This is a genomic window from Streptomyces sp. BoleA5 (assembly GCF_000373665.1).
GTDB lineage: Bacteria > Actinomycetota > Actinomycetes > Streptomycetales > Streptomycetaceae > Actinacidiphila.
The window spans coordinates 113443-169639 of the sequence record NZ_KB892096.1; the positions used below are offsets into that span (position 1 = coordinate 113443).

The 56197-nt window shown below is 70.5% G+C and carries 54 protein-coding genes and 4 tRNA genes (2 of these 58 running past the window's edge); 44 read left to right on the top strand and 14 right to left on the bottom strand.

Annotated elements, in window-relative coordinates; translation table 11 throughout:
- A protein-coding gene (locus B085_RS0112025; protein WP_018558820.1) for a sensor histidine kinase crosses the window boundary here: on the bottom strand, positions 1-19 show its start. The gene continues 1145 nt to the left of window position 1, outside the view; the window shows 19 of its 1164 coding nt (coding positions 1-19); it begins with the start codon at positions 17-19; its stop codon lies off the left edge, out of view.
- Between the two features lie 202 nt (positions 20-221).
- Between B085_RS0112025 and B085_RS0112030 the strand changes: the two genes are divergently transcribed.
- The 12 genes from B085_RS0112030 to B085_RS0112085 all read left to right on the top strand — a co-directional run bounded on the left by B085_RS0112030 (position 222) and on the right by B085_RS0112085 (position 11408).
- Entirely contained in the window at positions 222-590 is a 369-nt protein-coding gene (locus B085_RS0112030) for an NADH-quinone oxidoreductase subunit A (protein ID WP_018558821.1), read from the top strand.
- Positions 581-1198 carry an NADH-quinone oxidoreductase subunit B gene (locus B085_RS0112035; RefSeq protein ID WP_018558822.1) on the top strand — a complete coding sequence of 206 codons (618 nt, stop codon included), beginning with the start codon at positions 581-583 and terminating at the stop codon, positions 1196-1198. Before B085_RS0112030 ends, B085_RS0112035 begins: the two co-directional genes overlap by 10 nt.
- Complete coding sequence (locus tag B085_RS0112040) at positions 1195-2349, top strand: NADH-quinone oxidoreductase subunit C (RefSeq protein WP_018558823.1); 1155 nt, start codon at positions 1195-1197, stop codon at positions 2347-2349. The genes B085_RS0112035 and B085_RS0112040 overlap by 4 nt, the downstream gene beginning before the upstream one ends.
- Positions 2346-3308, top strand: coding sequence for an NADH-quinone oxidoreductase subunit NuoH (gene nuoH, locus B085_RS0112045; protein ID WP_018558824.1), 963 nt, complete (start codon positions 2346-2348; stop codon positions 3306-3308). The genes B085_RS0112040 and nuoH overlap by 4 nt, the downstream gene beginning before the upstream one ends.
- The gene (locus B085_RS0112050) at positions 3308-3892 is read left to right on the top strand and encodes a NuoI/complex I 23 kDa subunit family protein (protein WP_018558825.1); all 585 of its coding nucleotides are present in this window, start codon (positions 3308-3310) and stop codon (positions 3890-3892) included. Before nuoH ends, B085_RS0112050 begins: the two co-directional genes overlap by 1 nt.
- The gene (locus B085_RS0112055) at positions 3889-4446 is read left to right on the top strand and encodes an NADH-quinone oxidoreductase subunit J (protein WP_018558826.1); all 558 of its coding nucleotides are present in this window, start codon (positions 3889-3891) and stop codon (positions 4444-4446) included. Before B085_RS0112050 ends, B085_RS0112055 begins: the two co-directional genes overlap by 4 nt.
- The gene (gene nuoK, locus B085_RS0112060; RefSeq protein ID WP_018558827.1) at positions 4446-4832 is read left to right on the top strand and encodes an NADH-quinone oxidoreductase subunit NuoK; all 387 of its coding nucleotides are present in this window, start codon (positions 4446-4448) and stop codon (positions 4830-4832) included. The genes B085_RS0112055 and nuoK overlap by 1 nt, the downstream gene beginning before the upstream one ends.
- Positions 4829-6832 carry an NADH-quinone oxidoreductase subunit L gene (locus tag B085_RS0112065; protein WP_018558828.1) on the top strand — a complete coding sequence of 668 codons (2004 nt, stop codon included), beginning with the start codon at positions 4829-4831 and terminating at the stop codon, positions 6830-6832. Before nuoK ends, B085_RS0112065 begins: the two co-directional genes overlap by 4 nt.
- Before the next feature lie 3 nt (positions 6833-6835).
- Positions 6836-8401: a complex I subunit 4 family protein gene (locus tag B085_RS0112070; RefSeq protein WP_018558829.1), complete on the top strand. Its 1566-nt coding sequence runs from the start codon at positions 6836-6838 to the stop codon at positions 8399-8401.
- On the top strand, positions 8401-9909 hold the full coding sequence (locus B085_RS0112075; RefSeq protein WP_018558830.1) for an NADH-quinone oxidoreductase subunit N: 1509 nt from the start codon (positions 8401-8403) through the stop codon (positions 9907-9909). Before B085_RS0112070 ends, B085_RS0112075 begins: the two co-directional genes overlap by 1 nt.
- A gap of 120 nt (positions 9910-10029) precedes the next feature.
- Positions 10030-10890, top strand: a complete 861-nt coding sequence (gene htpX, locus B085_RS0112080) for a zinc metalloprotease HtpX (protein WP_018558831.1) — start codon at positions 10030-10032, stop codon at positions 10888-10890.
- Between the two features lie 116 nt (positions 10891-11006).
- Positions 11007-11408, top strand: a complete 402-nt coding sequence (locus tag B085_RS0112085) for a YccF domain-containing protein (RefSeq protein WP_018558832.1) — start codon at positions 11007-11009, stop codon at positions 11406-11408.
- Positions 11409-11436: 28 nt separating this feature from the next.
- On the opposite strand, the gene B085_RS0112090 is transcribed toward B085_RS0112085, so the two are convergent.
- From B085_RS0112090 to B085_RS0112105, 4 genes are all read right to left on the bottom strand, one after another.
- Positions 11437-12819: an FAD-binding oxidoreductase gene (locus tag B085_RS0112090; protein ID WP_018558833.1), complete on the bottom strand. Its 1383-nt coding sequence runs from the start codon at positions 12817-12819 to the stop codon at positions 11437-11439.
- A gap of 76 nt (positions 12820-12895) precedes the next feature.
- Positions 12896-13348 (bottom strand): flavodoxin family protein, encoded by a 453-nt coding sequence (locus B085_RS0112095; RefSeq protein ID WP_018558834.1) that lies wholly within the window; start codon positions 13346-13348, stop codon positions 12896-12898.
- A complete protein-coding gene (locus tag B085_RS0112100; RefSeq protein WP_037731584.1) occupies positions 13349-14671 on the bottom strand; it encodes a radical SAM protein in 1323 nt (440 codons plus the stop codon).
- A gap of 192 nt (positions 14672-14863) precedes the next feature.
- Positions 14864-15352 carry a YajQ family cyclic di-GMP-binding protein gene (locus tag B085_RS0112105; protein ID WP_018558836.1) on the bottom strand — a complete coding sequence of 163 codons (489 nt, stop codon included), beginning with the start codon at positions 15350-15352 and terminating at the stop codon, positions 14864-14866.
- Positions 15353-15541: 189 nt separating this feature from the next.
- Here B085_RS0112105 and B085_RS0112110 point away from each other — a divergent pair.
- The 3 genes from B085_RS0112110 to B085_RS0112120 all read left to right on the top strand — a co-directional run bounded on the left by B085_RS0112110 (position 15542) and on the right by B085_RS0112120 (position 17412).
- Positions 15542-15623 (top strand) — tRNA-Tyr (locus B085_RS0112110).
- A gap of 211 nt (positions 15624-15834) precedes the next feature.
- Entirely contained in the window at positions 15835-16266 is a 432-nt protein-coding gene (locus B085_RS0112115; RefSeq protein ID WP_037731595.1) for a DUF4259 domain-containing protein, read from the top strand.
- Between the two features lie 318 nt (positions 16267-16584).
- Complete coding sequence (locus B085_RS0112120; RefSeq protein WP_051102035.1) at positions 16585-17412, top strand: hypothetical protein; 828 nt, start codon at positions 16585-16587, stop codon at positions 17410-17412.
- Positions 17413-17600: 188 nt separating this feature from the next.
- Here B085_RS0112120 and B085_RS0112125 read toward each other — a convergent pair whose 3' ends face one another.
- Both B085_RS0112125 and B085_RS0112130 read right to left on the bottom strand, forming a co-directional pair.
- Positions 17601-18140, bottom strand: a complete 540-nt coding sequence (locus B085_RS0112125) for a DUF2218 domain-containing protein (RefSeq protein ID WP_018558839.1) — start codon at positions 18138-18140, stop codon at positions 17601-17603.
- 94 nt (positions 18141-18234) lie between these two features.
- Positions 18235-18924 (bottom strand): hypothetical protein, encoded by a 690-nt coding sequence (locus tag B085_RS0112130; RefSeq protein WP_158689719.1) that lies wholly within the window; start codon positions 18922-18924, stop codon positions 18235-18237.
- 630 nt (positions 18925-19554) lie between these two features.
- Here B085_RS0112130 and B085_RS0112135 point away from each other — a divergent pair.
- Together B085_RS0112135 and B085_RS0112140 are read left to right on the top strand one after the other, a co-directional pair.
- Entirely contained in the window at positions 19555-20106 is a 552-nt protein-coding gene (locus B085_RS0112135) for a DoxX family protein (RefSeq protein ID WP_078619856.1), read from the top strand.
- A gap of 156 nt (positions 20107-20262) precedes the next feature.
- Complete coding sequence (locus tag B085_RS0112140; RefSeq protein ID WP_026250962.1) at positions 20263-20508, top strand: hypothetical protein; 246 nt, start codon at positions 20263-20265, stop codon at positions 20506-20508.
- On the opposite strand, the gene B085_RS0112145 is transcribed toward B085_RS0112140, so the two are convergent.
- From B085_RS0112145 to B085_RS0112155, 3 genes are all read right to left on the bottom strand, one after another.
- Positions 20478-20945, bottom strand: a complete 468-nt coding sequence (locus B085_RS0112145) for a DUF1348 family protein (RefSeq protein ID WP_018558842.1) — start codon at positions 20943-20945, stop codon at positions 20478-20480. The two genes, B085_RS0112140 and B085_RS0112145, sit on opposite strands and share 31 nt — an antisense overlap.
- 188 nt (positions 20946-21133) lie before the next feature.
- Positions 21134-21796, bottom strand: coding sequence for an NAD(P)H-binding protein (locus B085_RS0112150; protein ID WP_018558843.1), 663 nt, complete (start codon positions 21794-21796; stop codon positions 21134-21136).
- A gap of 28 nt (positions 21797-21824) precedes the next feature.
- Entirely contained in the window at positions 21825-23069 is a 1245-nt protein-coding gene (locus tag B085_RS0112155; protein WP_018558844.1) for an amidohydrolase family protein, read from the bottom strand.
- Positions 23070-23294: 225 nt separating this feature from the next.
- On the opposite strand from B085_RS0112155, the gene B085_RS0112160 reads away from it, so the two are divergent.
- The 7 genes from B085_RS0112160 to B085_RS0112190 all read left to right on the top strand — a co-directional run bounded on the left by B085_RS0112160 (position 23295) and on the right by B085_RS0112190 (position 26891).
- A tRNA-Thr gene (locus tag B085_RS0112160) sits at positions 23295-23367 on the top strand.
- A gap of 46 nt (positions 23368-23413) precedes the next feature.
- Positions 23414-23486, top strand: a tRNA-Met gene (locus B085_RS0112165).
- An 87-nt stretch (positions 23487-23573) separates the two neighbouring features.
- Positions 23574-23738 (top strand): 50S ribosomal protein L33, encoded by a 165-nt coding sequence (rpmG, locus tag B085_RS0112170; RefSeq protein WP_004571794.1) that lies wholly within the window; start codon positions 23574-23576, stop codon positions 23736-23738.
- 100 nt (positions 23739-23838) lie between these two features.
- Complete coding sequence (locus tag B085_RS0112175; protein WP_018558845.1) at positions 23839-24291, top strand: MaoC family dehydratase N-terminal domain-containing protein; 453 nt, start codon at positions 23839-23841, stop codon at positions 24289-24291.
- 3 nt (positions 24292-24294) lie between these two features.
- Positions 24295-24729, top strand: a complete 435-nt coding sequence (locus B085_RS0112180; RefSeq protein WP_018558846.1) for a MaoC family dehydratase — start codon at positions 24295-24297, stop codon at positions 24727-24729.
- Between the two features lie 78 nt (positions 24730-24807).
- Positions 24808-25371: a TetR/AcrR family transcriptional regulator gene (locus B085_RS0112185; RefSeq protein ID WP_018558847.1), complete on the top strand. Its 564-nt coding sequence runs from the start codon at positions 24808-24810 to the stop codon at positions 25369-25371.
- Positions 25372-25448: 77 nt separating this feature from the next.
- Positions 25449-26891: a DHA2 family efflux MFS transporter permease subunit gene (locus B085_RS0112190; protein ID WP_018558848.1), complete on the top strand. Its 1443-nt coding sequence runs from the start codon at positions 25449-25451 to the stop codon at positions 26889-26891.
- Between the two features lie 89 nt (positions 26892-26980).
- On the opposite strand, the gene B085_RS0112195 is transcribed toward B085_RS0112190, so the two are convergent.
- Positions 26981-27472 carry a winged helix-turn-helix transcriptional regulator gene (locus B085_RS0112195; RefSeq protein ID WP_106434918.1) on the bottom strand — a complete coding sequence of 164 codons (492 nt, stop codon included), beginning with the start codon at positions 27470-27472 and terminating at the stop codon, positions 26981-26983.
- 131 nt (positions 27473-27603) lie between these two features.
- On the opposite strand from B085_RS0112195, the gene B085_RS0112200 reads away from it, so the two are divergent.
- Complete coding sequence (locus B085_RS0112200) at positions 27604-28773, top strand: thiolase family protein (protein ID WP_018558850.1); 1170 nt, start codon at positions 27604-27606, stop codon at positions 28771-28773.
- 59 nt (positions 28774-28832) lie between these two features.
- A complete protein-coding gene (locus tag B085_RS0112205; RefSeq protein WP_018558851.1) occupies positions 28833-29888 on the top strand; it encodes a UDP-N-acetylmuramate dehydrogenase in 1056 nt (351 codons plus the stop codon).
- 60 nt (positions 29889-29948) lie between these two features.
- On the opposite strand, the gene B085_RS0112210 is transcribed toward B085_RS0112205, so the two are convergent.
- Together B085_RS0112210 and B085_RS0112215 are read right to left on the bottom strand one after the other, a co-directional pair.
- Positions 29949-30962, bottom strand: a complete 1014-nt coding sequence (locus tag B085_RS0112210; RefSeq protein WP_018558852.1) for an adenosine deaminase — start codon at positions 30960-30962, stop codon at positions 29949-29951.
- Positions 30963-31097: 135 nt separating this feature from the next.
- A complete protein-coding gene (locus B085_RS0112215; protein WP_026250963.1) occupies positions 31098-32315 on the bottom strand; it encodes a pyridoxal phosphate-dependent aminotransferase in 1218 nt (405 codons plus the stop codon).
- Positions 32316-32529: 214 nt separating this feature from the next.
- Here B085_RS0112215 and B085_RS0112220 point away from each other — a divergent pair.
- The 15 genes from B085_RS0112220 to tuf all read left to right on the top strand — a co-directional run bounded on the left by B085_RS0112220 (position 32530) and on the right by tuf (position 51237).
- Positions 32530-32602 (top strand) — tRNA-Trp (locus B085_RS0112220).
- A gap of 63 nt (positions 32603-32665) precedes the next feature.
- Positions 32666-32965, top strand: coding sequence for a preprotein translocase subunit SecE (gene secE / locus B085_RS0112225; RefSeq protein ID WP_018558854.1), 300 nt, complete (start codon positions 32666-32668; stop codon positions 32963-32965).
- A 69-nt stretch (positions 32966-33034) separates the two neighbouring features.
- Complete coding sequence (gene nusG, locus B085_RS0112230; protein ID WP_018558855.1) at positions 33035-33871, top strand: transcription termination/antitermination protein NusG; 837 nt, start codon at positions 33035-33037, stop codon at positions 33869-33871.
- Between the two features lie 381 nt (positions 33872-34252).
- The gene (rplK, locus tag B085_RS0112235) at positions 34253-34687 is read left to right on the top strand and encodes a 50S ribosomal protein L11 (protein WP_018558856.1); all 435 of its coding nucleotides are present in this window, start codon (positions 34253-34255) and stop codon (positions 34685-34687) included.
- A 74-nt stretch (positions 34688-34761) separates the two neighbouring features.
- A complete protein-coding gene (rplA, locus tag B085_RS0112240; RefSeq protein WP_018558857.1) occupies positions 34762-35487 on the top strand; it encodes a 50S ribosomal protein L1 in 726 nt (241 codons plus the stop codon).
- Between the two features lie 172 nt (positions 35488-35659).
- The gene (locus B085_RS0112245; RefSeq protein ID WP_018558858.1) at positions 35660-36610 is read left to right on the top strand and encodes a hypothetical protein; all 951 of its coding nucleotides are present in this window, start codon (positions 35660-35662) and stop codon (positions 36608-36610) included.
- Between the two features lie 270 nt (positions 36611-36880).
- Complete coding sequence (gene rplJ / locus B085_RS0112250; protein WP_018558859.1) at positions 36881-37435, top strand: 50S ribosomal protein L10; 555 nt, start codon at positions 36881-36883, stop codon at positions 37433-37435.
- An 81-nt stretch (positions 37436-37516) separates the two neighbouring features.
- A complete protein-coding gene (gene rplL, locus B085_RS0112255; protein ID WP_018558860.1) occupies positions 37517-37900 on the top strand; it encodes a 50S ribosomal protein L7/L12 in 384 nt (127 codons plus the stop codon).
- Positions 37901-38465: 565 nt separating this feature from the next.
- The gene (gene rpoB / locus B085_RS0112260) at positions 38466-41954 is read left to right on the top strand and encodes a DNA-directed RNA polymerase subunit beta (RefSeq protein ID WP_018558861.1); all 3489 of its coding nucleotides are present in this window, start codon (positions 38466-38468) and stop codon (positions 41952-41954) included.
- A gap of 98 nt (positions 41955-42052) precedes the next feature.
- The gene (locus B085_RS0112265; protein ID WP_018558862.1) at positions 42053-45952 is read left to right on the top strand and encodes a DNA-directed RNA polymerase subunit beta'; all 3900 of its coding nucleotides are present in this window, start codon (positions 42053-42055) and stop codon (positions 45950-45952) included.
- A gap of 182 nt (positions 45953-46134) precedes the next feature.
- Positions 46135-46566 (top strand): DUF1707 and DUF4190 domain-containing protein, encoded by a 432-nt coding sequence (locus B085_RS0112270; RefSeq protein WP_026250965.1) that lies wholly within the window; start codon positions 46135-46137, stop codon positions 46564-46566.
- A 300-nt stretch (positions 46567-46866) separates the two neighbouring features.
- Positions 46867-47238 carry a 30S ribosomal protein S12 gene (gene rpsL, locus B085_RS0112275; RefSeq protein WP_014144289.1) on the top strand — a complete coding sequence of 124 codons (372 nt, stop codon included), beginning with the start codon at positions 46867-46869 and terminating at the stop codon, positions 47236-47238.
- A 2-nt stretch (positions 47239-47240) separates the two neighbouring features.
- Positions 47241-47711, top strand: a complete 471-nt coding sequence (gene rpsG / locus B085_RS0112280) for a 30S ribosomal protein S7 (protein WP_018558864.1) — start codon at positions 47241-47243, stop codon at positions 47709-47711.
- A 42-nt stretch (positions 47712-47753) separates the two neighbouring features.
- On the top strand, positions 47754-49883 hold the full coding sequence (gene fusA / locus B085_RS0112285) for an elongation factor G (RefSeq protein WP_018558865.1): 2130 nt from the start codon (positions 47754-47756) through the stop codon (positions 49881-49883).
- Positions 49884-50043: 160 nt separating this feature from the next.
- Complete coding sequence (gene tuf / locus B085_RS0112290; protein ID WP_018558866.1) at positions 50044-51237, top strand: elongation factor Tu; 1194 nt, start codon at positions 50044-50046, stop codon at positions 51235-51237.
- Between the two features lie 164 nt (positions 51238-51401).
- Here the strand turns inward: tuf and B085_RS0112295 are convergent, their stop codons facing one another.
- Positions 51402-53447, bottom strand: a complete 2046-nt coding sequence (locus B085_RS0112295; protein WP_018558867.1) for a PIG-L family deacetylase — start codon at positions 53445-53447, stop codon at positions 51402-51404.
- A gap of 229 nt (positions 53448-53676) precedes the next feature.
- Here B085_RS0112295 and B085_RS0112300 point away from each other — a divergent pair, with 229 nt between their 5' ends.
- The 3 genes from B085_RS0112300 to rplC form a co-directional block, all read left to right on the top strand.
- Positions 53677-54858 (top strand): S8 family peptidase, encoded by a 1182-nt coding sequence (locus tag B085_RS0112300; protein WP_018558868.1) that lies wholly within the window; start codon positions 53677-53679, stop codon positions 54856-54858.
- Positions 54859-55250: 392 nt separating this feature from the next.
- Positions 55251-55559 (top strand): 30S ribosomal protein S10, encoded by a 309-nt coding sequence (gene rpsJ / locus B085_RS0112305; RefSeq protein WP_014144312.1) that lies wholly within the window; start codon positions 55251-55253, stop codon positions 55557-55559.
- Between the two features lie 14 nt (positions 55560-55573).
- A protein-coding gene (rplC, locus tag B085_RS0112310) for a 50S ribosomal protein L3 (RefSeq protein WP_018558869.1) crosses the window boundary here: on the top strand, positions 55574-56197 show its 5' portion. It continues 21 nt past the right edge of the window; only the first 624 of its 645 coding nucleotides appear in the window; it begins with the start codon at positions 55574-55576; its stop codon lies off the right edge, out of view.

Here is a 56197-nt window from a genome sequence, read left to right on the forward strand (position 1 = left end):
GCTGGGAGTTGATGGTCATGACGTCAAGCCTGCCGGGGTCGGGGCGGCCACCGCCATGGGGTGCGCCTGCCAGGACAAGGTGGGGTTATCCGTACCACCGGTCAGGACGGGTGGTTCGGCCCCGGGGGGCAGGGCCTAGACTCCGTTCGTACAGATCGTCTAAAGATCCACCGGGATCGCTGGACAACGCGCTTACGACGAGAAACGAGGGGCGGACGGACGTGGACTACTTCCACGGCTACTCGGTCGTCGGGCTGGTCGCGGTGCTCGGGGTGCTCTTCGTGACCGTGGCCTTCGGGGCCGGTCGCCTGCTGCGGCCCGTGGTGCCGACGCAGGAGAAGATGCTCACGTACGAGTGCGGCGTCGACCCCGTCGGCGAGGGCTGGGCGCACACCCAGATCCGCTACTACGTCTACTCCTTCCTCTACGTCATCTTCGCGGTCGACGCGATCTTCCTCTTCCCCTGGGCGACGGTGTTCGCCGCCGAGGGGTACGGCGGCACGACGCTGGTCGAGATGTTCGTCTTCCTCGGCTTCCTCGCCGTCGGTCTGCTCTACGCCTGGAAGAAGGGCGTCCTGGAATGGACGTGACCGATGTGACCGATGTGAGCACTCCCGAGTACCTGCCGGAGCCGCGCCGCCTCGGTACCCTCGCGCGCCTGGCACCCGAGCCGATGAAGGTGGTCCTGAACTGGGGCCGCCGCTACAGCCTGTGGGTCTTCAACTTCGGGCTCGCCTGCTGCGCCATCGAGTTCATCGCCGCCTCCATGGCCCGGCACGACTTCATCCGGCTCGGCGTGATCCCCTTCGCGCCCGGCCCGCGCCAGGCCGACCTCATGGTCGTCTCCGGCACCGTCACCGACAAGATGGCCCCGGCCGTGAAGCGTCTGTACGAGCAGATGCCCGAGCCGAAGTACGTCATCTCCTTCGGTGCCTGCTCCAACTGCGGCGGCCCCTACTGGGATTCGTACTCCGTGACCAAGGGCGTCGACCAGATCATCCCCGTCGACGTCTACGTGCCCGGCTGCCCGCCGCGGCCCGAGGCGCTGCTGCAGGGCATCCTCAAGCTCCAGGAGAAGATCGCCCGCGAGTCGCTCGGCGAGCGCTACGGCGACGGCGGCACCCCGCGCGCGTCCACCGCGGCGCTGCGCAGCGGCCTCGTCCAGGCCCCGCCGCCGCCCGGGGAGGAGGCGAAGTGACCACGCCCTTCGACCGGCTCCCCGAGCCGGACGCCGTCGCCGAGGTCTTCGGCGCCGAGGCCACGGCGGAGGAGGCGTACGGCCTGCTGACCGTCGACGTCCCCGCCGCCTCCTGGACGGACGCCCTGCGTGCCGCCCGGGACGCCCTCGGCTGCACCTTCTTCGACTGGCTCAGCGCCGTCGACGAGGGCGGCAGCGGCTTCCGGGTCTGCGCCCACGTCGTCGCCCCCGCGGTCGGCTCGGTGCGGCGCCTGATGATCCGTACGACCGTCCCGCACGAGGCACCGGCCCTGCCGACCGCCGTCGGCGTCTACGCGGGCGCCGCCTGGCACGAGCGTGAGACGCACGAGATGTTCGGCGTCGACTTCACCGGGCACCCGCACCTGGTGCCGCTGCTGCTGCCCGAAGGCTTCGAGGGGCACCCGCTGCGCAAGGACTTCGTGCTGGCGGCACGCGTCGCGAAGGCGTGGCCCGGCGCGAAGGAGCCGGGGGAGTCCGATCACGGCGGCCCCAAGCGGCGTCAGATGCTGCCCCCCGGCGTGCCCGATCCCAACGACTGGGGCCCCATGAAGGGCCAGCTCCCGCCCGCCCCGGCGCGCCCCGCCCGGACCCCGCGCGCTGCCGGAGCCGCCGGTGCGGCGGGCTCCGGCCCCGCCCGGACCCCGCGCGCTGCCGGAGCCGCCGGTGCGGCGGGCTCCGCCGAGCGCCCGGCCCGGCGTTCCCGCAGCGTCAGCGAGGGCTCCGCCAGCCAGGGTGCCGCCGAGGCCCCGGCAGCCCCCGCCGCAGCCCGCCGCACGCGCTCGGCGAGCGACGGCCCGGCCGGCCGGACCGGTGCCGCCGAGACCCCGGCAGCTCCGGCGACTCCGGAGGCCCCCGCGGCTCCCGGGACGAGCCCCCGCAAGCGCACTCCGGACGCCCCCTGGGACGTTCCCCGCGACACCGGACCGGCCGCCGCCGCTCCCGCGGCGGACCCCGGCGCGGCGAAGCCCGGGGAACCCGCGTCGCCCGCCGAGGACGGCACCGGGGAACCCGCGCCGCCCGCCGAGGACGGCACCGGCGAGCCCGCCGAAAGCTCCCCCGACGGCAGCCCGGCCACCGCGCCGGACTCCTCCGGCAACGACGACGCGGAAGAAGGAGGCAGCACATCGTGAGCGACGCCCTCGAAGTGATCCTCCGGCTGCTCGCCGTGCTCGTCGCCTTCCTCGTCCTGCCCCTGGTCGTCGGCCAGACCGAGCACAAGGTCATGGCCCACATGCAGGGACGTCTCGGGCCCATGTACGCCGGCGGCTTCCACGGCTGGGCCCAGCTCGTCGCCGACGGCGTGAAGTTCGCGCAGAAGGAGGACGTGGTCCCGGCCGACGCCGACCGGAAGATCTTCCAACTCGCGCCCGCCGTCGCACTGCTGCCCTACCTCCTGGTCCTCATCGCGATCCCGATCGGTCCCGGCGGGCTCGTCGGCCAGGACATCGACGCGGGCCTGTTCTTCGTCCTCGCCGTGATGGGCGTGGGCGTGCTCGGCTCGCTCATGGCCGGCTGGGCCTCGGCCAACAAGTTCTCCCTCCTCGGCGGTCTGCGCAGCGCGGCCCAGCTGATGTCGTACGAGCTGCCGATGCTGCTGGCCGCCGCGTCCGTCGCCATGGCGGCGGGCACGCTCTCACTGCCCGGCATCGTCGACGCGTACGCCTGGTGGTGGACGCCGTGGCAGCTGATCGGAGCCGTCGTGTTCTTCACGGCCGGCCTCGCCGAGCTCCAGCGTCCGCCCTTCGACATGCCCGTCGCGGACTCGGAGATCATCTTCGGCGCCTACACCGAGTACACGGGCCTGCGCTTCGCCCTGTTCCTGCTCGCGGAGTACGCCGGCATCGTCGTGCTGTGCGGCCTGACCACCGTCCTGTTCCTGGGCGGCTGGCACGGCCCCTGGTCCGACAGCGTCGGCTGGCTGTGGACGCTGCTCAAGACCGCGGCCCTGGCCTTCGTCGTGATCTGGCTCCGGGTCACGTACCCCCGGCTGCGCGAGGACCAGCTGCAGAGGTTCGCCTGGACCGTCCTCATCCCGCTCGCCCTGACCCAGATCGCGCTCACCGGCGTGGTGAAGGTGGTGATCTCCTGATGGGCATCCCCGGTTCCGGCCTGGCCAAGGGCCTCGCCGTCACCCTGCGCACGATGACCCGGCGCTCGCACACCGCGCAGTACCCCGAGGTGCAGCCGGAACTGCCGCCCCGCACCCGCGGAGTGATCGCGCTGTTCGAGGAGAACTGCACGGTCTGCATGCTGTGCGCCCGCGAGTGCCCCGACTGGTGCATCTACATCGACTCCCACAAGGAGACGGTGCCCGCCGCAGCCCCGGGCGGCCGCGAGCGCAGCCGTAACGTGCTGGACCGCTTCGCCATCGACTTCTCGCTCTGCATGTACTGCGGCATCTGCATCGAGGTGTGCCCCTTCGACGCCCTGTTCTGGTCGCCGGAGTTCGAGTACGCGGAGACCGACATCCTCGAACTCACCCACGAGCGCGACAAGCTGCGCGAGTGGATGTGGACGGTGCCCGCCCCGCCGCCGCTCGACCCGGCCGCCGAGGAACCCAAGGAGCTGGCCGCCGCCCGCAAGGCCGCGGAGAAGGCCGCCGCCACCGCCACTGCCGCCGCCGCCCAGGGCGAGGCAGAGCCCGGGCGCGAGCAGCCGGGGGGCGAGGCGTGAACGCCGCCGCAGCCCACCCCGGCTTCCTGTCCCCGACCGGGGTCGAGATCGTCTTCGTCCTCGTCGGCGTCGCGACCCTCGCCGCCGCCGTCGTCAGCGTCACCACCAAGCAGCTGGTGCACGCCGCGCTGTGGCTGGTCGTCGCGCTCGGCGGCGTCGCCGTCGAATACCTCCTCCTCACCGCCGAGTTCATCGCCTGGGTGCAGGTGCTGATCTACGTCGGGTCCGTCGTCGTGCTCGTGCTGTTCGGCCTGATGCTCACCAAGGCGCCCATCGGGCGTTCCCCGGACGCCGATTCCGGCAACCGGATCGCGGCCCTCGCCGTGGCCGCCGCCGCCGCGGGCACGCTTGTGTGGGTCGTGGTGGACGCCTTCCGGTCCACCTGGATCGCGGTGGACGGCGCCGTGCAGGGCTCCACCAAGGTCACCGGCGAGATCCTCTTCCGCCACTGGGTGCTGCCGTTCGAGGCGCTGTCCGTGCTCCTGCTCGCCGCGCTCGTCGGTGCGATCGTCCTGTCCCGCAAGCAGTCCCGTCAGCAGCCGGGAGAGCGCTGATGCATCTCGCCTATCCCGCCGTCCTCGCCGCCCTCCTGTTCTCCGTCGGCGTGTACGGCGTCCTCGCCCGGCGCAACGCGATCCTCGTCCTGATGTCGGTCGAGCTGATGCTGAACGCGGTCAACCTCAACCTGGTCGCCTTCGACGTCTGGCTCCGCGACACCCTCCACGCCGGGCAGGCGCTGACGCTGTTCGTCATCGTCATCGCCGCCGCCGAGATCGGCATCGGTCTCGCCATCGTGCTGCTGGTGTACCGCAACCAGGGCAGTTCCGACGTCGACCGCCTCACCGACCTCGCGGAGCACGGACCGCATGATCCGCACGACCCGCAGGGCGAAGGGGCCGGGCCCTCCGCACCCGAAGAGAAGGCCGAGGCCGCAGCGTGACCCTGACGACCCTCGCCGTCCTCGTCCCCCTCCTCCCCTTCCTCGGCGCCGTCGGTGGTCTGCTGCTCGGCCGCACCGCCCCCGGCTTCGTCCGGCCGCTGGCCGTGCTGCCCACCGCGACCGCCTTCGTGCTGGCCGTCACCGTCGCCGTACGGCAGGGCAGCGGCCCGGCCACCGACGCCGCGACCCGGCTCACGCCGACCGGCTCGGTGCCCGTCGACCTGGCCCTGCACCTCGACGGCTTCGCGGTGCTCATCGCCGTCCTCGTCGGGCTGGTCGCCACCTGCGTGCAGCTGTACTCCACGGCCTACCTGCGGCACGACCCCCGGTACGCCTCCTACTCCGCCTTGGTCTCCCTCTTCACCGCCGCCATGTTCCTGGTCGTCTACACCGGCGACCTGATGGTGCTGCTGGTCGGCTGGGAGATCATGGGCATCTGCTCGTACTTCCTGGTCGGCCACTACTGGGAGACCGAGGTCGCCCGGGCCGCCTCCCTCAAGGCCTTCCTGGTCACCAAGCTCGGTGACGTCCCCTTCCTGATCGGTGTCTTCGCGCTCGCCGCCGACGCCGGGACCTTCCGGATCAACGGCATCCTCACCGCCGCGACCCACGGCGGGATCGAGCACCCGACCGTCGTCGGCCTGCTGCTGCTCGCCGGTGTCGCCGGCAAGTCGGCGCAGTTCCCGCTGCACACCTGGCTGCCCGACGCGATGGCCGGTCCCACCCCGGTGTCCGCGCTGATCCACGCCGCCACGATGGTCGCGGCCGGCATCTACCTCGTCGCCCGGCTGCTGCCGGTCTTCGAGGCATCCACCGTCACCCTCGCGGTGCTCGGCGTGCTGGCCGCCGTCACCATGATCGGCTCCGCTCTGGCCGCGCTCGCCCAGGACGACATCAAACGCGTGCTCGCCTACTCGACGATCGGCCAGCTCGGCTACATGGCCGCCGCCCTCGCCGTCGGCGACCGCAGCGCCGCCGTGTTCCACCTCGTCTCGCACGGTGCCTTCAAGGCCCTCCTCTTCCTCGCCACCGGCGTCGTCATCCACGCCGCCGGCACCAACTCGCTGGCCGCGATGTCCCGCATGGGCGACCTCGGCAAGCGCGCCCCCGACGCCATGTGGACCATGGGCATCGCGCTGGCCGCCCTGGCCGCGATCCCGCCCTTCTCCGGCTTCTTCTCCAAGGAGTCGGTGCTGCGGGCCGCGGAGCACGCCGCCTCCGGCCATGCCGAGGGCGTCCCGTCGGCCGTCGGCTGGCTCGTCCTGGTCGCCGCGCTGCTCACCGCCGTGCTCACCGCCGGCTACGCCACGCGCCTGTTCCTCCTCGCCTTCCGCGGCCAGGGCGCCGCCGCGCCCGCGGCCCACGGCAGGGAACCGGCCCTCATGACCGTCGTGCTGTGGGTGCTGGCCGTACCGACCCTCGCCTTCGGCGCCGTCGCCCTCGTGCCCTCGCTCCTCGACCTCCCCGCCTGGCTCGACGGCAACGCACTCGCCCCGACCCTGGTCACCTCGATCCTCGGCGTCGGCCTCGCCGTCGTCGGCATCCTGGCGACCTACGGCGCCTGGCAGGCCGCCGCGATCCGTCGCGGAACCCCGCTCGGCGCGGTCGTCACCACCGAGGCCGCGGAGGAGGAGCCCGCCCTCACCGAGGCCGCCGCTCTCCAGACCCACGAGCAGGTCTACGGGGACGTCGCCGCCGCACAGGACCCCGCCGACCCCGGACGCCTGCTGCTCGGCCCGCTCTTCGAGCCCGCCTCGCACGGCTTCCGCCTCGACGCCCTGTACGCGAAGCTCTTCGTCCGCCCCGTGCTCGCCGCCTCCGGTCTCGTCCGCTTCCTCGACCGCGAGGTCGTCGAGACGTACGTCCGCGGCGCGGGCGGACTGCCCCGGCTGCTCGGCGCGCTCGTGCGCCGCACCCAGACGGGCAACGTGCAGACCTATATCAGCGTGCTGCTGGCCGGCTCCGTGATACTCGCCGTCCTCGTCGCCGTCGGAGCGTGAGCCGTGAACGACACCGTCCTCCAGTACGTCCTCGCGGCCGTCGTCGTCCTGCCGCTGCTCGGCGCCGCGGCGGCCCTGCTGCCGCCCCCGCCCGGCCTGAAGGGGAAGAACCCCGACCAGGCCGTGCTGCGCCACGGCGTCACCGTCACCGGTCTCGTCCTCGTCCTGAGCATCGTCCTCGCCGCGGGCTTCGACCACGGCCACCCCGCGACGATGCAGGCGAGCACCGACATCAGCTGGATCCCGGCGCTCGGCATCCGCATCCACCTCGGCATCGACGGCATCAGCCTCCCCCTCCTCGTCCTGACCGCGCTGCTGACCTTCCTCTGCGCGCTCTACAGCTACTTCAAGATGCCCGCGGGTCCTTCCCCGAAGGCCTTCGTGGCGCTCCTGCTCCTCCTGGAGACGGGCACGCTCGCCACCTTCGCCGTGCTCGACCTGGTGCTCTTCTTCCTCGCCTTCGAGACCGTCCTCATCCCGATGTACTTCCTCATCGCCCGCTGGGGCGGCGAGAACCGGGAGAAGTCCGCCCTCCGCTTCATCCTCTACACACTGCTCGGCTCCGTGATCATGCTGCTCGGCCTGCTCCTCATCGGGCTGAAGGCGGGCACATTCGACATGGTGGCACTGGCCACCGACAACGGGTCACCGCTCAGTCACTCCACGCAGCTGATCGCCGTCCTCGCCATCGGCCTCGGCCTCGCCGTCAAGGCCCCGATGTGGCCGCTGCACAGCTGGCTCCCGGACGCCCACACCGCCGCGCCCACGGTCGGCTCGGTGCTCCTGGCCGGCGTCCTGCTCAAGATGGGCACCTACGGCTTCGTGCGGATCCTGCTCCCGGCCGCCCCCGAGGGCATGCAGACCTTCGCGCCCTACCTGGCAGCGCTCGCCGTCGTCGGCATCGTCTACGGGTCGCTGGCCTGCCTGGCCCTGGCCCGCCGCGGCGCCGGCGGCGACCTCAAGCGGCTCATCGCCTACAGCTCCGTCGGCCACATGGGCTTCGTGCTGCTCGGCATCGCGACCCTGACCCCCACCGGCGTCAACGGCGCGCTCTTCGCCAACATCGCCCACGGGCTCATCACCGGCCTGCTCTTCTTCCTGGTCGGCGCCCTCAAGGACCGCTACGGCTCCACCGACCTGGACAGCCTCGCCGGGCAGACCGGCGCCGCGCTGTACGGCAAGGCCCCCCGCATGGGCGGCCTGCTCGCCTTCGCGGCCGTCGCCTCCCTCGGCCTGCCGGGTCTGGCCGGTTTCTGGGGCGAGATGCTCGCGATGTTCGGGTCCTTCAAGCCCGCCCCGGGCCTGGACCGCGGCGCCTACCTGGTCTTCACCGCGGTCGCCGCCTTCGGCACCCTGCTCACCGCCGCGTACCTCCTCGTCGTGGTGCGCCGCGTGTGCATGGGCGAACGCGACACCGTCCAGGCCGCGCCGGCGCTCGCCGACGTCCGGGGCTACGAGTTCGCGGCCTGGACCCCGCTGGTCGTCCTGACCGTCCTCGCGGGCCTCTGGCCCGCCGCCCTGCTCGGCCTCACCGACCCGGCCGTACGCACCCTGCTCGGAGGCAGCTGATGAGCACCCTCGCCACCTCCGTCGTCCAATCGGTCGACTGGGCCGCGATCGCCCCGCCCGGCATCGTGGCCGCGGCCGCGCTCGTCGTGCTGGTCGCCGACCTCTTCCTGCCCGAGGGCCGCAAGCGGCCGCTGGTGGGGATCACCCTCGGCGGCCTCGTGCTCGGCGGGCTGAGCCTGCTGCCGCTGCTCGACGGCGACCGCAGCACCTTCTGCCTGGTCGGCAGCCCGGCCGACTGCTCCTACGTCGCCGACCGCTTCACGCTCGTCGTGCAGCTGCTGGTCCTGGCCGGAGCGCTCGTCGCAGCCCTGCTGTCGGTGCACACCCTCGACGAGCTGCCGGCCGGCGAGTTCTGGTTCCTGCTGCTCTCCTCGGCCTCCGGCGCCGCACTGCTGCCCGCCTCCCGTGACCTGGCGACCCTCGTGATCGCCCTGGAGGTCACCACCCTCCCGTCGTTCGCCCTGGTGGGGCTGCGCCGCGGCGACCGGCTGTCGAGCGAGGCGGCCCTGAAGTTCTTCCTGTCCTCGGTCGCCGCGACCGCCGTCACCCTGCTGGGCGTCAGCTTCGTCTACGCCGCGACCGGCACCCTCCACCTGGAGGCCATGGCCAAGGGATTGCAGGGCGTCGACCCCCGCCTGGACACCCTCGCCGCCGCCGGCGCCGCCCTCACCGTCGTCGGCTTCGCCTTCAAGCTCGCCGTCGCGCCGTTCCACTTCTGGGTGCCCGACACCTACACCGGCGCCCCCCTCCCGGTCGCCGGCTACCTGTCGGTCGTCGGCAAGGCCGCCGGGTTCGCGGGCCTCATCCTCGTCACGGTCGTCGCCTTCCGGCCCTACGCGCACGTCTGGGGCCCCGCCGTCGCCGTCCTGGCCGCCCTCACCATGACCGTCGGCAACGTCGGCGCGCTGGTGCAGCGCCCCGAGCGCCCGCGCAGCGCGGTCCGCCTGCTGGCCTGGTCGTCCATCGGCCAGGCGGGCTACCTGCTCGTCCCGATCGCCGCCGCCGCGTACACCGACCCCGACCGCCAGGTCGGGACCACCCTCGCCTACGCGTTGATGTACGCCGCCGTGAACCTCGGTGCCTTCGGCGTCGCCGCGCTCGTCGGCCGCACCGCGCCGCAGAACCGGCTCACCGACTACCGAGGCCTGCACAGCGCCCACCCGCTCGCGGCGGCGGCCATGGCCTTCTTCCTGCTCTGCCTGGCCGGCCTGCCGCCCGGCGTCATCGGCCTCTTCGCCAAGGTCGCCGTCTTCTCCTCGGCCGTCGACGCGGGCCTCGGCTGGCTGGCGGCCGTCATGGCCGTCAACGTCGTGATCGCGCTCGTGTACTACCTTCGGTGGACGGTCCTGCTCTTCGCGAAGCCGGGGACGGAGCCGGCCGCCGCCGTACGCCCGTCGGGCCCCTCGCGCCCGCTCGGCGCCGCCATCGCGCTCACCGCAGTCGTCGGGATCGTGCTGTCCGGCGCACCTCAGCTCGTCCTCCGCTTCGCCTCCGCCACCCTGCTCTGAGCACCCGGTCGGAAGGTGCACAAGGGAACCAACGCCCCTCCGGTGGCGTTGCCCCCTTCGGGAGGTTCTCCTTGGACGAGGAGAGATGGTCCTCCTGATGCACAACTTGGAGGGTGTACCGTGCACCGCCGGCACAACGGCCTGAAGACCGCCGCGCTCCTGGGCGGAATGTCGGCTCTCATCCTGATCATCGGCAGTTTCTTCGGCCGTACGGGACTGATCGTCGCACTCGTCGTAGCCCTCGGGACCAACGCCTACGCGTACTGGAACAGCGACAAGATCGCGCTGCGCTCCATGCGCGCCCGCCCGGTCAGCGAGTTCGAGGCTCCGGCGCTGTACCGCATGGTGCGCGAACTCTCCACCTCCGCCCGGCAGCCCATGCCGCGGCTCTACATCTCCCCGACCGAGGCCCCCAACGCCTTCGCCACCGGCCGCAACCCGCGCAACGCCGCCGTGTGCTGCACCGAGGGCATCCTGCGCCTCCTCGACGAGCGCGAACTGCGCGGCGTCATCGGGCACGAGCTGAGCCATGTCTACAACCGGGACATCCTCATCTCGTCCGTCGCCGGCGCCCTGGCCTCCGTGGTCATGTTCCTCGTCAACTTCGCCTGGCTGATCCCCGTCGGCCGCTCCGACGACGACGAGGGCCCCGGCCTGTTCGGCCTGCTCCTGATGATGATCCTCGGCCCCGTCGCGGCCTCCCTCATCCAGCTCGCCGTCAGCCGCTCCCGCGAGTACGAGGCCGACTCCTCGGGCGCCCGCCTCACCGGAGACCCGCTCGCCCTCGCCTCCGCGCTGCGCAAGCTGGAGACGGGCACCAAGCGCGCCCCGCTGCCGCCCGAGCCCCGGCTGGAGACCACCAGCCACCTCATGATCGCCAACCCGTTCCGCCCCGGCGACGTCTCCAAGCTCTTCTCCACCCACCCCCCGATGGCCGAGCGCATCGCCCGCCTCGAGGAGATGGCCGGGCACCGCCGCTGAACGCGCACGTGCGGAAGGGCCGGCACGCGGGTACGGGCCCTGCGAGGGACGCCTGACGGAGCGGCGGCTCCCGCCCCTGAGGGGCGGGGCCCGCGGACGCATGGGAGGCTTGGGCAATGAAGGCGGTCAACATCGTCCTGAACGTCGTGTGGCTGATCATCTGGGGCCTGTGGATGGCGATCGGCTACGCCCTGCTGGGCCTGCTGATGTTCGTCTTCATCATCACCATCCCGTGGGGGATCGCGTCCCTGAGGATCGCCAACTACGTACTGTGGCCCTTCGGCCGCACCACGGTGGAGCGCCACGACGCGGGAGTCGCGTCGCTGCTGGGGAACATCATCTGGCTGGTCCTCGCGGGCATCTGGCTCGCCATCGGCCATGTGATCGCGGGCGTCGCCTTCTGCCTGACGATCATCGGCATCCCGTTCGGCATCGCCAACTTCAAGATGGTGCCGATCTCCCTGGTGCCGCTCGGTCGCGAGATCGTCCCCGTCGACGCCCCGTACGCCACCCGCTGAACCCAGGCCCGCCTCCCGCTGCGGGGCCTCAGCCCGGCTCGATGTTGTGGTTGAGCCGGAAGACGTTCTCCGGGTCGTACTCGGTCTTCACCCGTGCCAGCCGCCCCAGGTTGTGCGCGCCGAGCCCGGCGATCACCCGGCCCTCGCCCTCGTCCCCGATGAAGTTGAGGTAGACCGCGCCCGAGGACCACTGCCGCAGGTCGGCGCGGACGTCGTGCGCCCACCGCCGGGCGCGCTCGTCGTCCGCCGGGTCCGCCCACAGACCGAACGGGTGCACCACCCACGGCGCCCGGCGCCAGGGCAGCGGGTAGTCGGCCGGAGCGCGCGCCACGGCGCCGCCCAAGGGGAACAGCACGTGCTGGGAGGGGGAGGGGACCACCATGTCCCGGGCACGCGCGCAGAAGCGGTCCACGGCCGCGTCCGGGAAGTCGTCCAGGTACTCCGCCGACCAGTAGTTCCGGTATCCCGGCGGGTCGTCGAGCGCCGACTGCAGGTCCGCGTACGGCATCTCCGCCACCATGCGGCCGTGCGGAGCGAGCGCGAGCAGCGGTTCCAGCACCTCGCGCGCCGCGTCCAGGGTACCCGCGTACGTGAACACCACGGCGCAGGCCAGTTGGCCCGCCAGGTGCTCCGGCACGAACTCCTCCGGCGGCCCGGTCAGGAAGAGCATGCCCCCGCCCACCTCGTCCGGCGCCGACGCCAGCAGGGCGCGGTAGGCGCGCAGCACCTCGGGACCGGCCTCCGGCGGCCACAGCAGCACGGCCAGGGTGGCCGCGGGCAGCGGGTGCAGCCGCAGCGTGAGCGAGGTGGCGACGCCGAAGTTGCCGCCGCCCCCGTGCAGGGCCCAGAACAGCTCCGGGTTCTCGTCCTCGGCGGCCCGCACCAAGGTGCCGTCCGCCGTCATCACCTCGGCCTCCGCCAGGTTGTCGCACGCCAGCCCGAACTTGCGCTCCAGCCACCCCGATCCGCCCCCGAGGGTGAAGCCGCCCACCCCCGTGGTGGACACCCGGCCGCCGGTGGTGACCAGGTCGAACGGCTGCGTCGCCCGGTCCAGGTGGCTCATCGTGGCGCCCCCGCCGACCCGTGCCGTGCGCCCCGCAGGGTCCACGACGACCGCGTGCATGCGCCGCAGGTCGACGACGACGCCGCCATCGCTCAGCGCGTTGCCGGAGACGCTGTGCCCGCCCCCGCGGACGGCGACCTCGAGCCCGCGCTCACGGCCGAAGCGGATCGCCGCGGCCACGTCGTCCACCGTCTCGCACAGGGCGATCACGGACGGCCTGCGGTCGATCATCGCGTTGAACAGCGTGCGGCTCTCGTCGTACGACGGGTCACCCGGTGCGACGACCTCACCCGCGAACCCCGAGCGCAGGGCGTCCAGTGCCGCGTCGTCCAGGACATGGGGTGCCATCGCTGCTGCCCCCTCTCTCCACCTCCACGGTAGGACGGGGGCATGGGCCCGGCACGTCGGCGCCGGGCCCGTGCGGTCAGTCCGCCAGCCCGGCGGCCAGGGTCGCGCCCAGCTCCCAGCAGGCCCGCAGATCGGCCCTGGACGGCTCCCCGGTGACCGTCACCTCCGCCGCGGCCTGCTCCCAGCCCAGGCCCGTGGTGATCGACCGGATGCCCCGCACCGTCCCCGTGACGTCGTTGCCGCCGTGCACGTAGTAGCCGAACGGGCGGCCGCGCGTGCTGTCCAGGCAGGGGTAGTAGACCTGGTCGAAGAAGTGCTTGAGCGCCCCCGACATGTAGCCGAGGTTCGCCGTCGTGCCCAGCAGGTAGCCGTCCGCCGCGAGCACGTCGGAGGCGGTCGCCGAGAGGGCGGCCCGCCGTACGACGTCCACGCCCTCGATCTCGTCGGTGGTCGCGCCGGCGACCACCGCCTCGAACATCGCCTGCAGGTTGGGCGACGGCGTGTGATGCACGATCAGCAGGGCCGGCACTCAGCTCACTCCGACAGGCGCCGACGCCGGCAGGCTGTCCATGAACGAGCTCACCGAGAACACCGCGTTGCCGGGACCGGCCGGGCCGTACCCGGGCGGCGAGCTCAGCCCGTACTCCTCCAGCGTCGCGCGGTACACGTCCAGCAGGCGGATGTGGTACTCCAGCGGCGCGCCCTCCGGGTTCGCCTTGCCCAGCGGGGTCGTCGGCTCCGGGCACCAGGTGGTGAAGCGCGGCGTGATGCCCCGCGACATGAAGAAGCGCAGGCCCTCCGCCGTGGAGTCGATCGCCTCCCCGACGCTGGTGAAGCCGAACGGCTCGGCCATCTCCACGCCCGCCACGAAGTTGGGGATCACATTGCGCGGGCCGAAGATCTCCGCCGAGTCCAGGATCCGGCGGTGCCACTCGTCCCGGCCGACGTAACGCTCCTTACCCGGGCAGTACAGCTCGAACAGACGGGGGTCCCACACCTCGTAGTTCGGGTGGTAGATCTGCACGCCGTAGTCCTTGAAGCGCTGCACGTCCTCCTTGGGCAGCGCCTGCGCGACCACCTTGCCGATCCAGCGGCCGGGGAAGCGCTCCTCGATGGCCTTCGCGTAGTGGCCGTAGAAGTCGGCCTCGTCCCGCCCGGCGACCTTGGAGGTGATCGCCCCACCGGTGAGGGTGTACGCGGTGGAGGACTTCGTCTCGTCGTACTTGTCGATGATCTCCAGCGCCTCCAGCACCTCCTCGACCGGCTTCACACCCGTGTAGGGGCGGCCGGCCGCCTTGTGCTGGCGCCAGTTGTGGTTGATGTCGCAGTACTGGCACTCCTCCTTGGCGCCGAAGTACTGGCACACGCGGAAGACCGTCAGGTAGATCAGGTAGCCCCACTGGATCGTGGGCGCGACCTCCATCACCGACTTCCCGTTCTCCAGGCTGTGCCGGTAGTACGCCGGCATCGGCGGCAGGCCGACGTCCGCGATGCGCACCCCGTCGAGGTAGAGGCCGAGCACACCGCGCCCGCCCGCCCGCACGCGGTACGGCGAGGCCGGGTTGACCCGCACCGACACCACCGTGCGGCGCAGGTCGTACGGCCCGCCGGTGAGCACGATCTCCTCCGGCGGCCGCTTCAGCGCGGCGGCGCCCAGTTCGGGAAGCGTGCGATGGTCGAAGGAGAAGATGAAGTACGACTTCGGTTTGACGTCGCCGTCCTCGTTGCCGCTGAGCGCGGACTCGTCGAACGCGATCCCGCCGCGCAGCAGGTCCTCCTTGATGACCGCCTCGCGGGGAACGTGCGGGAAGCGGCTCATCAGGTCCTCGACCAAAGCGGTGCGGCTTTGCATGCCCGGCTCCATCCTCGAGACGCTGCCCCGGGTCCGCCGTCGACGGGCGGGGCGGTCCCGGGGAGACCTAACAGGAAGACACTACGCACCTGCGGCGGCCTGTCGGGCGGCACCCTCCGAATGCGCCCCGTCGTGCGCGCGGCAAAGGCCCCGGCCGCCTCCTCCCGGCCGGGACCTCGGGCGGTACCTCGATCAGCGGTAGTTCACGAACTGCAGCGCGAAGTCGAGGTCCTTGCCCTTCAGCAGCGCGATGACGGCTTGCAGGTCGTCCCGGCTCTTGGAGGTGACGCGCAGCTCCTCGCCCTGGACCTGGGCCTTGATGCCCTTGGGCCCCTCATCGCGGATGATCTTGGCGACCTTCTTGGCGTTCTCCTGCGAGATGCCTTCCTCGATGGTCGCGAAGATCTTGTACTCCTTGCCGGACAGCTGGGGCTCGCCCGCGTCCAGCGACTTCAGCGAGATCCCCCGCTTGACCAGCTTGGTCTCGAAGACGTCCAGGATGGCCTTGACCCGCTCCTCGGAGTTGGCCTGCATCAGGATCTTGTCCCCGGACCACGAGATCGACGCACCGACGTTCTTGAAGTCGTAGCGCTGCGAGATCTCCTTCGCGGCCTGGTTGAGGGCGTTGTCGACCTCCTGCCGCTCGACCTTCGAGACGATGTCGAAACTGGAGTCGGCCATCTTCTGTTGGCTCCTTGGCTCTGATCCATCAGGTCCGCGACCCGTCACCGGGCCGCCCCCGCAAGCCTAGCCACCGGACCCGCCCGGAGCGCTGATCAATAGGGTGGCGGAGCACCCCCGCGCATCGGGTATTGTTTACGACGTCGCCAAGGGGGACCGCACACAAGCGGCCCGCGGAGACACTTCCCAGGCGGTGTGCCCGAGTGGCCAATGGGAGCGGACTGTAAATCCGTCGGCTTAGCCTACCCAGGTTCGAATCCTGGCGCCGCCACAGTGGAAAAACAGCCCCTGAGCTGCGGAAACGCAGAGCAGGGGCTGTTCTCTTTGTTCCGCCGGGTGCGGTCGCCGTCTGGCTCCGTCCCGTTCTCGCACGCTCTCTACCGGCGGTTGTGGAAGGGGACGGGCGAACCCTGGTCGCCGTCGTGACCGCCTTGTCAGTGGCTGGTGCGAGGCTCCCCGCGCAGCGGTGCGAGGAGATCATCATGGGTACCTGGGCTACCGGCCCCTTCGACAACGACACTGCCGCAGACTTCGCCTGCGCTCTCGACGACGCCAAGCCCCGGGAACGTGAAGCCCTGGCCCGCGGGGTACTCACCCGCACCGTTCATGCCGCCGGTTACCTCGCGGAAGCGGAGGAAGCTGTGGCCGCTGCGGCACTGATCGCGGCGCAGTGTCCAGGCGGTGAACCAGTCGACACGTCCTACGGCCCGGAAACACCCATCCCCATCTTCCCCTCCGACCTTCGGACCCTGGCAGATGAAGCCCTCGCCCGGATCGTCAGCGGCGAGTCCGGATTGTCGTCGAACTGGGTCGATCCACGAGAGAGGAGGCAATGGCGTGTGACGCTCAACCGCCTTCGCTCCGTACTCGCCCCGCCGCCACCGACCATCCCGCTCTTTGACATCGAGCCGTAGCGCAGGGCGGCGGGCTCCGTGCCACGCGCCGCCCTGCGGCCGAGGCGATGTCGTAGCCGTTCGGGTGTGCGCCCGAGTGCGGAACGGAGGTGCGGCCGTCCCGCACTGTGCCGTGCACCGTCATGTGTCACCGGGCAACGCAGCCGGCTCCGGAGGGATGGGCACGTAGCGCACGCCTCCGGGGGCCTGGTCGGGAGCCGGAGAGAGGGGCCTTGGCCGCGGGGGCGGTGGGGCGGCTGGTCAGGGCCGGGCGGAACGGCATGAACTCATCAGATAGGCTGCCGCCCCTTCCAACGGCCTTCTGCTGAAGAGGTGTGAATGAGAACTGGCAGACGAATCGCCACGGTGGCCACGCTTGTGGGGACGCTGGGGCTCTCGGCGCTGAGCGCGCCGGCGGCTCATGCTGCGGACACCGGCATCACCGTGTCGAACATCGTCGTCAACAACGGCAAGCCGATCGTCGTCGGCACGTCGAAGGTGGTGGAGCCGCCCATGCGGTTCAACATCGCACTGCCTTCCGGGTACAGCACCGCCGACCCCGACCGCTACGACACGTTCCCCTTCCTCTACCGCGGCAGCATCACGACGGCGGCGGACAAGGGGGAGAACTTCATCGGGCCGGGCGGTTACACCTGTTACGAGATCGACTCCAAGCACGCCCGCTGTGAGGGCAACCTCTACATCGACCCGCACCCGAGCCAGGAGCACGTCGACTCCAACAGCGACGCCACGACCTGGAAGGTCGGCGTCTCACTGCGGCTGTGGAAGGCCAGCGGCGGCCTGAAGACCGCGGAACTGGAGACGCGGTCCACGACCGTCCAGCTCAAGCGCGCGGCCAAGGCCACCACCAACGCCTCGCCGGAGCCGGTCACCAAGGGCAAGCCGATCACTGTCACGGGCAAGCTCACCCGGGCGAACTGGAGCACCAAGAAGTACGGCGCCTACAGCGGCCGTTTGGTCAGCCTCCAGTTCCGCGCCAAGGGCACCGACACCTTCAAGCTGGTCAAGAAGGCCACCACCAGCAGCACCGGGGGCCTGAAGACCACGGTTACCGCCTCGGTCGACGGTTACTACCGCTGGGTGTACTACGGCAACTCCACGACAGGCGTCGCCACCAGCGCGTCCGACTACGTCGACGTGCGCTAGAGCCGGGCCGAGCGGTTCACTTCACGCGGACTCGGGCCCGGCGCGGCGCGCCGGGCCCGTTGGCCAGATCGCCGGCCGGCGATCCCGCCCGTGATGCGAGCGGTTCCTGAAACGTGGTGGCGCGTGCCCAGCGCTCGTGCGACCGGCCGTGACTTCTGCCGCCGGCGGCGATGAACGGCTACCTCGGATCAGTGGGCCCGGGGGGTCTGGCCTCGGCGTACGGCGCGGCGGCGGAGCAGGTAGACGGTCTTGGCCAGGAGGGCGGCCAGTACGGCGGCCAGAGCCCAGTGCTTCCAGGGGCCGGACGCCAGCAGGAGTCCGCCCAGGCCCAAGTGGGCGGCGACGACCAGGACGATGACGGCAGCGATGCCGAGCTTCGTGCCGTGGCGCGGGCGGGGCCCGGTGGCCACGGCCGGTTCCCAGGCGACCGGAGGCACGTCGGGCCCGCAGGTCTCCCGCAGGCGCTCGGTGATCAACCGCTGGATGCGCCGGAGGCCGTCCCGGTCGGCGGCTTCGAGGCGGAGCGTCAGCCCGTCGGGCCCGGCCTGCACAATGCACCGGCCGCCTTCGAAGTCGATGGTCCCGTGAGTGTCGGACCGCTCGGCGAGCCGCTCGGGCTGCGGACGGCTGCCCGCCGTGCCCGCCCACTCGCGCAGTCCTGCCAGGTATCGGGCCGGGTGGTCGGTGCGCATGCGACCTTTGGCCTGCTGCGGCTGCTCGGCGCCCATGATGAGGAACCCCCACCTTCCGTGGCCGGTGTGTCTCCTCCATGAGGACAGCGCGGCCGGGCGGTATGTGACAGTGGCCACGCTCGTTCCGGGGTCAGCGCCAGTAGGTGTCGTGCGTGAGGCGGTGGTGGCGCTTGTCGTACTGGTCGACGGCGCTGATGGTCTTGCCGTTGGGTATGGCGACGGCCCAGGCGCGGTAGTCGGTGCCGGGGATGGTGACCGTGGGGGCCTTCAGGCGGGTGCCGTCGGTGAGGTTGACGATGCCGTAGGCGATGTCGGCCTCGGGGTTGGAGACCATGAGGCGGGAGCCGCTGGTGCCCTTGTCCTGGAAGCCCCACAGGCCCATGCCTCCGGAGCCGGCGGGGTCGTGGGTGCCGGTGACGGGTTGGCAGTCGGACCAGGGGCCGCCTTGGTGGTCGATGCGGACGCCGTCGATGTACATGCGCTGGCACAGCAGTGCCGTGCCGGGGGCGGTGGTCCCGTTGGGCGCGGTGGGCAGTTCGTAGCCCTCGGGCAGTGACCGGTGGAACTCCAGCGCCACCGACCAGGGCTTGCCGTCCACGCGGCCCTTGCCGATCAGTTGCGTGACGACCTGGGGCGTCTGCTTCCGGGGCGCGGGGACCGCCTTGGTGGCCACGGCGGCGGGTGATGCGCCGACCCGGTGCGCGGCAGGTGCCGCCGGGCCCGCCGGCGCCGCCACCGCGGAGGCGCCGAACGACACCGCGCCGATGGCGACCGCTGCGGCGGTCGCCATGCCCGCCTTCCTGGCAAAACTGAGAGCCACGGAGCATTTCTCCTTCGAAGCCGCCGCCCGGCACTGCGCCGGGCGGTCCTTGACGGCCGGCGCGGTGGGCCCGCGCGCCGGCCTGCGGCGGCCACCGGATGGGGTGGCCGCCGCGTGGACGTCTGTTCGTAGGTACTCCCGAAAATGCGCGGGGGGTTGCACGGCTCCGCAACTTCTTCTGCCGCGCTCCCGGTTGAGGCCGCTCCGTATGCCGGCGTCCGGCAGGCATCACCGCGCGGGGTCCGGGAAGGGGTCGGGGGGCACGTCCTGTGGGACAAGCTGTTCCTTGCGGTCCGCGTCGTCTTTCGGGGCCGACCACCGGGCCCGAGGCTCCACGACGCCCGGCTCGGCGCGGGCCCGCCCCGGCCCCTCGGCGTACCCCGCGTGACCGGGCCCCGCACCCGCGGCCTTGAGGGGGCGAGGTCACCGGTGCCGTTCGGCACTTTCGGCATTCCGGTATGAGATGTAGAAAAGAGGGGAAAGTGGTTGAAAATAGACACGGATATCGCGTGCCTTCCGAGGAAGGAGGGATGCCTGTGTGATCCGCGGTGACCGCATCAACCCGCTCCGCTGGTCCCCGGGACGGCCGGCGCCGCCCGTCAGGGCTCGGGGGGCAGAAGAGGGTTCCCCATGAACTACATAGCTGAGCGATTGCGCGTTCCGCCGCAGACCGAAGGCGGCCCGCCGGCACGGCCGCGGGTGACCGCCGGTGACTGCGGTCTGCTGCTGATCAGGCTCACCTTCGGCGTCCTGATGGCGGGGCACGGGCTCCAGAAGACCCTCGGATGGTTCGGCGGCCAGGGGCTCACCACCACCGGCAAGGGCTTCGAGGAACTGGGCTACTCGCCGGGCAAGGTCTACGCCGCCATCGGCGGGGCCTCGGAGTTCCTGGGTGGCGTGGGCCTCGCGCTGGGGCTGCTCACTCCGCTCGCCTCGGCCGCGCTGATCGGCGTGATGATCAATGCCATGGTCACCGTGACCGGCGCCCGCGGGCTCTGGGACGAGCAGGGCGGCATCGAGTACAACCTGGCCATCATCGTCGTCGCCCTCGGCGTCGCCGCCATAGGCCCCGGGCGGCTCGCACTGGACCGCTACTTCCGCTGGGGGAGGGGCGGCTGGGCCGATGCCGCCGTCGCCCTGGGTCTGGGCGGCGTGGGGGCCCTCGTCGTCCTGAACCTGTAGGCCGCCCCCGGCGGTGGCGCGCCTTCCTGCGGCCCCGGGGTGCGGGGGAGCCCAGGGGTCGTAGGACGTCCGAAGTCGGGCCCCGCCCTGATCTCACCCCTATGAGTGACGCGTGAGGCGTGCGCAGGAAATCGAACACATGATTGAATTACGCGCATGGCCGACACCGTGTTCCCGCCCGATCTGATGCAGGCGCAGCGCGAATGGCACCGCACCTACACGCGGCTCGCAGCGGAGCCGGCGCATGCGGCGCTCCTGCGACGACGTCTGCTGTGGCTCTCCGCCCGTCTGTTCTGGCACCCCTACTGGCGCACCGCCCCGGGCCGCTTGCCCGCGGCCAGGGTGGAGCTGCGGCGGCAGGCGCGGGCCGTTCAGAACCCGAGGTCGGAAAGACCGGGGTGATCGTCGGGCCGCCGTCCGAGCGGCCAGTGGTACTTGCGCTCCGACTCGGCGATGGGGGTGTCGTTGATGCTGGCCAGCCGTACGCGCATCAGGCCCTCGTCGTCGAACTCCCAGTTCTCGTTGCCGTAGGAGCGGTACCAGTTGCCGGAGTCGTCGTGGCACTCGTAGGCGAAGCGGACCGCGATGCGGTTGCCGTCGAAGGCCCAGAGCTCCTTGATGAGCCGGTACTCCTGCTCCCTCGTCCACTTCCGGGTGAGGAACGCGACGATCGCCTCCCGCCCGTGGACGAACTCGCCGCGGTTCCGCCACCGGCTGTCCGGTGTGTAGGCGAGGGACACCTTCTCGGGGTCGCGGCTGTTCCAGGCGTCCTCCGCGAGGCGGACCTTCTCGATCGCGGTCTCGCGGGTGAACGGGGGTGCCGGGGGCTTCATCGGCATGCTCTCTCCGTGACGTCAGGGGATGGTGCTGGCCGTCCCGATACGATCAAGTGCAGCCCAGAGCCGCACTGATCGCATCTCGGCCGTACCCCCTCTACCCGTCCGTCCCAGCCCGCATCCGCGCCTCGCGGAAACGGGGTTTGGGGGCGGAGGCAGCCGCTCCCGAGGCCTCCGCTCCGGGGTGCGGTTCAGTTGCCGGCGACGTCCTTCACCGCGACCGACACCGGCGTGTGACCCTCGATCAGTTCCAGGGTGAGCCCCGCCGTCGAGGGTGTGTCGAGCAGCTCCGCGAGGACCGCCGCGACGTCGTCACGCGTCACCGAACCGCGTCCGGTGTCGGCGGCGAGCCGGACGCGTCCCGTGCCGGGGCCGTTGGTCAGACGGCCCGGGCGGACGATCGTCCACTCCAGGGCGGCACGACGGCGCACCTCGGCGTCGGCGGCTCCCTTGGCGCGCAGATAGGCGGCGAAGACCTCGTCGATGCCGGGGCGGGGGTCGCCCTCCGCCCCCATCGCGGAGACCATCAGGTAACGGCGTACGCCCGCGCGTTCGGCCGCGTCGGCCAGGAGCACAGCGGCGTCCCGGTCCACGGTCTCCTTGCGGGCGGCGCCGCTGCCCGGCCCCGCGCCCGCGGCGAAGACGACCGCGCCCGCGCCGGCCAGCGCCCGGGCCACCTCGTCCACCGACGCCGACTCCAGGTCGAGCACGATCGGCTCGGCCCCGGCATCGCGCAGGTCATCGGCCTGTTCCGGCCTGCGGATGATGCCGGCCACCTCGTCCTCGCGCGCGGCGAGCAGCCGTTCCAGCCGCAGCGCGATCTGTCCATGTCCACCAGCGATCACAGTGCGCATGCCACCGACGCTACGCCCGGCGTGCCGTTCATGCCGGGTCACGGCGGCTCCTCGATTGACGCGGCAGGTCGAGCGCCAGGGTGTCGGTGTACTCGCGCACCGCGCTGGTCCGCGAGACGACCCGCCCCCGGTGGATGACGATCCGGCTGTACGCGAGCGACAGCGCGCTCTCCAGCCGGTCGGCCCGCACCGCGAGCAGCTCGGCGGGAAAGCCCGCCTCCACCCGCACCTCGGGCAGCCCCATGACGGCGCGGGCGTCCCGGCTCACTGCCTCGTAGGCCTCCCCGGGGGCGCACTCGCCGTGTGTGGCGAGCAGGAAGGCGGCCTCCAGGGGGTCGCCGCGGCCGACGGGATTGGCCAGATCGCGCAGTGCGCCGCTGCCCGCGGCGATCCGGACGCCGGCCGCCCGCAGGGTCCGCACCGGCGCGGTGCCGCCCCGGCGCACCGACTCCAGTGCGCCGCAGCCGCCCTGCGGGAGGGCGGTCAGCGAGACCCCGGCGGCAGCGAGCTGCCCCGCGAGGCGGACAGTGGTGTCGTACGGGAGCCGGGTCAGTCCGCCGCAGGGACCGAGGGCGACGCCCGGGCGCAGTCCTCCCGCCATCGCGGCGAGCCGGGAGAGCCGGGCCGGGTCGGCGGCGTCGGTGTGCAGGTCGACGGGCAGGCCGAACTCGGCGGCGGCGGTGAGCACGGTCTCCGCGTAGCCGGCCGGGTCCGGATCGAGGTCGGGGCAGCCGCCCACCACGTCGGCCCCCATCTTGAGGGCGTCGCGGAGCACGGCGAGGCCGTCCGCGCCCGCGGGCCCGGTGAGCACCCGGGGCACGGCCACGGTCTGCACGTCGACCAGGCCGCGCAGCGCGCGCCTGGCCTGCAGCGCCGCCTCCAGGGCGCGCAGCCCCTGCACGTCGCCGATGCGGATGTGGGTACGGACCGCGGTGGCGCCGTGGCCGAGCTGATGGAGGGCGCCCTCGGTGACCCGGCGCTGCACGTCCTCGGCGTCGTACGAGGGCGGGCCGGCGGAGCCGGCGGTCAGCGCCGTGTCGAGGTGGGCATGGGGTTCGGCGGGGGCGGGCAGCAGGAGGTAGCCGCCGAGGTCGACCCGGGTGCCCTCGTGGAGGCTGCCGGCGGTGCCGACGGCCTCGATGCGCGCTCCGGCCAGACGCACGTCGACGGTGCGGCCGTCGGCGAGGCGGGCACCGCAGAGCAGGAGGGCGGGGGCTGGGGCGGCTTCGCCGAGCGGGGGGTCGGTGGGCTGCTGCGGCTGGCTGTCGGTCATCGCGCTCCTCGGGGCCGGAGGCAAGATCACGCGGTTCCGAGCCTAGGGGGCCGTGCCCGGTCCGTCCGGGAAGAGCGAATAGTCGTACTGGTGACGTCAAGTGACGTAGGGGGCCGAGCGGCTGGGGCGGCGGAGGCGGCCTCGTAGGCGGGAGGTGGTCCGGCGACTGCCCGCAAGATACGGATTTCACCTTCGGCGGCGGACCGTGTAATGTCTTCCTCGCTCGCCCCAATAGCTCAGTCGGCAGAGCGTCTCCATGGTAAGGAGAAGGTCTACGGTTCGATTCCGTATTGGGGCTCTGGTGATCGGATGACCCGCCACCCGGCGGGTGATCTTTTCATCGAAGCGGCGTAGCTCAGTCGGTAGAGCAAGCGGCTCATAATCGCTGTGTCACCGGTTCAAGTCCGGTCGCCGCTACCCGCGTAGCCGATTGTGGGATCGGTCCCTCAATCGGCTACTCTTTCCGTGTTCAAACCTTATTGCCGTTCGTCAAGGAGCACTCACGTGGCCGCCACCGACGTCCGCCCGAAGATCACGCTGGCCTGCGTGGAGTGCAAGGAGCGGAACTACATCACCAAGAAGAACCGGCGCAACGACCCGGACCGTCTTGAGATGAAGAAGCACTGCCCGCGCTGCAACGCGCACACCGCGCACCGCGAGACGCGCTGACCCAGGCCGTAAGACCAAAGAGGCCGCCCCTGCAAACGGGGGCGGCCTCTTGGCGTTGGCGGACCCGCCGACGTGTACATCACAGCTCCAGGAGGTGCCGATGGCGCTGGACCAGTCCTTCGTGGGGCGGACGTATCCGCCCACCGCTCCGTACGAGGTGGGCCGGGAGAAGATCCGCGAGTTCGCCGAGGCCGTCGGCGACCCGAACCCGGTCTACACCGACCCCGACGCGGCGAAGGCCCTGGGCCACCAGGACGTGATCGCGCCGCCGACCTTCCCGTTCGTGATCACGTACAAGGCCTCGGGGCAGGTCGTCCTCGACCCGGAGCTGGGACTGGACTACGGCCGGGTGGTGCACGGCGACCAGAAATTCAGCTACACCCGCCCCGTGCGGGCCGGTGACCGGCTGTCGGTGACGGTCACCATCGAGGCCATCAAGTCGCTCGCGGGCAACGACGTCATCGACGTCCGCGGCGAGGTCCACGACGAGAGCGGCGAGCACGTGGTGACGGCGCTGATGAAACTGGTGGCGCGCGCGCCGGAGGGTGAGTGACCGATGACGGCGAAGATCTCCTACGACGATGTCGAGGTCGGCACCGAACTGCCGGCGCAGTCCTTCCCCGTGAACCGCGCCACACTCGTGCAGTACGCCGGCGCCTCCGGTGACTTCAATCCGATCCACTGGAACGAGAAGTTCGCCAAGGAGGTCGGGCTGCCGGACGTCATCGCGCACGGCATGTTCACCATGGCCTCGGCGGTCCGCGTGGTGACGGACTGGGCCGGCGACCCGGGGGCGGTCGTGGAGTACGGCGTCCGCTTCACCAAGCCGGTCGTGGTGCCGAACGACGGCACGGGTGCGCTGATCGAGGTCAGCGCCAAGGTCGCGGCCAAGCTGGACGACGACGAGCGCACGGTCCGGGTGGACGTGACGGCCGTCAGCGCCGGGCAGAAGGTGCTGGGAATGTCCCGCGCGGTGGTCCGGCTCGCGTAGTCGTGGGGAGGAAGGCGGCGGGCGTGCCCGCCGCCTTCCTCTTGCCCCGGCTTGTTATTGACTGATAACTTACTTCGCATGGCAGGCGACGGGATGCGGATGAGTGCGGACGAGCGCCGCGAGGCGGCGGTCCGCGCGGCGATGGCGGAGTTCGGAACGGGTGGCTACAACGGCACCTCGACCGGCGTCATCGCCCAGCGCATGGGTGTGTCGCAGCCGTACCTCTTCCGGCTCTTCCCGAACAAGAAGGCGCTGTTCCTGGCCGCCGCGGCGCGGTGCGTCGAGACGATCGAGGCGCACTTCGAGAAGGCGGCCGAGGGGCTGGAGGGGGAGGAGGCGTTCGAGGCGATGTGCGGCTCGTACCAGGGGCTCATCGGGGGCGGCGACGTCCTTCGGATGCAGCTCCAGATGTACGTCGCCGCCGTCGACGACGAGGAGATCCGCGAGTCCTGCCGGCGCGGCTGGCTCGGCCTGTGGGACTACGTCAGGGCGCGTACGGGGGCGGGCGACGGCGACATGGCGCAGTTCTTCGGCACGGGGATGCTCGTGAACGTGCTGGTGGCGCTCGGTGTCCCGCAGGACGAGCGCGGCTGGGCGGGGATCGTCGACCTCTATGCCGACCGCTTCCCGGGGAAGGGCTGACGGGTGGCCCCGCCTTTTCGGGGCCGACCCATGGCCATGAAAGTTATTGATCAATTACTAATCAACTGGGGGAGTTCATGGCACAGCAACCGGCGGAGGCCAGGCGCAGCAGCGTCGTCTGGGCACTCGTCATCACCAGCGTCGCCGGGTTCATGGCGGCGCTCGACAACCTCGTCGTCACCACGGCGCTGCCCTCCATCCGCGCTGACCTGGGCGGAGCCCTGGAGGACCTGGAGTGGACGGTGAGCGCCTACACGCTCACCTTCGCCGTCCTCCTGATGTTCGGCGCCGCCCTGGGCGACCGCTTCGGGCGCCGGCGCATGTTCCTCGTGGGGCTCGGCGTCTTCTCCGCGGCCTCCGCCGCCGCCGCGCTCGCCCCCGGCATGAACGAACTCATCGCCGCCCGGGCCGTCCAGGGCGTCGGCGCCGCGATCCTCATGCCGCTCACCCTCACCCTGCTCTCGGCCACCGTCCCGCCCGAGCGGCGCGGCATGGTGTTCGGCATCTGGGGCGCCGTCAACGGCCTCGCGGTCGCCGCCGGACCGCTCATCGGCGGCTCGCTCACCGAGCACATCTCCTGGCAGTGGATCTTCTGGCTGAACGTCCCGATCGGCGTGCTCCTGCTGCCCCTCGCCCGGCTGCGGCTCGCCGAGAGCCGCGGTCCCGAGCCCCGGCTCGACGTGACCGGCACGGTGCTCGCCAGCGCGGGTCTGTTCGGCATCGTCTACGCCCTCGTCCGCGGCAACGCCGACGGCTGGAGCAGCGGCCCGGTCCTGGGCGGCCTCGTCGGCGGCGGTGTGCTGCTGGCCGCCTTCGTCCGGCACGGCATCCGCGCCCGCAACCCGATCCTGCCGATGCGGCTCTTCCGCAGCCGCGCCTTCGCCGCCGTCAACGCGGCCAGCCTGCTGATGTTCCTCGGCATGTTCGGCTCGATCTTCCTGCTCAGCCAGTTCCTCCAGGGCGTCGCGGGCTACTCCCCGACGGAGGCGGGGCTGCGCATGCTGCCCTGGACCGGCATGCCGATGCTCGTCGCGCCCGTCGCCGGCTTCCTCTCCGACCGCGTCGGCGGCCGGCCGGTCGTCGCCGCCGGGCTCGCCCTGCAGGCGGTGGGGCTCGGCTGGTTCGCCGTGATCGTGGAGCCGGGCATGTCGTACGCGTCGCAGGTGCCGGCGCTGATCGTGAGCGGCATCGGGATGGCGATGTACTTCGCGCCGAGCGCCAACATCGTCATGGGCAGCGTGCGGCCGGAGGAGCAGGGCATCGCCTCGGGTGCCAACAACGCCCTCCGCGAGGTCGGCGGGGCCCTCGGCGTCGCCACCCTCGCGGCGGTCTTCTCCGCCCAGGGCGGCTACGAGTCCGCGACGCGGTTCGTCGACGGCCTCACCCCGGCGCTCTGGGTGGGCGCGGCCGCCGTCGCGGCGGGCGCGCTCGCGGCGCTCCTCGTCCCGGGCCGCCGCGCCGCGAAGGCCCCCGAGGCGACCCCGGTCCCGTCCAAGCCCCTGGTCGACGCGGCGCCCTGACGGTGCCTCACGCGAGGCGGGTGTGCCGGTGCGGCGCACCCGCCTCGCGGCGTGCCCGACCCGCTCCGCCCGCACGGGCGCGCCCCGGTTCAGGCGGGCGGCGCGGCCACCGTCCGTCCCGCGGGAGTCCACCCCTCGCTCCGGATGTCGAGTGCGAGGTCGTGGTCGTGGACCTCGTCCCCGCAGGTGCGGCAGTACTCGACGGCGTCCACCGGGTGGTCCCCCCGGTGCCGCAGCACCACCGGCGGCTCCTCCACCGCCCACTTGTCGCCCCACGCCACCAGTGCCCGGATGACCGGCGCGAGATCACGCCCCGCCGCCGTCAGGTGGTACTCGTACCGCGGCGGCCGCTCGCTGTAGGCGCGCCGTTCGACGATGCCGGCCTCCTCCAGGGCGCGCAGCCGCGCGGTGAGGCGGTCGCGGGGAGCGCCCGTGTTGCGGGCGAGGGCGTCGAAACGCCGGTTGCCGTAGAGGATCTCGCGGACCGCGAGCAGCGCCCACTTCTCGCCGACGACGTGCAGGGCCGCGGCGGCGGAGCAGGGACGCCCCGGCAGTGGGGGCACAGGTGTGGTCGGGCTCACCGGCCCAGTCTCACACGGCGGGTTGTGATTCCAAACCCACCCGCCCTACCCTCGTCTCCGCGTCATAGTTTGAAAGTCGAACTCACTCATCCGCCATCCCGTCCCCCCACCCCGCAGAAGGTGAGAACGTCATGCGCGACGCCGTCATCGTCGAAGCCGTCCGCACCCCCATCGGCAAGGGCAAGCCGGGAGGTGCGCTCGCCGGTACGCACCCGGTGGAGTTGCTCGCCCACACCCTCGAGGAACTCGTCGGCCGCAGCGGGATCGACCCGGCGCTGGTGGACGACGTCATCGGCGGCACCGTCGACCAGGTCGGCGAGCAGGCCATGAACACCACCCGCTGGGCCTGGCTGTCGGCGGGCTTCCCGGACTCCGTCCCGGCCACCACGGTCGACCGGCAGTGCGGCTCCTCCCAGCAGGCCGTGCACTTCGCCGCGCAGGGCGTCGTCGCCGGCGCGTACGACGTCGTCGTGGCCTGCGGGGTGGAGTCGATGAGCCGGGTCCCCATGTGGTCCAACGTGCCGCCCGGCGCGGACCCGTTCGGCCCGGGCGTGGCCGCGCGCTTCCCCGGCGGACTCGTGCCGCAGGGCATCAGCGCGGAGCTGATCGCCGCCAAGTGGTCGCTGAGCCGCGAGGCGATGGACGCCTTCGCCGCCGAGTCGCACGGCAGGGCCGCCGCCGCGTGGTCGGCCGGTGCCTTCGACGCCGAGGTCGCGCCGCTGGCCGGACTCACCACGGACGAGTCCGTCCGCCCCAAGACCACCCCGGAGATCCTCGCCGGGCTGCGCCCCGCCTTCGCCGACCCCGGCTTCGCCGAGCGCTTCCCGCAGATCGACTGGTCGGTCACGGCCGGCAACAGCAGCCCGGTCAACGACGGCGCCTCCGCGGTGCTGATCACCAGCAGTGAGACCGCCGAGCGCCTGGGCCTGCGCCCGCTCGCCCGGCTGCACAGCTTCGCCGTCACCGGCTCCGACCCCCTGCTGATGCTCACCGGCGTCATCCCGGCCACCGAACGCGTGCTGCGCCGCGCCGGGCTGGACCTGGCGGACGTCGACCTCTTCGAGGTCAACGAGGCCTTCGCGAGCGTCGTCCTCGCCTGGCTCCAGGAGACCGGCGCCGATCCCGCCAAGGTCAACGTCAACGGCGGCGCCATCGCGCTGGGCCACCCGCTGGGCGCCAGCGGCACCCGGCTGATGACCACCCTGGTCCACGCCATGCGGGCCCGGGGCGCGCGCTACGCGCTGCAGACCATGTGCGAGGCGGGCGGACTGGCCAACGCGACGGTCCTCGAGGCGCTCTGATCCGTACGGGACGGGCGGCAGCCCTGGCCGATCCGCCCGCCCCCCGTACCCTGAATGCCGTGCACGTACTCAACGACGCCCCGCTCGCGCCCCTGACCACCTTCCGCCTCGGGGGTCCCGCCACCCGCCTGGTGACGGCGACCACGGACGCCGAGGTCGTCGAGGCCGTCCGGGAGGCGGACGCCGCCGGGACGCCGCTGCTGGTCATCGGAGGCGGCAGCAACCTGGTGATCGGCGACGAGGGATTCGCCGGAACCGCGCTGCGCGTCGCCACCGGCGGCTTCGAGCTGAACGGCACCGAGCTGGAGCTCGCGGCGGGCGAGGTGTGGACCGACGCCGTCGCCCGCGCCGTGGAGGCGGGCCTGGCGGGCGTCGAGTGCCTGGCCGGCATCCCGGGCTCCGCCGGGGCCACGCCCATTCAGAACGTGGGCGCGTACGGCCAGGAGGTCGCGAGCACGATCACCGAGGTGATCGCCTACGACCGGACCACCGGCGAAACGGTCGTCCTGGACAACGCCGGGTGCGCCTTCTCCTACCGGCACAGCCGCTTCAAGGCGGACCCCGCCCGCTACGTCGTGCTGCGGGTGCGCTTCGCGCTGGAGGACGCCGGCGGTATGTCCGGCCCGCTGAAGTACGCCGAGGTGGCCCGAGCCCTCGGCGTCGGCACGGGCGACCGGGTGCCCCTGGCCACCGCCCGCGAGACGGTGCTGAAGCTGCGCTCGGGCAAGGGCATGGTGCTGGACCCCGAGGACCACGACACCTGGTCGGCCGGCTCCTTCTTCACCAACCCGGTCCTCACCGAGGCCGGATACGCGGACTTCCTGACCCGGGTCCACGACCGGCTCGGCCCGGACACCGCGCCCCCCGCCTACCCCGCGGGCGACGGCCGCACCAAGACGTCCGCCGCCTGGCTGATCGACAAGGCGGGCTTCACCAAGGGCTACGGCACCGGCCCCGCGCGGATCTCCACCAAGCACACCCTCGCCCTGACCAACCGGGGCGGGGCGACGACCGCCGACCTGCTCGCGCTGGCCCGCGAGGTCGTCGCCGGCGTCCACGCGGCCTTCGGGATCACCCTGGTCAACGAGCCGGTGACGGTCGGCGTCAGCCTCTGAGCCGCCGGCGCGCCCCCGGTACGCCGCCCGGCGCCCCCGCCCGAACCGTCCCGGCCGGGATCAGACGCCGAGCCAGTCGTCGATCCCCGCCAGGAGCTTGTTCCGCACACCCTCCGGCGCCGCCGAACCGCGCACCGACTGGCGGGCCAGCTCGGCCAGCTCCTCGTCGGTGAAGCCGTGCGCCCGCCGGGCCAGCTCGTACTGCGCGGCGAGCCGCGAGCCGAACAGCAGCGGGTCGTCGGCGCCCAGCGCCATCGGCACGCCGGCGTCGAAGAGGGTGCGCAGCGGCACCTGCTCGGGCCGGTCGTAGACGCCGAGGGCGACGTTGGACGACGGGCACACCTCGCAGGTGACGCCCCGCTCGGCGAGCCGGGCCATCAGCCGCGGGTCCTCGGCCGCACGCACGCCGTGCCCGACCCGGCTCGCGTGGAGGTCGTCCAGGCAGTCCCGGACGCTCCCCGCGCCCGCCAGTTCGCCGCCGTGCGGAGCCGCCAGCAGTCCGCCCTCCCGGGCGATGGCGAAGGCGCGGTCGAAGTCCCGGGCCAGTCCCCGGCGCTCGTCGTTGGAGAGCCCGAAGCCGACCACCCCGTGATCGGTGTAGCGCACCGCGAGGCGGGCGAGCGTACGGGCGTCCAGCGGGTGCCTGGTGCGGTTGGCGGCGATGAGGACGGCCATGCCCACGCCCGTCTCCCTGGAGGCGGTCTCCACCGCGTCCAGGATGATCTCCATCGCCGGGATCAGCCCGCCCAGGCGCGGCGCGTACGAGGTGGGGTCGACCTGTATCTCCAGCCACCCCGAGCCGTCGCGGGCGTCCTCCTCGGCGGCCTCGCGCACCAGGCGCCGGATGTCGTCGGGGGAGCGGAGCACGGAACGCGCGATGTCGTACAGGCGCTGGAAGCGGAACCAGCCGCGCTCGTCGGTCGCCCGCAGACTGGGGGGCTCGCCCGAGGTCAGCGCCTCGGGGAGGTGCACCCCGTACTTGTCGGCGAGCTCCAGCAGGGTCGCGGGCCGCATCGAGCCGGTGAAGTGAAGGTGGAGGTGCGCCTTGGGGAGGAGGGATACATCGCGTGCCATCCACAGATCCTGCCGCACCGGTGGGGGGTGCCGGTACCGCTTTCGGCCGCTTTCCCCGAACGAGGGCTTGCCCGCACACACACGCGGGCCCCCTGACCGGCCGGTCAGGGGGCCCGCGGGGCGGTCCGAACAGGCTCAGGCCTTGGCCTCGCCCAGCAGCTTCTGGATCCGGGAGACGCCCTCGACGAGGTCCTCGTCACCGAGCGCGTACGACAGACGCAGGTAGCCGGGGGTGCCGAAGGCCTCGCCGGGGACCACGGCCACCTCGGCCTCCTCCAGGATCAGCTCGGCCAGCTCCACGGAGCTCTGCGGCCGCCTGCCGCGGATCTCCTTGCCGAGCAGCGCCTTGACCGAGGGGTACGCGTAGAACGCGCCCTCCGGCTCGGGGCAGACGACACCGGGGATCTCGTTGAGCATCCGCACGATGGTCTGGCGGCGGCGGTCGAAGGCCTTGCGCATCTCGGCCACGGCCACCAGATCGCCGGAGACGGCCGCCAGGGCGGCGACCTGCGCGACGTTGCTCACGTTCGAGGTGGCGTGCGACTGCAGGTTGGTGGCGGCCTTCACGACGTCCTTGGGGCCGATGATCCACCCCACGCGCCAGCCGGTCATGGCGTAGGTCTTGGCCACGCCGTTGACGACGACGCACTTGTCGCGCAGCTCGGGGAAGAGCGCCGGCAGCGAGACCGCGGCGGCACCGCCGTAGACCAGGTGCTCGTAGATCTCGTCGGTCAGCACCCACAGGCCGTGCTCGACGGCCCAGCGGCCGATCGCCTCGGTCTCGGCCTCGGTGTAGACGGCGCCGGTGGGGTTGGACGGCGACACGAAGAGCACGACCTTGGTCTTCTCCGTGCGGGCGGCCTCCAACTGCTCGACGGATACCCGGTAGCCGGTGGTCTCGTCGGCGACCACGTCCACCGGGACGCCGCCTGCCAGCCGGATCGACTCGGGGTACGTCGTCCAGTACGGCGCCGGGACGATGACCTCGTCACCCGGGTCGAGGATCGCGGCGAAGGCCTCGTAGATGGCCTGCTTGCCACCGTTGGTGACCAGGATCTGGGAGGCGTCGACCTCGTAGCCGGAGTCGCGCAGCGTCTTGGCGGCGATCGCGGCCTTCAGCTCCGGCAGACCGCCGGCCGGCGTGTAGCGGTGGAACTTCGGATTGCGGCACGCCTCCACGGCCGCCTCGACGATGTAGCCGGGGGTCGGGAAGTCGGGCTCGCCGGCTCCGAAGCCGATGACCGGTCGCCCGGCGGCCTTGAGGGCCTTGGCCTTCGCGTCCACGGCGAGCGTCGCGGACTCGGAGATCGACCCGATGCGGGCCGACACGCGTCGTTCAGTTGCAGCGGTCATGTCTGCATCGTCGCAGACCCGGCGGCACCGGAGCACACGAGTTCACGTTCCGGGCAGAACCGAGCGGAACCTCGCCGAACCGCGCCCGGACACGCTCCGCATTCGACGCCCGGCCCGCGAACACGTACACTCATCCGTCGATGGCCCCCGCAAGCTGATCTTGGCTGCGCACATCGTGCAGCCGCTCGGATGCGGTACGTTGGGGGGCACTCAAAGGGTCGTAGCTCAATTGGTAGAGCACTGGTCTCCAAAACCAGCGGTTGGGGGTTCGAGTCCCTCCGGCCCTGCTACAAGCAGGCAGACGCTTTGAGGATTGTTTCGGCAAACGAACCGGATTCAGGTGAGGACGAGTGACGGAAGCCCTGGGCTCCACCGCGACGCCTGAAAGTGGTCGTCCCGACAGTGATTCCGCGGACGCCGGCTCGAAGAAGCCTCGCCGCGGCGGCAAGCGCGGCAAGAAGGGCCCTCTCGCGCGCCTCGCGCTCTTCTACCGCCAGATCGTCGCGGAGCTCCGCAAGGTCGTCTGGCCCACGCGCAACGACCTGGTCACCTACACCAGCGTGGTGATTGTCTTCGTTGTGGTCATCATCGCGCTCGTTACCGTGATTGACTGGGGATTCAACAAGGGCGTCTCGTACGTCTTCGGGTGATTCCTCCCGCGGAGGGCGCCCGCGGCGCCCGACCGCCTGTTCCACATCGTGAAGGAAGAAGCAGCGACCGTGTCTGACCCGAACCTGTACGACGCCGACGAGACCGTCGAGGGCGACGACACCGCGCTCGACATCGTCGAGGCAGCCGACGGCGACATCGACCAGGCGGAGGCTGCAGACGAGGCCGCCGGCGAGCCCGCCGAGCAGGCTGCCGTCCAGGTCGTCGACGAGGACGAGGCGGACGGGACGGACGAGGCCACGACCGAGGAAGCCGCGGAGGAGCAGGCCCCGGTCGACCCGGTCGCCGCGTTCCGCGAGGAGCTGCGCGTGCTCCCCGGCGAGTGGTACGTCATCCACACCTACGCCGGCTACGAGAACCGCGTGAAGTCCAACCTGGAGCAGCGCGCCGTCTCGCTGAACGTCGAGGACTACATCTACCAGGCAGAAGTGCCCCAGGAAGAGGTCGTCCAGATCAAGAACGGCGACCGCCGTACCGTCCGCCAGAACAAGCTGCCCGGCTACGTGCTGGTGCGCATGGACCTGACGAACGAGTCCTGGGGCGTCGTCCGCAACACCCCCGGCGTCACCGGCTTCGTCGGCAACGCCTACGACCCGTACCCGCTGACGCTGGACGAGGTCACCAAGATGCTGGCCCCGGAGGTCGAGGAGCTGGCTGCCGCCGCCGAGGGCGGCGAGGGCGGCGCAGTGCCGAAGCGCAAGGTCGAGGTCCAGGTGCTGGACTTCGAGGTGGGCGACTCGGTCACGGTCACCGACGGCCCGTTCGCGACGCTGCAGGCCACGATCAACGAGATCAACCCGGACTCGAAGAAGGTCAAGGGCCTCGTGGAGATCTTCGGCCGCGAGACGCCGGTCGAGCTCAGCTTCGACCAGATCCAGAAGAACTGACCGACCCAGAACACCGGAAGAGCCCCCGCCCGCGGTTTCCCGCCGGGCGGGGGCTCTTCCGTGTGCGGCCAGGCCCGGCGGTGCCGCAGGCCCGGTGCGCGGCGGAAGCGTCCTGACGCGGTCCTCGCGCGGGCACTGAGGCCGCTCGGGCGTCCGGTCGCCCGGCTCCGGCGGGCGGCTGCCGGGGGTGTCGGCGAGCGCGTGAACGGGCCCGCAGCCGGCCGCGCGAAGCGCGGATCGACGGGGTGGGCCGGCGCTCGCGGCGGCGCCCCAGAGCTTCGCTGACCTGCCCGGTTTCAGGGCTCGGCACGATACCCGCTATCGTGGTGCGGTATGCCTGCTCGCAGGCAGGAAACTCTCACTAGGACCCGGAGAGAGCACATGCCTCCCAAGAAGAAGAAGGTCACGGGGCTTATCAAGCTCCAGATCAACGCCGGCGCGGCCAACCCGGCCCCGCCGGTGGGCCCGGCGCTGGGTCAGCACGGCGTCAACATCATGGAGTTCTGCAAGGCCTACAACGCGGCCACCGAGTCGCAGCGTGGCTGGGTGATCCCGGTGGAGATCACGGTCTACGAGGACCGTTCCTTCACCTTCATCACCAAGACCCCGCCGGCCTCCCGCATGATCCTCAAGGCTGCGGGTGTGGAGAAGGGCTCCGGCGAGCCGCACAAGACCAAGGTCGCGAAGCTTACGCGCAACCAGGTCCGCGAGATCGCCACGACCAAGCTGCCCGACCTCAACGCGAACGACCTGGACGCCGCGGAGAAGATCATCGCCGGCACCGCTCGTTCCATGGGCATCACGGTCGAGGGCTGACCACACCACCGGCAGTACCGTGGTTGGGCCTGCTCGGCCCGCACCACGACTCCTCAAGACACACAGGAGCAGTAGTGAGCAAGCGCAGCAAGTCTCTCCGCGCTGCGGACGGCAAGATCGACCGGGAGCGTCTGTACGCGCCCCTCGAGGCCGTCCGTCTCGCCAAGGACACCTCCACCAGCAAGTTCGACGGCACCGTCGAGGTGGCCTTCCGTCTGGGCGTCGACCCGCGCAAGGCCGACCAGATGGTCCGTGGCACCGTGAACCTTCCGCACGGCACCGGTAAGACCGCCCGGGTCCTGGTCTTCGCGACCGGTGACCGTGCCGAGGCCGCGCGTGCCGCGGGCGCCGACATCGTCGGCGCCGACGAGCTGATCGACGAGGTCGCGAAGGGCCGTCTGGACTTCGACGCCGTCGTCGCCACCCCGGACCTCATGGGCAAGGTCGGCCGCCTCGGCCGCGTCCTCGGCCCCCGTGGTCTGATGCCGAACCCGAAGACCGGCACCGTCACCCCCGACGTGGCCAAGGCCGTCACGGAGATCAAGGGCGGCAAGATCGAGTTCCGCGTCGACAAGCACTCGAACCTGCACTTCATCATCGGCAAGACCTCGTTCGGTGAGCAGCAGCTGGTCGAGAACTACGGCGCCGCCCTGGACGAGATCCTTCGTCTGAAGCCGTCCGCCGCCAAGGGCCGCTACATCAAGAAGGCCGCCATCAGCACCACGATCGGCCCCGGCATCCCGGTGGACCCGAACCGCACCCGCAACCTCCTCGTCGAGGAGGACCCGGCCGCCGTCTGACCGGGTCGGGCCCCTGCGGCTCGTGTGATGTGAACCGGCCCCGCACCTCCTCCGGGAGGCGCGGGGCCGGTTTTTTATTGCGTACGGCCCTGTCGGTGGCGTGCGTTACGGTGTCCCACGTTTCACGGGGGACACACAGCACACGAACAGCATGGGGTGGGAAAGCATGAGCATGTCCGGATGGAAGCGTGCGGGCGTCTGCCTGGCGGCGGTGGCGGTCGTCGCCGGTGTCGCGGGCTGCGACGACGGTGACGGGGGCGGCAAGAAGCGGAAGAAGGCCGACGGCTCGCCGGTCTCGCGGGTGCTGTCGCAGAGCGAGATCGCCAAGGCCCTCAAGGCGGCCTTCACGACGACCTCCGAGGCGAAGTCCGCCAAGGTCCGCATGACCATCACCGCGCCCGCCGGGACGCAGGGCGGCGGCACCACGCAGATCTCCGGTGTGCAGGGCTGGGACCCCGCGGTCATGGACGTCACCGTCACGGGCTCCGCGCTCACCGAGGGTGCCCCGGACGGTCCATCCCAGGTGCGCATGAAGATGCTGGACAACGTCATGTACATGAATATGGGCCCGAGCATGGCCGCCGAGACGGGCGGCAAGCGCTGGATGAAGATGGACTTCGAGGCGGCGGCCAAGGCGAGCGGCGACGCCGAGATGCAGAAGCGGATGACCGCCGGCCTGGAGAACATGAACCAGGACCCGGCCGAGCAGCTCGCCCTGCTGCTCCAGTCGCCGAGCATCAAGCACGTCGGCGCGGAGAAGGTCGGCGGCGCACAGACCGAGCACTACCGGGGCACGCTCACCTTCGCGGAGATGATCGCCGCCAACAAGGCCGCCGACCTGGTCTCCGAGAAGGACCGCAAGACCGCGATCGCCAACGCCGAGAAGGCCGGCATCAAGGGGTACGACACCGAGATCTGGGTCAACGAGGACCACTTCCCGGTCCGGATGGCCATCGGGATGAAGATGCCCGAGGGCACGGTCCGCATCGCCGCGACCTACTCCGACTTCGGGACCGCCGCCACCGTCGAGGCGCCGCCGGCGAAGGACACCTTCGACCTCTTCAAGATGATCAAGGACATGAAGCCGTCCGAGCTGTCCGGGGGCACCGGTTCCACGGGCTGACCTGCCCCGACGGCGGATTTGCCTGGCAGGGATCCGTTCACGTATTCTTCCCGGGAAGCCAAAGACCGCTGGTTGTTGGCGCGCCCGCGAGGGCGCGGCAGCCGAAGGATCCGCTGATGCGGACGGCCCGCGCAGGTGACAGTGGATGTACTCCCGGAATCGCTTTCGCAATTCCGGTCGAGACACGCCCCGTGCGCCTGCGCCGGGGCGTTTGTTTTGCCCGGCCCCTTCCCGCGCGGTCCGAATCACCCGGAAGGAGGCCGAGGCTCTATGGCGAGGCCCGACAAGGCCGGTTCGGTCGCGGAGCTGACGGACAAGTTCCGCAGCTCCAACGCCGCCGTGCTGACCGAGTACCGCGGTCTCACCGTGGCGCAGCTCAAGACGCTGCGCCGTTCGCTCGGTGAGAACGCCACGTACGCCGTGGTGAAGAACACGCTGACCAAGATCGCGGCCAACGAGGCCGGGATCACCCAGCTCGACGACCTGTTCGCGGGTCCGACGGCTGTCGCCTTCGTCACCGGTGACCCGGTGGAGTCGGCGAAGGGTCTCCGTGACTTCGCCAAGGAGAACCCGAACCTCATCATCAAGGGCGGTGTGCTTGACGGCAAGCCGCTGTCCGCCGATGAGATCAAGAAGCTCGCGGACCTCGAGTCCCGCGAGGTGCTGCTCGCCAAGCTGGCGGGTGCCATGAAGGCCAAGCAGGGCCAGGCCGCTGCTGTCTTCCAGGCCCTGCCGTCGAAGCTCGTTCGCACCGTGGAAGCGCTGCGCGCGAAGGCCGAGCAGGGCGGTGCCGGTACGCCGGCTCCCGCCGAGGACGCGGAGTAACCACTCCCGTGCTCTAGCGGGCCCGTACGCCCGCCGACATGTACATCCGGCACCAGCCGAATTAGTGGAAGGACCGCCATCATGGCGAAGCTCAGCCAGGACGACCTGCTCGCCCAGTTCGAGGAGATGACCCTCATCGAGCTCTCCGAGTTCGTGAAGGCCTTCGAGGACAAGTTCGACGTCACCGCTGCCGCCCCGGTCGCCGTCGCCGCCGCCGGCGTCCCCGGTGCCCCGGCCGAGGCCGTCGAGGAGAAGGACGAGTTCGACGTCATCCTCACCGGCGCCGGCGACAAGAAGATCCAGGTCATCAAGGTCGTGCGCGAGCTGACCTCCCTGGGTCTGAAGGAGGCCAAGGACCTCGTCGACGGCACCCCGAAGCCGGTCCTCGAGAAGGTCAACAAGGAGGCCGCGGAGAAGGCCGCCGAGTCCCTCAAGGCCGCGGGCGCGGCTGTCGAGGTCAAGTGATCGCTGCCCCTTCCGGGGGGCTGATCAGCCGCTGGGCGGCCACCCTTTCGGGTGGCCGCCCTCGGTCGTTTGCGTGGTGCGTCACCCGGTCCGGCGACCGACCCGGGTAGGGTGATCATCACCGTTCCGTGACCGTCGGCTCCCTCGAGCTGTGACGATCTCCGCGGGGCGGAGGCCTTGACGAACCGCACGCAGCGCGCGATTCTCAGGACGCGTCGTCACATCGGCCATGGACCGAGGCATGGAACGAAGGCGATGCGGGAATGCCTAGCGTGGCAAGCGTGAAAGAGGGCATGACGGCTCACAACAAGGGGATCTCACCGACCCCTCCGGAGGACGAGATTGGTGCAGCACCGGTCTCCGAAACTCTGCACTGGACATCAGTGTGCCAAGTGGCTACACTGACCCTTTGCGCTGCCTGTTAGCTGTCGCCTGGCCCGTCACCAGGGACAAGCCCAAGCCTGAGCACACATGAGGAACCGTCCTGACCAGGACATCCTTGTCTGCGCCCGGGGGCGGAACCGGTACGCGCGTAGTGAGTCCGAGCCCTCGGAAGGACCCCCTCTTGGCCGCCTCGCGCAACGCCTCGACTGCCAATTCGAACAACGGCGCAAGCACCGCCCCGCTGCGCATCTCTTTCGCGAAGATCAAGGAGCCCCTCGAGGTCCCGAACCTCCTCGCGCTGCAGACCGAGAGCTTTGACTGGCTTCTCGGCAACGCCGCCTGGAAGGCTCGCGTCGAGGCGGCCCTGGACAGTGGTCAGGACGTCCCCACCAAGTCCGGTCTGGAGGAGATCTTCGAGGAGATCTCCCCGATCGAGGACTTCTCCGGGTCGATGTCGCTGACCTTCCGCGACCACCGTTTCGAGCCTCCGAAGAACTCGATCGACGAGTGCAAGGAGCGCGACTTCACGTACGCGGCCCCGCTCTTCGTCACGGCCGAGTTCACCAACAACGAGACCGGCGAGATCAAGTCCCAGACGGTCTTCATGGGCGACTTCCCGCTCATGACCAACAAGGGCACCTTCGTCATCAACGGCACCGAGCGTGTCGTGGTGTCCCAGCTGGTGCGCTCGCCGGGTGTCTACTTCGACAGCCAGATCGACAAGACGTCCGACAAGGACATCTACTCCGCCAAGGTCATCCCCTCGCGTGGTGCCTGGCTGGAGATGGAGATCGACAAGCGCGACATGGTCGGTGTCCGCATCGACCGCAAGCGCAAGCAGTCCGTCACCGTCCTCCTGAAGGCGCTCGGCTGGACCACCGAGCAGATCCTCGAGGAGTTCGGCGAGTACGAGTCGATGCGCGCCACCCTGGAGAAGGACCACACCCAGGGCCAGGACGACGCGCTGCTCGACATCTACCGCAAGCTGCGTCCGGGCGAGCCGCCGACCCGTGAGGCCGCGCAGACGCTGCTGGAGAACCTCTACTTCAACCCCAAGCGCTACGACCTGGCCAAGGTCGGCCGCTACAAGATCAACAAGAAGCTGGGTGCCGACGCGCCGCTGGACGCCGGTGTGCTGACCGTCGAGGACGTCATCTCGGCGATCAAGTACCTGGTCAAGCTGCACGCGGGCGAGACCGAGACCACCGGCGACAACGGTTCCTCCGTGGTCGTCGAGGTCGACGACATCGACCACTTCGGCAACCGTCGTCTGCGCAACGTCGGCGAGCTCATCCAGAACCAGGTCCGCACGGGTCTGGCCCGTATGGAGCGCGTCGTCCGCGAGCGGATGACCACCCAGGACGTCGAGGCGATCACGCCGCAGACCCTGATCAACATCCGGCCGGTCGTCGCCTCCATCAAGGAGTTCTTCGGCACCAGCCAGCTGTCCCAGTTCATGGACCAGACGAACCCGCTGTCGGGCCTGACCCACAAGCGCCGTCTGTCCGCGCTGGGCCCCGGTGGTCTGTCCCGTGAGCGGGCCGGCTTCGAGGTCCGTGACGTGCACCCGTCCCACTACGGACGCATGTGCCCGATCGAGACCCCCGAAGGCCCGAACATCGGTCTGATCGGTTCGCTGGCCTCCTACGGCCGGGTCAACGCGTTCGGTTTCGTGGAGACCCCGTACCGCAAGGTCGACGAGAACGGTGTCGTCACCGACGAGGTCAACTTCCTCACGGCCGACGAGGAGGACCGCTACGTCATCGCGCAGGCGAACGCGCCGCTGACCGATGACGACCACTTCGCGGAGTCCCGCGTCCTGGTGCGCCGCCGTGGTGGCGAGATCGACTACGTCCCCGGTGAGGACGTGGACTACATGGACGTCTCGCCGCGCCAGATGGTGTCGGTCGCGACCGCCATGATCCCGTTCCTCGAGCACGACGACGCCAACCGCGCGCTCATGGGATCGAACATGATGCGCCAGGCCGTGCCGCTGCTCAAGGCGCAGGCCCCGCTGGTCGGCACCGGCATGGAGTACCGCTGCGCGGTCGACGCCGGTGACGTCATCAAGGCCGACAAGGACGGTGTGGTCCAGGAGGTCTCCGCGGACTACATCACCGTCGCCAACGACGACGGCACCTACAACACCTACCGGGTGGCCAAGTTCTCCCGCTCCAACCAGGGCACCTCCTTCAACCAGAAGGTCGTCGTGGACGAGGGCGCCCGTGTGATCGCCGGCCAGGTGCTCGCCGACGGCCCGTCCACCGAGCGCGGTGAGATGGCGCTCGGCAAGAACCTCCTGGTGGCGTTCATGCCGTGGGAGGGCCACAACTACGAGGACGCGATCATCCTCAGCCAGCGTCTGGTGCAGGACGACGTCCTCTCCTCGATCCACATCGAGGAGCACGAGGTCGACGCCCGTGACACCAAGCTCGGCCCCGAGGAGATCACCCGGGACATCCCGAACGTCTCCGAGGAGGTCCTGGCGGACCTCGACGAGCGCGGCATCATCCGCATCGGTGCCGAGGTCGTCGCCGGCGACATCCTGGTCGGCAAGGTCACGCCGAAGGGCGAGACCGAGCTGACCCCGGAGGAGCGCCTGCTGCGCGCGATCTTCGGCGAGAAGGCCCGTGAGGTCCGTGACACCTCGCTGAAGGTGCCGCACGGCGAGACCGGCAAGGTCATCGGCGTGCGCGTCTTCGACCGCGAGGAGGGCGACGAGCTGCCCCCGGGCGTGAACCAGCTGGTCCGCGTCTACGTGGCGCAGAAGCGCAAGATCACCGACGGTGACAAGCTCGCCGGCCGTCACGGCAACAAGGGCGTCATCTCCAAGATCCTGCCGATCGAGGACATGCCGTTCCTGGAGGACGGCACCGCGGTCGACATCATCCTCAACCCTCTGGGTGTCCCGTCCCGAATGAACCCGGGACAGGTCCTGGAGATCCACCTCGGCTGGCTCGCCGCCCAGGGCTGGGACGTCTCCGGCCTCAGCGAGGAGTGGGCGCGTCGCCTCACGGCGATCGGCGCCGACCGCGTCGAGCCCGGCACCAACGTCGCCACCCCGGTGTTCGACGGTGCGCGCGAGGACGAGATCGCCGGTCTCTTCGAGGCCACGATCCCGAACCGCGACGGCCAGCGCATGGTGCTGCCCTCGGGTAAGGCCCGGCTCTTCGACGGCCGCTCCGGCGAGCCGTTCCCGGACCCGATCTCGATCGGCTACATGTACATCCTCAAGCTGCACCACCTGGTGGACGACAAGCTGCACGCCCGTTCCACCGGCCCGTACTCGATGATCACCCAGCAGCCGCTGGGTGGTAAGGCGCAGTTCGGTGGTCAGCGCTTCGGCGAGATGGAGGTGTGGGCCCTTGAGGCGTACGGCGCGGCCTACGCGCTGCAGGAACTCCTCACCATCAAGTCCGACGACGTCCTGGGCCGCGTGAAGGTCTACGAGGCCATCGTCAAGGGCGAGAACATCCCCGAGCCGGGCATTCCCGAGTCCTTCAAGGTGCTCATCAAGGAAATGCAGTCGCTCTGCCTCAACGTGGAGGTGCTGTCCTCGGACGGCATGTCCATCGAGATGCGCGACACGGACGAGGACGTCTTCCGCGCGGCGGAGGAGCTCGGAATCGACCTGTCCCGGCGCGAGCCGAGCAGCGTCGAAGAGGTCTGACGGGCCGGCCGGGGAGCCGCCGATGAGCGGCTCCCCGCCTCCCCCGGACCGTTCAGACATGTTTGACTTTCGACCCCGAAAGAGGGATTGACGACAAAGTGCTCGACGTCAACTTCTTCGACGAGCTGCGGATCGGCCTTGCGACCGCGGACGACATCCGGCAGTGGTCCCATGGCGAGGTCAAGAAGCCAGAGACCATCAACTACCGCACCCTGAAGCCCGAGAAGGACGGACTCTTCTGCGAGAAGATCTTCGGCCCCACCCGGGACTGGGAGTGCTACTGCGGCAAGTACAAGCGTGTCCGCTTCAAGGGCATCATCTGCGAGCGCTGCGGCGTCGAGGTCACTCGCGCCAAGGTGCGTCGTGAGCGGATGGGCCACATCGAGCTGGCCGCTCCCGTGACCCACATCTGGTACTTCAAGGGCGTTCCGTCGCGGCTGGGCTACCTGCTCGACCTCGCCCCGAAGGACCTCGAGAAGGTCATCTACTTCGCCGCCTACATGATCACGTGGGTGGACGACGAGCGTCGCACCCGCGACCTGTCCTCGCTGGAGGCCCAGGTCTCCGTCGAGCGTCAGCAGATCGAGCAGCGCCGTGACTCGGACATCGAGTCCCGGCAGAAGAAGCTCGAGGCCGACCTCGGCGAGCTGGAGGCCGAGGGCGCCAAGTCCGACGTGCGCCGCAAGGTGCGCGAGGGCGCCGAGCGTGAGATGAAGCAGCTGCGCGACCGTGCCCAGCGCGAGCTCGACCGGCTCGACGAGGTGTGGTCCCGCTTCAAGAACCTCAAGGTCCAGGACCTGGAGGGTGACGAGCTGCTCTACCGCGAGCTGCGGGAGCGCTTCGGCACCTACTTCCAGGGTTCGATGGGTGCCGCGGCGCTGCAGAAGCGCCTGGAGTCCTTCGACCTCGACGAGGAGGCCGCCAAGCTCCGCGAGATCATCCGTACCGGCAAGGGCCAGAAGAAGACCCGTGCGCTCAAGCGCCTCAAGGTCGTCTCCGCCTTCCTGCAGACCACCAACAAGCCGCAGGGCATGGTGCTGGACTGCGTCCCGGTGATCCCGCCGGACCTGCGTCCGATGGTGCAGCTGGACGGTGGCCGCTTCGCGACCTCCGACCTGAACGACCTGTACCGCCGCGTCATCAACCGCAACAACCGCCTCAAGCGCCTCCTCGACCTCGGTGCCCCCGAGATCATCGTGAACAACGAGAAGCGCATGCTTCAGGAGGCCGTCGACGCGCTCTTCGACAACGGCCGCCGCGGCCGCCCGGTCACGGGCCCCGGCAACCGTCCGCTGAAGTCGCTGTCCGACATGCTCAAGGGCAAGCAGGGCCGGTTCCGTCAGAACCTGCTCGGCAAGCGCGTCGACTACTCGGCCCGTTCGGTCATCGTGGTCGGCCCGCAGCTCAAGCTGCACCAGTGCGGTCTGCCCAAGGCCATGGCGCTGGAGCTCTTCAAGCCGTTCGTGATGAAGCGCCTGGTGGACCTGAACCACGCGCAGAACATCAAGTCGGCCAAGCGCATGGTCGAGCGCGGCCGCACGGTCGTGTACGACGTGCTCGAAGAGGTCATCGCCGAGCACCCGGTGCTGCTGAACCGTGCGCCGACCCTGCACCGCCTCGGCATCCAGGCCTTCGAGCCGCAGCTGGTCGAGGGCAAGGCCATCCAGATCCACCCGCTCGTCTGCACCGCGTTCAACGCGGACTTCGACGGTGACCAGATGGCCGTGCACCTGCCGCTGTCCGCGGAGGCGCAGGCCGAGGCCCGCATCCTGATGCTGTCCTCGAACAACATCCTCAAGCCCGCCGACGGCCGTCCGGTGACGATGCCGACGCAGGACATGGTCCTGGGTCTGTTCTTCCTCACCACGGACGCGGAGGAGCGCGAGCTCCGGGGCGAGGGCCGGGCGTTCGGCTCGACCGCCGAGGCGATCATGGCCTTCGACGCGCGCGAGCTCTCGCTGCAGTCGAGGATCGACATCCGCTTCCCGATCGGGACCGTCCCGCCGCGCGGCTGGACCCCGCCGGCGGACGTCGAGGGCGAGGAGCCCTGGCAGCTCGGCGACTCCTTCCGGCTGAACACGACCCTGGGCCGTGCGCTCTTCAACGAGCTGCTGCCCGAGGACTACCCGTTCGTGGACTACCCGGTGGGCAAGAAGCAGCTCTCCGAGATCGTCAACGACCTCGCCGAGCGGTACCCGAAGGTCATCGTGGCGGCGACGCTCGACAACCTGAAGGCGTCCGGCTTCCACTGGGCGACCCGTTCCGGCGTCACCGTGGCCGTCTCCGACATCGTCGTGCCCGAGGCCAAGAAGGCCATCATCGCGGGCTACGAGGCTCAGGACGAGAAGGTCCAGAAGCAGTACGAGCGCGGTCTGATCACCAAGGACGAGCGCACGCAGGAGCTCATCGCGATCTGGACCAAGGCGACCAACGAGGTCGCCGAGGCGATGAACGCGAACTTCCCGAAGACCAACCCGATCTTCATGATGGTCGACTCGGGTGCCCGCGGAAACATGATGCAGATGCGTCAGATCGCGGGTATGCGTGGCCTGGTGTCCAACGCGAAGAACGAGACCATCCCGCGGCCGATCAAGGCGTCGTTCCGCGAGGGTCTCACCGTGCTGGAGTACTTCATCTCCACCCACGGTGCCCGTAAGGGTCTCGCGGACACCGCTCTGCGTACCGCCGACTCCGGTTACCTGACGCGTCGACTGGTCGACGTCTCCCAGGACGTCATCATCCGCGAGGAGGACTGCGGCACCGAGCGCGGCCTCAAGCTGGCGATCGCCGAGCGTTCCGAGGACGGTTCGCTGCGCAAGACGGACGACGTCGAGACCAGCGTGTACGCGCGCTGCCTCGCCGAGGACGTCGTGGTGGACGGCAAGGTGCTGGCCACCGCCGGCACCGACCTGGGCGACGTGCTCATCGAGCAGCTCATCCGCAACGGCGTCGAGGAGGTCAAGACCCGCTCGGTCCTGACCTGCGAGTCCGCGGTGGGTACCTGCGCGATGTGCTACGGCCGTTCGCTCGCGACCGGCAAGCTGGTGGACATCGGTGAGGCGGTCGGCATCATCGCCGCCCAGTCCATCGGTGAGCCCGGCACCCAGCTGACGATGCGTACCTTCCACACCGGTGGTGTGGCCGGTGACGACATCACCCAGGGTCTGCCGCGTGTCGTCGAGCTCTTCGAGGCGCGTACCCCCAAGGGTGTCGCCCCGATCTCGGAGGCGGCCGGCCGCATCCGGATCGAGGAGACGGAGAAGACCAAGAAGATCGTCATCACCCCGGACGACGGTGCAGAGGAGATCGCCTACCCGATCTCCAAGCGTGCCCGTCTGCTGGTGGGCGAGGGCGACCACGTCGAGGTCGGCGAGCGGCTGACCGTGGGTGCCACCAACCCGCACGACGTGCTGCGCATCCTGGGTCAGCGGGCCGTCCAGGTCCACCTGGTCGGGGAGGTGCAGAAGGTCTACAACTCGCAGGGTGTGTCGATCCACGACAAGCACATCGAGATCATCATCCGGCAGATGCTCCGCCGGGTGACGATCATCGAGTCCGGCGACGCGGAGCTGCTGCCGGGCGAGCTGGTCGAGCGCGGCCGCTTCGAGACCGAGAACCGTCGGGTCGTGGCGGAGGGTGGCCACCCGGCCTCCGGCCGTCCGCAGCTGATGGGTATCACCAAGGCCTCGCTGGCCACCGAGTCCTGGCTGTCGGCCGCCTCCTTCCAGGAGACGACCCGAGTCCTGACGGACGCGGCGATCCACGCCAAGTCCGACTCGCTGCTGGGCCTCAAGGAGAACGTCATCATCGGCAAGCTCATCCCGGCGGGTACGGGTCTGGCCCGTTACCGCAACATCCGGGTCGAGCCGACCGAGGAGGCCAAGGCCGCGATGTACTCGGCCGTCGGCTACGACGACATCGACTACAGCCCGTTCGGCACCGGCTCCGGCCAGGCCGTCCCGCTGGAGGACTACGACTACGGCCCGTACAACGGCTGAGTCGTCCGCTCGAGGCCGCTGGGCGGCCATCCCTTCGGGGGTGGCCGCCCAGCGGCTTTCCGCCGTCCTGGGCGGGCCTGTGGGGCCCTGGCGGGCGGGCCGGGCGGGGGAGGGGCGGCGCGGTCCGGCCGACGGTGTGACGGGACACCCTCGGAACGGGTTTTCCGGGGCATAATGGAGCGATGCGGGCTGCGCACGATGATCGCGAGCGTACGGTGGACGTGCTCAAGACGGCGTTCGCCGAAGGGCGGCTGACCCAGCCGGAGTTCGAGGACCGGGTCGGTCTGGCCTACCAGGCGGTGACCTACCAGGAGCTGTACGGACTCACCGTGGACATCCCGCGCCCCCGCCGGCTGCCCACGCCGCCGCCGGCCGTGAACGCAAAGGCGGTCGCCTCGGTGGTCTGCGGCGCGGTGGGGATGTTCGGACTGCTGATCCCCGGGATACCGGCCGTGGTGCTGGGGCACATGGCGCGCCGGGAGATCCGGCGCACGGGCGAGCGGGGCGACGCCCTCGCGGTGTGCGGCCTGGTGATGGGATACCTTCTGACCGCGTTCACGGTCGCGCTCACGGCGATCGTCGTTATGGTGGTAGTGGCGGTCAGTCACGGCTGAGTGCGTTCCCGCGAGCCCCCGGCGGAGCCCGGCGGGAGGGTGCGGCATCGGCCGAGACCATATGTTTTGACCGAAGGCTGAGCGCTGGGTACGCTCTGACCTTGTGCCTGGGGTGTGCCCGGGTTCTCGTGCGTGCACTTGTCCGTACGGGACACCGAGGCCGATACACCGACAAATACGCATTTCGCTTCGACGGAAATCGTATGAGGTGCGCGACACACCCGACCGCGTGGGTCGGTGTGAGCCGCTGAAACCCCAGGTTAGAAGTATCGAGATCGGCACACAGAAACCGGAGAAACGGTGCCTACGATCCAGCAGCTGGTCCGAAAGGGCCGGCAAGACAAGGTCGAGAAGAACAAGACGCCTGCGCTGAAGGGTTCTCCCCAGCGCCGCGGCGTCTGCACGCGCGTCTACACCACCACCCCGAAGAAGCCGAACTCTGCCCTGCGTAAGGTCGCGCGTGTGCGACTGACCAGCGGCATCGAGGTCACCGCTTACATCCCGGGTGAGGGTCACAACCTGCAGGAGCACTCCATCGTGCTCGTGCGTGGTGGCCGTGTGAAGGACCTGCCGGGTGTTCGCTACAAGATCATCCGCGGCTCGCTCGACACCCAGGGTGTCAAGAACCGCAAGCAGGCCCGCAGCCGCTACGGCGCCAAGAAGGAGAAGTAAGAATGCCTCGTAAGGGCCCCGCCCCGAAGCGCCCGGTCATCATCGACCCGGTCTACGGTTCTCCTCTGGTGACGTCGCTCGTCAACAAGATTCTTCTGCACGGGAAGCGCTCCACCGCCGAGCGCATCGTGTACGGCGCCCTCGAGGGCCTGCGCGAGAAGACCGGGCAGGACCCGGTCATCACGCTCAAGCGCGCCCTGGAGAACGTCAAGCCCTCCCTCGAGGTCAAGTCCCGCCGTGTCGGTGGCGCGACCTACCAGGTGCCGATCGAGGTCCGCCCCGGCCGTGCCAACACCCTGGCGCTGCGCTGGCTGGTGGGTTACTCCCGCGCCCGCCGCGAGAAGACCATGACCGAGCGTCTGATGAACGAGCTGATGGACGCCAGCAACGGTCTGGGCGCCGCGGTCAAGCGTCGCGAGGACACCCACAAGATGGCCGAGTCCAACAAGGCCTTCGCGCACTACCGCTGGTAGTCCGCGCCCCCATCGAGAGAACCGAGAGAAGACTGAAGCCTTATGGCTACCACTTCACTTGACCTGGCCAGGGTCCGCAACATCGGGATCATGGCCCACATCGACGCGGGCAAGACGACGACCACCGAGCGGATCCTGTTCTACACCGGTGTCTCGTACAAGATCGGCGAAGTCCACGACGGCGCTGCCACGATGGACTGGATGGAGCAGGAGCAGGAGCGCGGCATCACGATCACGTCCGCCGCGACGACCTGTCACTGGCCGCTGGAGAACGTCGATCACACGATCAACATCATCGACACGCCGGGTCACGTCGACTTCACCGTCGAGGTGGAGCGTTCCCTGCGCGTGCTCGACGGTGCTGTCACGGTGTTCGACGGTGTCGCCGGCGTCGAGCCGCAGTCCGAGACCGTGTGGCGTCAGGCCGACCGCTACGGCGTGCCGCGTATCTGCTTCGTCAACAAGCTGGACCGGACCGGTGCCGAGTTCCACCGCTGCGTCGACATGATCGTGGACCGCCTGGGCGCGGTTCCGCTGGTCATGCAGCTGCCGATCGGTGCCGAGGCCGACTTCAAGGGCGTGGTCGACCTCGTCCAGATGAAGGCCCTCGTGTGGTCCGCCGAGGCCACCAAGGGTGAGATGTACGACGTCGTCGACATCCCGGACACCCACACCGAGGCCGCCGACGAGTGGCGCGGCAAGCTGCTCGAGGCCGTCGCCGAGAACGACGAGGAGATGATGGAGCTGTACCTGGAGGGCACCGAGCCCAGCCAGGAGCAGCTGATCGCGGCCATCCGCCGCATCACCCTCGCCTCCAAGGGCGGCGCGGGCTCCGTCACCGTCACCCCGGTGTTCTGCGGCACCGCGTTCAAGAACAAGGGCGTCCAGCCCCTGCTCGACGCGGTCGTGCGCTACCTGCCGTCGCCGCTGGACGTCGAGGCCATCGAGGGCCACGCCGTCGGCGACGCCGAGCAGATCATCAAGCGCAAGCCGTCGGACGACGAGCCCTTCTCCGGCCTCGCGTTCAAGATCATGAGCGACCCGCACCTCGGCAAGCTCACCTTCGTCCGGGTGTACTCGGGCCGCCTGGAGTCCGGCAGTTCCGTGCTGAACTCCGTCAAGGGCAAGAAGGAGCGCATCGGCAAGATCTACCGCATGCACGCGAACAAGCGTGAGGAGATCGAGTCGGTGGGCGCCGGCGACATCGTCGCCGTCATGGGCCTGAAGCAGACCACCACCGGTGAGACGCTGTCCGACGACAAGAACCCGGTGATCCTGGAGTCCATGGACTTCCCGGCTCCGGTCATCCAGGTCGCGATCGAGCCCAAGTCCAAGGGCGACCAGGAGAAGCTGGGTGTCGCCATCCAGCGTCTCTCGGAGGAGGACCCCTCCTTCCAGGTCCACTCGGACGAGGAGACCGGTCAGACGATCATCGGCGGCATGGGCGAGCTGCACCTCGAGGTGCTGGTCGACCGCATGAAGCGTGAGTTCAAGGTCGAGGCGAACGTGGGCAAGCCCCAGGTCGCCTACCGCGAGACCATCCGCAAGACGGTCGAGCGGATCGACTACACGCACAAGAAGCAGACCGGTGGTACCGGCCAGTTCGCGAAGGTGCAGATCGCGCTGGAGCCGCTGGAGGGCGGAGACGCCTCCTACGAGTTCGTCAACAAGGTCACCGGTGGCCGCATCCCCCGCGAGTACATCCCGTCGGTGGACGCGGGCGCCCAGGAGGCCATGAAGTTCGGCATCCTGGCCGGCTACGAGATGGTCGGCGTTCGCGTCATCCTTCTCGACGGTGGCTACCACGAGGTCGACTCCTCCGAGCTGGCGTTCAAGATCGCCGGTTCGCAGGCCTTCAAGGAGGGCGCCCGCAAGGCGAGCCCCGTCCTCCTCGAGCCGATGATGGCCGTCGAGGTCACCACGCCCGAGGAGTCCATGGGCGACGTCATCGGCGACCTCAACTCCCGCCGTGGCCAGATCCAGGCCATGGAGGAGCGCAGTGGCGCCCGGGTCGTCAAGGGCCTGGTGCCGCTTTCGGAGATGTTCGGCTACGTCGGCGACCTCCGCAGCAAGACGTCGGGTCGCGCGAGCTACTCGATGCAGTTCGACTCCTACGCCGAGGTTCCCAAGAACGTCGCCGAGGAGATCATCGCGAAGGCCAAGGGCGAGTAACCCAGCAGTTGTTCTCGCACTAGGCTTGACCGGGAGGCTTAGGGGTATTCCGCCGCGAACCGCAAGGGGAGCGTCGGATGCCCCGGCCGCCCGTAACCCAGCAAAGATCACCCTGGCGCCGATGAAGTAAGGCGTACAGCAACTCCCCAGGAGGACCCCAGTGGCGAAGGCGAAGTTCGAGCGGACTAAGCCGCACGTCAACATCGGCACCATCGGTCACATCGACCACGGTAAGACCACTCTTACCGCTGCGATCACCAAGGTGCTGCACGACGCGTACCCGGACCTGAACCCCTTCACGCCGTTCGACCAGATCGACAAGGCGCCGGAGGAGCGTCAGCGCGGTATCACCATCTCCATCGCGCACGTCGAGTACCAGACCGACGCGCGCCACTACGCGCACGTCGACTGCCCGGGTCACGCGGACTACATCAAGAACATGATCACCGGTGCCGCGCAGATGGACGGCGCCATCCTCGTGGTCGCCGCCACCGACGGTCCGATGCCGCAGACCAAGGAGCACGTGCTCCTGGCCCGCCAGGTCGGCGTTCCCTACATCGTCGTCGCGCTGAACAAGGCCGACATGGTCGACGACGAGGAGATCCTGGAGCTCGTCGAGCTCGAGGTCCGTGAGCTGCTCTCCGAGTACGAGTTCCCGGGCGACGACCTGCCGGTCGTCCGCGTCTCCGCGCTGAAGGCGCTGGAGGGCGACAAGGAGTGGGGCGAGAAGCTCCTCGGTCTGATGAAGGCCGTGGACGAGTCCGTCCCCACCCCCGAGCGCGACGTCGACAAGCCGTTCCTGATGCCGATCGAGGACGTCTTCACGATCACCGGTCGTGGCACCGTCGTCACCGGTCGTATCGAGCGCGGTATCCTCAAGGTCAACGAGACCGTCGACATCATCGGCATCAAGACCGAGAAGACCACCACCACGGTCACCGGTATCGAGATGTTCCGCAAGCTGCTCGACGAGGGCCAGGCCGGTGAGAACGTCGGTCTGCTGCTCCGCGGCATCAAGCGCGAGGACGTCGAGCGCGGCCAGGTCATCATCAAGCCGGGTACGGTCACGCCGCACACCGACTTCGAGGCCCAGGCCTACATCCTGTCGAAGGACGAGGGTGGTCGTCACACCCCGTTCTTCAACAACTACCGCCCGCAGTTCTACTTCCGTACCACGGACGTGACCGGCGTCGTGACCCTCCCCGAGGGCACCGAGATGGTCATGCCGGGCGACAACACCGCCATGACGGTCGCGCTGATCCAGCCGATCGCCATGGAGGAGGGCCTGAAGTTCGCCATCCGCGAGGGTGGCCGGACCGTCGGCGCCGGCCAGGTCACCAAGATCCTGAAGTAAGGATCCCGGCGATCTGCCGCTTGCCGTAGGCGAGTTGCACGAGGGCCCCGGCCCACCGCGTGAGCGGTGGGCCGGGGCCCTCGCCGTTGTCCCGGGACCCGTTGTCCCGGGACCCGTTGTCCCGGGACCCGTTGTCCCGGGACCCGTTGTCCTTGGGCCGGGGCCTAGACCGGGGTGCGCAGTTCCGGCCGCCAGATCCAGGGGGACGCGTCCGCCCCGAACCCCGCGACGGCCGGCCGGGCGCCGGGGCGGGCGTGCAGGGCCGGGAAGCCGTATCCGGGGGTGCCGGGGCGCAGCGCGCCGGCCGGTTGGGCGAGACCGGCCACGCGGACGGCGCCGTCGGCGGCGCGGCCGGCGAGCAGGCCGTGGGCCTGGGCGATCGGGCCGTAGCCGTCGAAGGTCCGCGGCCGGTCCGGTCCGGCCGCCGCACGGACGGCGCCGAGCCGGTGGACGACGAGTTCGTCGCTCGCGGGCGGCCGGTAGACCAGTGACAGCGAGCCGTCGGGCTCCGCCGCGGCGGCGGGGGGATCGGCCGGGACCGGAAGTGCGGTCAGCGCGCGCCAGGTGAACGGCCGGCCCGGCGCGTCCTGGGACCAGTGGTGTACGGCCGTCCGCCCCGCGGCGAACACATGGACCCGTGCGTCGCGGTCCACGACCGCGCTCAGCCCGTCCTGGACCTCGCCGCCGCCGAGGTCCTGCCAGCCGCCCCAGATGCCGTCGGGCTCCCGTACGCGGGTGCTGAGGCCCTTGGCGGCGTTGCGTACGAACAGGTGCACCCGGCCGTCCGGGGCGGCCACCGCGACGGGCACGCCGATCCTGCGCCCCCGGTCCGGGTCGTCCTCGGGGGAGCCGAGCCCCTGCCAGTCGCGGCCCTTCTCCAGCACCACCACGTCCCTGGTGTTCGCCGCCCGGTCGCTGCCCAGGGAGGCGAACCGCAGCGCGAACAGCAGCGGCCCGCCGCCTGCCGGGTCGGCGACGACACTCAGCGCGGGGGCGAGCGGCCCGCCGCCCAGGTCCCGCGGCGGGCCCCAGCGTCCGCTGCCGGGGACCGTCTCCCGCCAGCGCACCGCGCGCGTGCCGAGCACGCCGTGGGCCACCAGCCGCCCCTGGGCGTCGGTCCCCGGGACGAGGCGGGTGCCGGGGTGACGGTAATGGGTGCTGCGCACCCAGCCCTTGCGGTTGGTGAGCGGTCTGCCCATGCCGACCGGGTAGTCGCCGCAGCCGGAGGGATCGCCGCACGGCCAGTCGGGGGCGCCGCCGTACGGGGCGAGGTAGCCGGCCTTGCGGCGCAGCAGCGCGGGCGGCAGGTTGTGGGGCCAGTGGCGGTTGTAGTAGCCGCGGTAGGCCGTCGTCAGGAAGGCGGGCGCGACGCCCTCGCTGCGGGCCACGGTGTCGGCGTGGCGGGCGATGGCCTTCCAGGCGAAGAGCGCGGTCGCCGTGTGGTCCCAGTGGTCGCTGTAGCCCAGCTGCTCGATGTCCCGCCGCCGGGTGACCTGGTTGGCCTCCAGGTCCGGATCGGGGTCGAGGGTGTGGACGACGGTCGGCCGGTAGCGCTCCAGCAGCCCGGCGAGCACGTCCACCAGGACCTCGTGCGTGTAGGTGTCCGTGGCGGTGTTGGGCGAGCCGGCGGAGGCGAAGGTCGGCAGCGTCATGCCGGGCAGCTGCCACAACTGCGGCAGCCCGACCCTGGCGGTCGTGCCGTGCATGGCGAGGTTGAGGAAGACCAGCACCGCCTCGCGGTCGCCCACGCGCAGCTCGTCGACCTCGGCGGACATGCCGTGGGCCAGCCGCGTGGTGCCGCGCCGCCAGGGCGTGAAGATGTCGGTGCCGAGCATCGCCGCGTACGCCTGCCGCAGTCCCTGGTGGCGGGCGGCGGAGTAGGCGGCCTTGTCGGGAGCCGGACGCGGGCGCCCCGGCGGGCGGTTGACGCCGAGCGCCTCGCCCGCGGTGACGTACACCGACACCACGGGGACGCCCGCCTCGACGAGCTGCACGGTGTCCGGGTTCATGAAGTACAGCTCGTCGTCGGGATGCGCCAGCACCTGGAGCAGCCGCGCTCCGCCGGCCGTGCTCCGGAACGCCAGGGGAGCGGGCGCCGGCTCCGGGCCGGTGGCCGCGCCGCCTGTCCGGGAGCAGCCGCCCACGGCGACCGTCGCGGTGCCGGCGGCGAGGACGGAGAGGAAGCGCCGGCGGGTGGGAACGATCTTCACGCCACGCTAGAGGGCCGTTGCGCCCGGGAGGTTGCCGCGCGCCGTTGCGGCGTGCGCCACTCGGGCGACGCGCGCACGTCACCGAGAGGCAAACCGCCCCGATGGCGGCGTCGACGGACCGACGTGCCCGCTCGCCCGATCGGCGCACTGCGCGAGCAGGGCGTGAGCACTCGGTGTTACGACTTGTGACGTTCGGTGCACACCCGTACGAGTCCCCGAGGAGCCCGCCATGCGCCTGTCCCAGCGCCGGGCAGTGGTCGCCGCCGCCGCCCTGACGGCCGTCCTGCCCGCCCTCGGCGGGGCCGTCGCGGCACCGGAGCCGCCGGGGGCCCCGCTGAGGATGGCGGCGCAGGGCGGCATCACCGGGCAGTACCTGGTGATGCTGCGACCGGGCACGGACCCGGGCACGGTGCTGCGCAGCGTCGAGGCGCGGGCGATGTTCACGTACACCAGCGCGCTGGTGGGCTTCGCCGCCCGGCTGACGGACGGACAGGTCACGCGGCTGCGCGCGGTGCCCGGGGTGGAGGCCGTGGAGCAGGACGCCGAGGTCGCGGCACCGAAGCCGGCCGCGCAGACGGCGGCGGCCGCCGCCGGGGCGTCCTGGGGCCTGGCCCGCATCGGCAGCCGGGCCCGCGACGGCGCGGCCCTCGGTGTGCGGGCGACGGGCGCCAAGGTCACCTCGTATGTCATCGACACCGGTATCGACTTCGGGCACGCCGAGTTCGGCGGGCGGGCGGCGCCCGGGTTCGACGCGGTGGAGGACGGCCGGGACGGCGCCGACTGCAACGGCCACGGCACGCACGTCGCGGGTACCGTCGGCGGCGCCACCACCGGGGTCGCCAGGGCCACGAAGCTGGTCTCGGTGCGGGTGCTGGGCTGCGACGGCCGCGGGTCGGTGGCCACGGTGGTCGCCGGGATGAACTGGGTGGCGGCCCACGCGGTGCGTCCCGCGGTCGCCAACCTGTCGACCGGCGGCGCCCACAGCGACGCGGCCGACCGCGCGGTGGAGGGGCTGGCGGCCGCAGGGGTCTTCCCGGTCGTCGCCGCGGGCAACTCCGACGAGGACGCCTGCGGGGTCTCCCCGGCCGGCGCGCCGGGCGCGTTCACGGTGGCCGCGATCGACGAGTCGGACCGCAAGGCGTCCTTCAGCAACTGGGGCGGCTGCGTGGACATCAGCGCCCCGGGGACGGGGATCACCTCAGCGGCCATGGGCGGCGGTCTGGTCCGCATGAGCGGCACCTCGATGGCCGCCCCGCACGTCACGGGAGTGGCGGCGCTCTACAAGGACACGTACGGGGACGCCGACACGCCCTTCCTCGCCTCCTGGCTGCTCGCCAACGCCACCCCCGGTGTCCCCGTGGACGCCCCAACCGGCACCCCGCGGCTGCTGGTGTACACATCCGGACTCTGACCCGGGTTTGGGGGAGCGGGGCCGGGGGGTAAGGTACTGCGCCCCGATTGGCGTCCGGCCCGTCCGGTATGGCAGACTAGCCGGGTTGCTCGGTCGAGTGCCGATGCTGCGCGCCTCCCGTCGGGAGGACCGGAAGCGAGTCCCACAGTACTCGTCGCCACTCTCCGCCCCAGGCGGGGTGGCGGACGTACGGGAATCTTCCGGGAAGCGTCAGCGGGGTGCTCGCCAGGCGCTCGGTGGGTGTCTTCTCCCACGTATCCCCTCCCTGAGGGTCTCCGCCATGCGGAGATTTAAGGGAAGGGAAGCGACACGCCCGACCGCGTGGGTCGGAGAAGACGGTCGAACCACCGAGTTCCAGAGCGTTCACTAGCAGACAGGACTACGAAGTAGCCATGGCGGGACAGAAGATCCGCATCCGGCTCAAGGCCTACGACCACGAGGTCATCGACTCCTCGGCGAAGAAGATCGTCGAGACGGTGACGCGTACTGGTGCGCAGGTCGCGGGCCCGGTGCCGCTGCCCACTGAGAAGAACGTGTACTGCGTCATCAAGTCGCCGCACAAGTACAAGGACTCGCGCGAGCACTTCGAGATGCGCACGCACAAGCGCCTGATCGACATCCTCGACCCGACGCCCAAGACCGTTGACTCGTTGATGCGCCTGGACCTTCCGGCCGGCGTCGACATCGAGATCAAGCTCTGAGAGGCGCGGAACAGATGGCTAAGCAGATCAAGGGCATCCTGGGCGAGAAGCTCGGCATGACCCAGGTCTGGGACGAGAACAACCGTGTCGTCCCGGTGACCGTGGTCAAGGCCGGTCCGAACGTCGTGACCCAGGTGCGCACGAACGACGTCGACGGTTACGAGTCGGTCCAGATCGCCTTCGGCGAGATCGACCCGCGCAAGGTGAACAAGCCCCTCAAGGGCCACTTCGCCAAGGCCGACGTGACCCCCCGCCGCCACCTGGTGGAGCTCCGCACTGCGGACGCCGCCGAGTACACCCTCGGCCAGGAGATCACCGCCGAGGTGTTCGAGGCCGGCGTGAAGGTGGACGTCACCGGCAAGAGCAAGGGCAAGGGCTTCGCCGGTGTCATGAAGCGTCACAACTTCAAGGGCCTCGGCGCCGGTCACGGCACCCAGCGCAAGCACCGCTCTCCCGGCTCCATCGGTGGCTGCGCCACCCCGGGCCGTGTGTTCAAGGGTCTGCGCATGGCGGGCCGCATGGGCAACGAGCGGGTCACCACCCAGAACCTGACCGTCCACGCTGTTGACGCGGAGAAGGGCCTGCTGCTCATCAAGGGCGCGGTTCCCGGCCCGAACGGCGGCCTCGTCCTGGTCCGC

Bases quoted from the DNA above. Each gene is read 5' to 3' on its own strand.
- rplK (WP_018558856.1), top strand. From the start codon at position 34,253: ATGCCTCCCAAGAAGAAGAAGGTCACGGGGCTTATCAAGCTCCAGATC.
- fusA (WP_018558865.1), top strand. From the start codon at position 47,754: ATGGCTACCACTTCACTTGACCTGGCCAGGGTCCGCAACATCGGGATC.
- B085_RS0112200 (WP_018558850.1), top strand. From the start codon at position 27,604: ATGCGCGACGCCGTCATCGTCGAAGCCGTCCGCACCCCCATCGGCAAG.
- B085_RS0112155 (WP_018558844.1), bottom strand. From the start codon at position 23,069: ATGACCGACAGCCAGCCGCAGCAGCCCACCGACCCCCCGCTCGGCGAA.
- B085_RS0112150 (WP_018558843.1), bottom strand. From the start codon at position 21,796: ATGCGCACTGTGATCGCTGGTGGACATGGACAGATCGCGCTGCGGCTG.
- B085_RS0112180 (WP_018558846.1), top strand. From the start codon at position 24,295: ATGACGGCGAAGATCTCCTACGACGATGTCGAGGTCGGCACCGAACTG.
- B085_RS0112210 (WP_018558852.1), bottom strand. From the start codon at position 30,962: ATGGCACGCGATGTATCCCTCCTCCCCAAGGCGCACCTCCACCTTCAC.
- B085_RS0112145 (WP_018558842.1), bottom strand. From the start codon at position 20,945: ATGCCGATGAAGCCCCCGGCACCCCCGTTCACCCGCGAGACCGCGATC.
- B085_RS0112050 (WP_018558825.1), top strand. From the start codon at position 3,308: ATGGGCATCCCCGGTTCCGGCCTGGCCAAGGGCCTCGCCGTCACCCTG.
- B085_RS0112185 (WP_018558847.1), top strand. From the start codon at position 24,808: ATGGCAGGCGACGGGATGCGGATGAGTGCGGACGAGCGCCGCGAGGCG.
- B085_RS0112245 (WP_018558858.1), top strand. From the start codon at position 35,660: ATGTCCGGATGGAAGCGTGCGGGCGTCTGCCTGGCGGCGGTGGCGGTC.
- rplL (WP_018558860.1), top strand. From the start codon at position 37,517: ATGGCGAAGCTCAGCCAGGACGACCTGCTCGCCCAGTTCGAGGAGATG.
- rplJ (WP_018558859.1), top strand. From the start codon at position 36,881: ATGGCGAGGCCCGACAAGGCCGGTTCGGTCGCGGAGCTGACGGACAAG.
- rpsJ (WP_014144312.1), top strand. From the start codon at position 55,251: ATGGCGGGACAGAAGATCCGCATCCGGCTCAAGGCCTACGACCACGAG.
- rpsG (WP_018558864.1), top strand. From the start codon at position 47,241: ATGCCTCGTAAGGGCCCCGCCCCGAAGCGCCCGGTCATCATCGACCCG.
- B085_RS0112115 (WP_037731595.1), top strand. From the start codon at position 15,835: ATGGGTACCTGGGCTACCGGCCCCTTCGACAACGACACTGCCGCAGAC.
- B085_RS0112300 (WP_018558868.1), top strand. From the start codon at position 53,677: ATGCGCCTGTCCCAGCGCCGGGCAGTGGTCGCCGCCGCCGCCCTGACG.
- B085_RS0112175 (WP_018558845.1), top strand. From the start codon at position 23,839: ATGGCGCTGGACCAGTCCTTCGTGGGGCGGACGTATCCGCCCACCGCT.
- B085_RS0112100 (WP_037731584.1), bottom strand. From the start codon at position 14,671: ATGCAAAGCCGCACCGCTTTGGTCGAGGACCTGATGAGCCGCTTCCCG.
- B085_RS0112135 (WP_078619856.1), top strand. From the start codon at position 19,555: ATGAACTACATAGCTGAGCGATTGCGCGTTCCGCCGCAGACCGAAGGC.
- B085_RS0112120 (WP_051102035.1), top strand. From the start codon at position 16,585: ATGAGAACTGGCAGACGAATCGCCACGGTGGCCACGCTTGTGGGGACG.
- B085_RS0112190 (WP_018558848.1), top strand. From the start codon at position 25,449: ATGGCACAGCAACCGGCGGAGGCCAGGCGCAGCAGCGTCGTCTGGGCA.
- B085_RS0112035 (WP_018558822.1), top strand. From the start codon at position 581: ATGGACGTGACCGATGTGACCGATGTGAGCACTCCCGAGTACCTGCCG.
- nuoK (WP_018558827.1), top strand. From the start codon at position 4,446: ATGCATCTCGCCTATCCCGCCGTCCTCGCCGCCCTCCTGTTCTCCGTC.
- B085_RS0112085 (WP_018558832.1), top strand. From the start codon at position 11,007: ATGAAGGCGGTCAACATCGTCCTGAACGTCGTGTGGCTGATCATCTGG.
- B085_RS0112105 (WP_018558836.1), bottom strand. From the start codon at position 15,352: ATGGCCGACTCCAGTTTCGACATCGTCTCGAAGGTCGAGCGGCAGGAG.
- B085_RS0112125 (WP_018558839.1), bottom strand. From the start codon at position 18,140: ATGGGCGCCGAGCAGCCGCAGCAGGCCAAAGGTCGCATGCGCACCGAC.
- B085_RS0112075 (WP_018558830.1), top strand. From the start codon at position 8,401: ATGAGCACCCTCGCCACCTCCGTCGTCCAATCGGTCGACTGGGCCGCG.
- B085_RS0112215 (WP_026250963.1), bottom strand. From the start codon at position 32,315: ATGACCGCTGCAACTGAACGACGCGTGTCGGCCCGCATCGGGTCGATC.
- B085_RS0112270 (WP_026250965.1), top strand. From the start codon at position 46,135: ATGCGGGCTGCGCACGATGATCGCGAGCGTACGGTGGACGTGCTCAAG.
- B085_RS0112090 (WP_018558833.1), bottom strand. From the start codon at position 12,819: ATGGCACCCCATGTCCTGGACGACGCGGCACTGGACGCCCTGCGCTCG.
- B085_RS0112140 (WP_026250962.1), top strand. From the start codon at position 20,263: ATGGCCGACACCGTGTTCCCGCCCGATCTGATGCAGGCGCAGCGCGAA.